Source organism: Porphyromonas sp. oral taxon 278 str. W7784 (assembly GCF_000467855.2).
Classification (GTDB): Bacteria; Bacteroidota; Bacteroidia; order Bacteroidales; family Porphyromonadaceae; genus Porphyromonas.
This window is the reverse complement of the sequence record NZ_KI259221.1, coordinates 181779-230912: the sequence shown is the minus strand read 5'-3', so window position 1 is coordinate 230912 and position 49134 is coordinate 181779. Positions and strand designations below refer to the sequence as shown.

Annotated in this window: 38 protein-coding genes and 1 riboswitch (1 of these 39 cut by a window edge); of the genes, 17 read left to right on the top strand and 21 right to left on the bottom strand. The window is 56.1% G+C overall.

Annotation, left to right across the window (positions count from 1 at the left end; translation table 11 throughout):
- Positions 1-334 precede the first annotated feature (334 nt).
- On the top strand, positions 335-1636 hold the full coding sequence (locus tag HMPREF1556_RS00950) for an acetyl-CoA hydrolase/transferase family protein (protein WP_021666297.1): 1302 nt from the start codon (positions 335-337) through the stop codon (positions 1634-1636).
- A 317-nt stretch (positions 1637-1953) separates the two neighbouring features.
- Positions 1954-2700 (top strand): WGR domain-containing protein, encoded by a 747-nt coding sequence (locus tag HMPREF1556_RS00945; protein WP_052332593.1) that lies wholly within the window; start codon positions 1954-1956, stop codon positions 2698-2700.
- A 141-nt stretch (positions 2701-2841) separates the two neighbouring features.
- Here the strand turns inward: HMPREF1556_RS00945 and tilS are convergent, their stop codons facing one another.
- Genes tilS through HMPREF1556_RS00915 form a run of 6 tightly spaced genes read right to left on the bottom strand, consistent with a single transcriptional unit; the run spans position 2842 to position 9934 of the window.
- Positions 2842-4200 carry a tRNA lysidine(34) synthetase TilS gene (gene tilS, locus HMPREF1556_RS00940; protein ID WP_021666295.1) on the bottom strand — a complete coding sequence of 453 codons (1359 nt, stop codon included), beginning with the start codon at positions 4198-4200 and terminating at the stop codon, positions 2842-2844.
- A gap of 8 nt (positions 4201-4208) precedes the next feature.
- Complete coding sequence (locus HMPREF1556_RS00935; RefSeq protein ID WP_021666294.1) at positions 4209-5084, bottom strand: zinc ribbon domain-containing protein; 876 nt, start codon at positions 5082-5084, stop codon at positions 4209-4211.
- Positions 5084-6190: a Nif3-like dinuclear metal center hexameric protein gene (locus HMPREF1556_RS00930; protein ID WP_021666293.1), complete on the bottom strand. Its 1107-nt coding sequence runs from the start codon at positions 6188-6190 to the stop codon at positions 5084-5086. The genes HMPREF1556_RS00935 and HMPREF1556_RS00930 overlap by 1 nt, the downstream gene beginning before the upstream one ends.
- 5 nt (positions 6191-6195) lie before the next feature.
- Positions 6196-7743, bottom strand: a complete 1548-nt coding sequence (locus HMPREF1556_RS00925) for a PepSY domain-containing protein (protein WP_021666292.1) — start codon at positions 7741-7743, stop codon at positions 6196-6198.
- Positions 7744-8925 (bottom strand): 1-acyl-sn-glycerol-3-phosphate acyltransferase, encoded by a 1182-nt coding sequence (locus HMPREF1556_RS00920; protein ID WP_021666291.1) that lies wholly within the window; start codon positions 8923-8925, stop codon positions 7744-7746. It lies immediately after the preceding gene.
- 22 nt (positions 8926-8947) lie between these two features.
- On the bottom strand, positions 8948-9934 hold the full coding sequence (locus HMPREF1556_RS00915) for a D-alanine--D-alanine ligase (RefSeq protein WP_044125027.1): 987 nt from the start codon (positions 9932-9934) through the stop codon (positions 8948-8950).
- Positions 9935-10248: 314 nt separating this feature from the next.
- Here HMPREF1556_RS00915 and HMPREF1556_RS00910 point away from each other — a divergent pair, with 314 nt between their 5' ends.
- The 8 genes from HMPREF1556_RS00910 (at position 10249) to HMPREF1556_RS00875 (ending at position 21112) form a co-directional block, all read left to right on the top strand.
- The gene (locus HMPREF1556_RS00910; RefSeq protein ID WP_021666289.1) at positions 10249-11043 is read left to right on the top strand and encodes a thymidylate synthase; all 795 of its coding nucleotides are present in this window, start codon (positions 10249-10251) and stop codon (positions 11041-11043) included.
- Between the two features lie 28 nt (positions 11044-11071).
- On the top strand, positions 11072-11566 hold the full coding sequence (locus tag HMPREF1556_RS00905; RefSeq protein WP_021666288.1) for a dihydrofolate reductase: 495 nt from the start codon (positions 11072-11074) through the stop codon (positions 11564-11566).
- A 41-nt stretch (positions 11567-11607) separates the two neighbouring features.
- Complete coding sequence (gene hisS / locus HMPREF1556_RS00900; RefSeq protein ID WP_021666287.1) at positions 11608-12975, top strand: histidine--tRNA ligase; 1368 nt, start codon at positions 11608-11610, stop codon at positions 12973-12975.
- 13 nt (positions 12976-12988) lie between these two features.
- Complete coding sequence (gene dxs, locus HMPREF1556_RS00895) at positions 12989-14905, top strand: 1-deoxy-D-xylulose-5-phosphate synthase (RefSeq protein ID WP_021666286.1); 1917 nt, start codon at positions 12989-12991, stop codon at positions 14903-14905.
- A 23-nt stretch (positions 14906-14928) separates the two neighbouring features.
- Entirely contained in the window at positions 14929-16281 is a 1353-nt protein-coding gene (gene trkA, locus HMPREF1556_RS00890) for a Trk system potassium transporter TrkA (protein ID WP_021666285.1), read from the top strand.
- A gap of 24 nt (positions 16282-16305) precedes the next feature.
- A complete protein-coding gene (locus HMPREF1556_RS00885; protein WP_021666284.1) occupies positions 16306-17757 on the top strand; it encodes a TrkH family potassium uptake protein in 1452 nt (483 codons plus the stop codon).
- A 499-nt stretch (positions 17758-18256) separates the two neighbouring features.
- Positions 18257-20731, top strand: coding sequence for an FAD-dependent oxidoreductase (locus tag HMPREF1556_RS00880; protein ID WP_021666283.1), 2475 nt, complete (start codon positions 18257-18259; stop codon positions 20729-20731).
- A 9-nt stretch (positions 20732-20740) separates the two neighbouring features.
- A complete protein-coding gene (locus HMPREF1556_RS00875) occupies positions 20741-21112 on the top strand; it encodes a MarR family winged helix-turn-helix transcriptional regulator (protein WP_021666282.1) in 372 nt (123 codons plus the stop codon).
- A 123-nt stretch (positions 21113-21235) separates the two neighbouring features.
- Here the strand turns inward: HMPREF1556_RS00875 and HMPREF1556_RS00870 are convergent, their stop codons facing one another.
- The 15 genes from HMPREF1556_RS00870 to HMPREF1556_RS00795 all read right to left on the bottom strand — a co-directional run bounded on the left by HMPREF1556_RS00870 (position 21236) and on the right by HMPREF1556_RS00795 (position 41304).
- Positions 21236-21982 (bottom strand): HesA/MoeB/ThiF family protein, encoded by a 747-nt coding sequence (locus HMPREF1556_RS00870; RefSeq protein WP_021666281.1) that lies wholly within the window; start codon positions 21980-21982, stop codon positions 21236-21238.
- The gene (gene thiH, locus HMPREF1556_RS00865; RefSeq protein ID WP_021666280.1) at positions 21973-23085 is read right to left on the bottom strand and encodes a 2-iminoacetate synthase ThiH; all 1113 of its coding nucleotides are present in this window, start codon (positions 23083-23085) and stop codon (positions 21973-21975) included. Before thiH ends, HMPREF1556_RS00870 begins: the two co-directional genes overlap by 10 nt.
- Before the next feature lie 5 nt (positions 23086-23090).
- On the bottom strand, positions 23091-23864 hold the full coding sequence (locus HMPREF1556_RS00860; RefSeq protein WP_021666279.1) for a thiazole synthase: 774 nt from the start codon (positions 23862-23864) through the stop codon (positions 23091-23093).
- Complete coding sequence (gene thiE, locus HMPREF1556_RS00855) at positions 23858-25825, bottom strand: thiamine phosphate synthase (protein ID WP_021666278.1); 1968 nt, start codon at positions 25823-25825, stop codon at positions 23858-23860. The genes HMPREF1556_RS00860 and thiE overlap by 7 nt, the downstream gene beginning before the upstream one ends.
- Before the next feature lie 11 nt (positions 25826-25836).
- Complete coding sequence (gene thiC, locus HMPREF1556_RS00850; protein ID WP_021666277.1) at positions 25837-27663, bottom strand: phosphomethylpyrimidine synthase ThiC; 1827 nt, start codon at positions 27661-27663, stop codon at positions 25837-25839.
- Positions 27664-27710: 47 nt separating this feature from the next.
- A complete protein-coding gene (thiS, locus tag HMPREF1556_RS00845; protein ID WP_021666276.1) occupies positions 27711-27914 on the bottom strand; it encodes a sulfur carrier protein ThiS in 204 nt (67 codons plus the stop codon).
- Positions 27915-28070: 156 nt separating this feature from the next.
- Positions 28071-28182, bottom strand: a riboswitch (TPP riboswitch).
- Between the two features lie 133 nt (positions 28183-28315).
- Positions 28316-29356, bottom strand: coding sequence for a DNA/RNA non-specific endonuclease (locus tag HMPREF1556_RS00835; RefSeq protein WP_021666274.1), 1041 nt, complete (start codon positions 29354-29356; stop codon positions 28316-28318).
- Positions 29357-29835: 479 nt separating this feature from the next.
- Positions 29836-32556, bottom strand: a complete 2721-nt coding sequence (ppdK, locus tag HMPREF1556_RS00830; protein ID WP_021666273.1) for a pyruvate, phosphate dikinase — start codon at positions 32554-32556, stop codon at positions 29836-29838.
- 555 nt (positions 32557-33111) lie between these two features.
- Positions 33112-35700: an endonuclease MutS2 gene (locus HMPREF1556_RS00825; protein WP_021666271.1), complete on the bottom strand. Its 2589-nt coding sequence runs from the start codon at positions 35698-35700 to the stop codon at positions 33112-33114.
- 83 nt (positions 35701-35783) lie between these two features.
- A complete protein-coding gene (locus tag HMPREF1556_RS00820) occupies positions 35784-36365 on the bottom strand; it encodes a flavin reductase family protein (RefSeq protein ID WP_021666270.1) in 582 nt (193 codons plus the stop codon).
- The gene (locus HMPREF1556_RS00815; RefSeq protein WP_021666269.1) at positions 36362-36829 is read right to left on the bottom strand and encodes an aspartate carbamoyltransferase regulatory subunit; all 468 of its coding nucleotides are present in this window, start codon (positions 36827-36829) and stop codon (positions 36362-36364) included. Before HMPREF1556_RS00815 ends, HMPREF1556_RS00820 begins: the two co-directional genes overlap by 4 nt.
- Before the next feature lie 27 nt (positions 36830-36856).
- Positions 36857-37771 carry an aspartate carbamoyltransferase gene (pyrB, locus tag HMPREF1556_RS00810; RefSeq protein ID WP_021666268.1) on the bottom strand — a complete coding sequence of 305 codons (915 nt, stop codon included), beginning with the start codon at positions 37769-37771 and terminating at the stop codon, positions 36857-36859.
- A gap of 1329 nt (positions 37772-39100) precedes the next feature.
- Positions 39101-40027, bottom strand: a complete 927-nt coding sequence (locus tag HMPREF1556_RS00805) for a dihydroorotate dehydrogenase (protein ID WP_021666262.1) — start codon at positions 40025-40027, stop codon at positions 39101-39103.
- A gap of 1 nt (position 40028) precedes the next feature.
- Positions 40029-40805: a dihydroorotate dehydrogenase electron transfer subunit gene (locus HMPREF1556_RS00800; RefSeq protein WP_021666261.1), complete on the bottom strand. Its 777-nt coding sequence runs from the start codon at positions 40803-40805 to the stop codon at positions 40029-40031.
- A gap of 55 nt (positions 40806-40860) precedes the next feature.
- Entirely contained in the window at positions 40861-41304 is a 444-nt protein-coding gene (locus tag HMPREF1556_RS00795) for a helix-turn-helix transcriptional regulator (RefSeq protein ID WP_021666260.1), read from the bottom strand.
- A 953-nt stretch (positions 41305-42257) separates the two neighbouring features.
- On the opposite strand from HMPREF1556_RS00795, the gene HMPREF1556_RS00790 reads away from it, so the two are divergent.
- The 7 genes from HMPREF1556_RS00790 to clpX all read left to right on the top strand — a co-directional run.
- Positions 42258-44318, top strand: coding sequence for a M13 family metallopeptidase (locus HMPREF1556_RS00790; protein ID WP_021666259.1), 2061 nt, complete (start codon positions 42258-42260; stop codon positions 44316-44318).
- A gap of 120 nt (positions 44319-44438) precedes the next feature.
- Positions 44439-45008, top strand: coding sequence for a chromate transporter (locus HMPREF1556_RS00785; protein ID WP_021666258.1), 570 nt, complete (start codon positions 44439-44441; stop codon positions 45006-45008).
- Positions 45005-45592 (top strand): chromate transporter, encoded by a 588-nt coding sequence (locus HMPREF1556_RS00780; RefSeq protein WP_021666257.1) that lies wholly within the window; start codon positions 45005-45007, stop codon positions 45590-45592. The genes HMPREF1556_RS00785 and HMPREF1556_RS00780 overlap by 4 nt, the downstream gene beginning before the upstream one ends.
- A gap of 33 nt (positions 45593-45625) precedes the next feature.
- On the top strand, positions 45626-46468 hold the full coding sequence (gene murI, locus HMPREF1556_RS00775) for a glutamate racemase (RefSeq protein WP_021666256.1): 843 nt from the start codon (positions 45626-45628) through the stop codon (positions 46466-46468).
- Entirely contained in the window at positions 46469-47644 is a 1176-nt protein-coding gene (locus HMPREF1556_RS00770) for an exo-beta-N-acetylmuramidase NamZ domain-containing protein (protein WP_021666255.1), read from the top strand.
- Between the two features lie 394 nt (positions 47645-48038).
- Positions 48039-48728, top strand: coding sequence for an ATP-dependent Clp endopeptidase proteolytic subunit ClpP (gene clpP / locus HMPREF1556_RS00765; protein ID WP_021666253.1), 690 nt, complete (start codon positions 48039-48041; stop codon positions 48726-48728).
- On the top strand, positions 48729-49134 hold the beginning of the coding sequence (gene clpX, locus HMPREF1556_RS00760) for an ATP-dependent Clp protease ATP-binding subunit ClpX (protein WP_021666252.1). Its footprint extends 845 nt past the window's final position; 406 of the gene's 1251 nt are visible here — the first part of the coding sequence; it begins with the start codon at positions 48729-48731; its stop codon lies off the right edge, out of view.

The following is a 49134-nucleotide window of genomic DNA, read 5'->3' as shown; positions in this document are numbered from 1 at the left end:
TAGGTTTTTTCGACGACCTACCGTAGGTCGCTGAAGCCCCTCTCTGATCCCCCCTCTAGATCCCTGATAGACAGCGGGAAGTCGGCGGGTCGCTCTTCTCAGAGAAAAAGCCCCTTCAGAGACCCTTGCTTTCCCGCCCACTTAGCCTCAAGCATGGAGGGGAAGAGAAGCATGGGAGATTTCGGGGGAATATGTATCTTTGAATGGTCTTCGTCACCGACACAGACGAAGGCTGTCTGCACCATGGCACGACTCAACGGCTCTCATCTCGGAGCAAAGGCCCTCCCCCTTTGGTAGAGAAGGAGCACTCTCACACTAACTAGAGCTAATAGCAATGAGTACTAATTGGCAAGAGTACTACGCCAGCCACACAACGACTGCTCTCAGCGCCGTACAAGCAGCGGTGAAGAGCGGTGACTTCCTGGTCTTCGGACACGCCGTCGCTGCTCCCAGCGATCTGTCGAAGGCCCTCTTCGAAGACCGAGAGCGACTGACCGACGTCAAGGTCTTCCACATGCTGTACTTCGCAGAGCCGTGGCATCTGCGCCCCGAGATGAAGGGGCATGTACAGCCTATCCTTAACTTCCTCGACAAGAATAGTCGCCCTGCCTTCCGTGAGAAGCGAGTCGACTACCTCCCTTGTCACTTCCATGAACTCCCTAGCTTCTTCGAGGAGGGGGTCTACCCCGTAGACGTCGCTTTCATCTCGGTGAGCGAGCCCAACGAAGAGGGCTACTGCTCCTTCGGCGTCTCCTGTGACTACACGAAGCCCGCAGCCGAATGTGCCCGCATCGTCGTGGCGGAGGTCAATAAGCAGATGCCCTTCATCGGCGGAGACAATCTCATCCACGTCACGAAGCTCGACTACATCGTCCCCGTAGACCGCCCTCTCGTAGAGATCCCCCCCGCTCCCATAGGCGAGGTAGAGCAGCGCATCGGTGAGATCTGTGCCGAACTCATCGAGGATGGCGACACGCTCCAGATAGGTATCGGGGCGATCCCCGACGCTGTCCTGCAGTGCCTCCAGGGGCGCAAAGATCTGGGGCTACACACGGAGATGTTCACCGACGGCGTGATGCATATGATCCAGTCGGGGCATGTGACGGGGGAGAAGAAGACCCTGCATCACCGCAAGGTAGCTAGCTCGATCATCATGGGCTCCAAGGCGCTCTACGACTTCATCGATCATAACGAGATGATCGAGATGTACCCCGTGAACCACATGAACGATCCCTACGTCATCGGGCAGAATGACCGCATGGTCTCGATCAATTCCTGTCTGGAGATCGACCTCTACGGGCAGGTAGCTTCCGAGGCGATTGGCTTGGAGCAGTTCAGCGGAACGGGCGGTCAGGTCGACTACCTTCGTGGGGCTAAGCGCTCCCGGGGTGGACGCTCGATCCTGGCCTTCACCTCCACAGCTAAGGGCGGGACAGTCTCCCGTATTGTCCCCGTCCTTCCCCCAGGAGCTACGGTGACCTCGGGGCGTAATGAGGTCGACTACATCGCTACCGAATACGGGGCAGTGCGCCTAAGGGGGCTGACGCTGAGGGAGCGTGCTCTTGCTCTCGTGAGCATCGCCCATCCCGACTTCCGCCCGGGGCTGATGGCAGCCATCGAGGAGCGCTTCTCCTAGCGAGCACCGACCAGAGCCTTCCGACGAATTGAGCGACGACTACCCTGATGAACCTAGGTAGTCGTCACTTGTCTTTAGACCGAAGTCGTACTGATCTATGCACACAAGACCGCTCCTCTCCCTCAAAGTAGGTAGTCCTTTGGTGGGGCAGTCCCACGATTTGGGGTGAATTTATCCGATAAATAGTTTTTTATATGATAAATGCCTACATTTGCCTAGATACTAATGGGGCCTATGTCGTACAAGTCTTGCCATAGTGACACCGCCGAGCATGAAGGCCCTCACCCACTTATGGCCACACAAGTATGCTGAGAGTAATGCGTTTTTCTGATCATCAAGCAGAGCGCTTCTGGCGAATTGAGACGCTGGGAGCAGACTTGATGACTAATTGGGGGAAGATAGGTACATCGGGGCGCTACGAGGTAAAGACCTTCTCGAGCGAGACCGAATGCGAAGAGCGAGCCCAGCAGTTGGTCGACACCAAGATCAAGGCTGGCTACCAAGACTACCCAGAGTTTGATCCCAACCAATCCTTCTACTATGATGATGATGAGACAGGCCTTCATCCTCTGACCAGCCATCCTGCCTTCCGCAGGTATTTCTCCTCAGAGGTCTACTACTCGAGCATCCAGGATGCCGCTCCCTTTGGCAATGATGAGGGGAGTGACGCCCTATGGGAACTGAGTGACCTGCTCCGCCGTAGACCTAAGGCAGATCTAACCAATTATCCTGCCTCCCTCCTGATGAAGCTTTATCGCCTGCCCTTCTGTCCTCCTAAAGGTGAGACTAAGGGCGAGCTCGAAGCACAACGAGGGATCACTCTGGGGGATCGTGATACGCTCGAGCAACTCAGACGTACCGATCGAGTCATCGTAGCCCTCGCGCTGGCTCAGGTGAAGATCACTGGTGAGCTGTCCAAGCAACTCTATGAGCTAGCCCTTCGCTCCCTAGAGCGCCTTGGCAAGCTCAAGAGCATTGGTGTCACGGTGCGTTGCTCAGTAGAACTCCTAGCTGAGGAGCGGTCAGACCTAGAGACGTATGCTAGCTCCGTCCCCCTCGTCTAGACGGATCAGCCCACGAGAAATAAAGGGAGACGCCCACTTAGCTTCGATGCTAGGTGGGCGTCTCCCTTTACTATACTCCTCCGAGGTCCCTTAGGCTTGGGCAGGAGTGAAAGATGTGGTAATGGAGTGAGAGGGCTTAGGCTAGGGATGGTAGGTGAGGCGTAGTACCTTGCGAGTATGAACACTAAGGGCATAGGTGCTATCAGCTACGTGCCCCACGAGCCAGAGTGGTGCTGAGCCCTTGCAGACGAGCAGGGCTTCTCTCCGCTCCTGGTGGGTGTACTTCCCGTCGATGAAAATACGTCGAAGGAGCTTCTTCCCCTTCATCCCATAGGGGCGTAGCGCATCGCCTTCCTCTCGAGAGCGTAGGGTGAGCGTCGTTGCTCCTAGTAGGTCGTAGTCGAAGAGAGCCACAGTGGTTGGTACTCGGAGAGCTCCCTGCAGTTCCTCCATAGGGAGTACTTCCCAGGAGAGCTTCCCACCGAAGGGTAGGGGCATGCTCCCCTTAGAGGTGAGGTCGATACTTAGGCTGACCTTCTCCCCTTCTTCCCTAGGAAGGAGCTCCAGGTACCTAGAGCCATGGTAGAGGATGTAGCGTGGAGCTTGGAACTTCCGACCTGCTTCTCCGCCCTTCTTCAGATGCTCTTCGAGATCCATGATCACCTCACGCCTGAAGCCATAGGGGCGTAGAAGTTCGAAGAGTAGCGTACTACGCTCAGTGTGATGGAGTAGGGGATGAAGCTCGATCTTGTCTTCGGTGAGTAGCTCCTCTCGGTAGCGCTCAATGGTCTCTAGATAGAGGGCTTCTGCCGAACGAAGATGATCGATCGTCCGAAGGGCTACCCCTCGGAAAGAGGGATTGAGCTCCTCGAAGAGAGGGATGAGACGATGACGGATGAGATTGCGCTTGTATTGAAGCTCTTCGTTGCTACTATCCTCTCGATAGTCCTGACGAAGATCACTGAGGTAGGTGAGGATGAGCTCCCGAGAACAGGTCTGTAGCGGGCGGATGATCCCCTCCGAAGGCTTACTGAAGGGCATCCCGCTGAGCCCCCGTATCCCGGTGCCCATGGATAGGTTCAGCAGGAGCGTCTCTACTTGGTCGTCGGCATTGTGAGCTACGGCTATGACCGTCTTCCCTTCCCTGTAGAAGGTAGAGAACCAGCTATAGCGCAGAGCTCGAGCAGCCATCTCGATAGATACCCCTTCCCTTCGGGCATAGGCTTGGGTATCAAAGCGCTCTATATGGAGGGGAATACCGTGATGCTGGCAGAGAGCCGATACGAAGGCTTCGTCCCCATCACTCTCGTCGGCACGGAGGGAGAAGTTGCAGTGCAGTGCCTCAAGACGCTCCCTATAGCCTAGAGCAAGCATAGCCATCAGCAGAGCGACCGAATCGGCCCCTCCGCTGATGGCTATGTATATCTTGTCTGTGTAGCTGGCTACGAGCCCATGACACTCGATGGTCTCAGCGACCCGCTGCTCGAGTGTATGGTGCATGAGGTAGCTTAGTTATGCTGGTGAGCTTCCTCTACCAGCTCGGGGTCGACGAGGATACGACCACAGTATTCGCAGACGATGATCTTCTTGTGAAGCTTCAGGTCTACCTGACGCTGGGGGGGGATCTTATTGAAGCAGCCACCACAAGCATCACGGTCGATAGGCACTACGGCTAGACCATTGCGAGCACCCTCACGGATGCGGTTGAAGGCATGTAGTAGACGCTCCTCGATACCCTCTTCGAGTCGGATGACTTCAGAGCGCAGAGCTTCTTCTTCTTGCTTGGTCTCACCCTTGATACGAGAGAGCTCCTCCTGCTTAGCTTCTAGGTCTACACGACGCTCGGCGATAGTTTCCTTGAGGGAGGCGATACGCTCCTTGCGGTGCTGGATCTCTGTGTTGCCTTCGTTGATGCGCTTCTGCGAAAGTTCGATCTCGAGGCCTTGGAATTCGATCTCCTTAGAGAGGTTATCGTACTCGCGGTTGTTCTTGACATTATTAAGCTGTTCCTTGAACTGCTCGATGCGGTCCTGCGCTTTCTGGATCTTAGCCTTCTCAGTAGCGACAGCCTGGACTTGGCGCTTGCTGTCCTCTTCGAGATGCTTTAGTCGTGTCTCCATTCCTTCGATCTCATCCTCTAGATCCTGTACTTCGAGGGGGAGTTCGCCTCTAAGGGTCTTGATATGGTCGATCTTAGTGAAGGTCTCCTGCAGGCGACTCAGTGCTATGAGCTTGTCTGCGATGGTGCGATCAGCAGAGTTGATATTAGCCTCAGGAGTAGCTACCGTAGTGCTTACTTCAGGTTCAGCCACTGCTGTCTCTGCCTTAGCCTTGGTAGACTTCTTTGCTGTAGTCGTCTTCTTTGTCGTTGTTTCTTTCGCCATTATGGGTGCTGTAACGCTTTTATAGGATTGGAGTCTAACTCACTTTGATAGACTGCAAAGTTAGGCATTTTCTGTGAGATGATCTGTGCAAAGAGCCTAGTAGCAATGTGTTCGCTCTCGTAGTGGCCTACTGTGGCTAGGATAGGAGCGCCCTCACAGTCGAAGTAGTCGTTGTACTTAGCCTCTCCTGTGATGAGAATATCAGCGCCTGCCCGTCGGGCTTTGGACCAGAGGAAGGCACCAGCACCTCCGCAGATGGCGATACGCTTGACATGGGTCTTTGGCGTCACGCTGTAGCGGAGCTGGTCGGTACGGAAGTAGCGAGCGATGCGCTCTAGGAAGGACTCTAGTGGCTCTTCTTCTGCAAGCTCACCGATGACACCTGCGCCTATCCTGGGGTGTAGGTTCGCTAGGCTCGTGATGCTATAGGCGGGAGTCTCGTAGGGATGAGCCGAGAGGAGGGCTCGCTCTACCTGTGGCTGAAGGTAGGCGGGGAAGGTCACGCTGAGGCGCTCTTCCTGCTCCTCATGGAGACTGCCTACCTCTCCCACGAAGGGATGAGCCCCGTCGAGGGCTCGGAAGGTACCCGTACCCTCACTACGGTAGCTACAGCTGTCGTAGGCGCCGATCTTCCCTGCACCTGCTGACCAGAGGGCCTCGGAGACATGGCTGACGTACTGAGTGGGCACGAAGGTCACGAGCTCCATAAGTGTCCCCCTCTGAGGCTCGAGGCTCGTCACCTGAGAGAGTCCTAAGTCCTCGGCGAGAAGATAGTTGAGTCCGCCGTCTGCATTGTCTGCATTGGTATGCGCTGCATATATCGCCAGGTCGTGACGGATAGCGAAGCGTACACAGCGCTCTATGTAGCTCTCCGTCCCTATTCGCTTCAGTCCCTTGAAGAGAAGAGGATGGTGGGCGATGATGACGTTGCACTTCTTCTGGAGAGCCTCCTGGAGTACTTGCTCCGTGATGTCTACACAGCAGAGCACTCCCGTGGCTGGTAGCGAAGGGTCTCCGACCTGCAGGCCACAGTTGTCGTAGCTCTCCTGGAGAGCGGGGGGGAGCAGCTCGGTGATGGCGCTCCAGATGTCCTGTATCCGTATCATGATGACTAGTGCTTCTTTTTCGGACTTCTACGCTTGAGCCCCGTGATGAGTACGATGACGGAGGCTAAGCCTAAGAAGAAGATGAAGAGGGCTGTACCCCATGAGCCTAGGAAGGGCTGATAGAGGCGACCGGCGTGGAGCTCTAAGGCAGCCTGCCAGAGAGAATACGGGCTCTCGTTGAGCGCCTCAGGCTGGGGTGCGAAGGGGCGGAGCTGAGCCCCACCGTCTGGTAGTCCCGTGCGTCCTACTGCTCCGTGATCATAGAGGAAGACGAGGTCGTCCTCGGGGCGCTCTCCTGCTAGTAGCCCTGATACCGTGAAGGAGCCGACAGGAGGTCCCATCCTCACCTCACCGACGCTCTCGCCCGTGAAGTAATTATGTATAGGCTCTGCCCACCCTGGGTGTACCTCGAAGAGACCGGTAAAGGAACCGACGAGCCACGAGCCGTCTGCCCGCTGGGCGAAGCCATTGATACCCATAGGGCTTACCTGAGGCTGCAGCTCCCATGGCTCTGGTACTGCCGAGAAGTCCTTGAGCCTGTAGAAGCCTTCGCTCGTAGAGAGGAGCCATCCTCCCTCGTGCTTATCCTCACGGATCGCTCGTAGGCGGTCAAACCATGGGTTATCACTATAGAGGCTACTGAAGCGGTTGGGCTGTGCCTTGGTGAAGACGAGCGGTAGCATCAGGGGCGGACGAAGCACCCAGCCGGTGACGAAGACAAAGAGTACAGCGTAGAAGGTCTTCCTGCCTATCGCCTTATGCCACTTAAAGTTTGTGGAGAGGCGTTTAGAGAGGCGATGCTTCTGCTCCTCCTCTGCTCTCGTGCTCTCACGATCCTTTCTCCTCACGAGTCGGCGACGGAGGAAGGTGTAGCAGATCCCCGTTAGGGATAGGATCATGACCAGCACGCCAAGGAGGTCGACGATGATACGCCCTACGAGACCGAAGTACTCCCCACTGTGCAGGGCCCAGACTATTTGGAAGAGGAGGATCTTACCCGTGTAGCCCTCAGGCTTTTTGAGTTCGTAGGTCGTCCACTCAGGCGAGGAGAGGCTACGGCGGTAGAGGAGCGAACGGCTCAGTAGCAGTACTGAGTCGCCCGAGATCTGAAGGTCGGCCAGTCGGCCGTGTACCGAGGAGGGAAGGGGTTGCTCGACCCAGCGTGAACCCTCGGGGCTAAGCTTGTAAAGGCGGTACTGGGAGGCTACCCACACCCCGCCGGCACTATCACGTGCCATAGACATGATCTTAGCCTCGTCGGCTCCAGGGACAAAGCCCGCCCCCAGAGGCTTAGCCTCGCTTCGTAGACTGCTGTCGGTGACCCAGACACCTGCCGAGCCATATATATAGGCCAGGCTATCGGAGCGGAGTACGCCTCGGACGGCACCATTGTTCCACCCGACGAACTGATAGGATCGGGGGAGGACGCTACGAGGGATGTCGACACTCTGGAGTAGGTCTCGATGGTTGAGCAGGATCCCAGAGAGGGCAGCGAAGAAGAGGAAGAAACAGAGGGGTATCCCTAGGTACTTGTGGAGCTTCTTTGCCTTCATCTAGGGTCTCTGGCTAGCTTGTGTCTCCAGCTCTGCCTTCAGCTTGCTGAGCACGGGGTTGGCATACATCATCAGGAGACAGCGACGGAGGAACTCCCGGTCTGGCTCCAGGTCTTCGGGCAGGCGGACGAGCTCGATACGGCTCTCGATGTACTGGAGGGCACGGCTCTTGTCCTCCTCAGTGTAGGCTCCGTAGTGATGCTCGACGCCGTCGATGAGGTCTAGGGCGATGTAGTTGATCGGGAAGAGCTTGTAGTGGCTATGGATCTCCCTGTCGATGAGGGAGGCGATGGACTCTACACTCAGGGGACGCTCTAGGGGTACCTCTCCCAGAGCGATAAGCTCAGAGAGTGGACGGCCGACGTGGAAGGAGACTTCTCCCTTCCAGCCAAAGATCCCCGTGCGCATATTGATCCCGTCGTCCGAGGGGCTCTTCTTGAAGCCCTCGACGTCCCGCTTGAGTTGCATCTCCTGAGCCTTGAGGTAGTCACAGGGGTCATACTCGTAGCTACAGGTCACGGGCACAATATTCAGAGGGGAGAGCGCCTGCTCAGAGTCTTTCGTTTGCGCACCGAGGGCAAGCATCTTCAAGAGGGCAGGCTGGGTCTTGTCCGTCGAATCCTTGGAGCGACCTTCACGCTGAGCGATCCAGAGGCTCTTACCCTCCTGGATGGCATCATGCATGTATTCGGAGAGGAGACGAGCAGCGAGAAGGATTTCCCGTCCCTGGAGGTTACGCCGGACGAGGAAGCTTCCATTGAGCTTGACAAGCGTCTCGATCCAAGGGTAGAGCATCAGGTTGTCCCCGATGGCTATCTCTGGGAACTTCGCCCCGGCATCAGCGAGGAGGACGTTGAGGAAGGCTGAGTCTAGGATGATGTCTCGATGATTGGAGATGTAGGTGTAGGCTCCTTGGGGCGTGATGTGCTCCGTGCCTGTTAGTTCGACCGAGGCACAGCACTTTGCCATGATGTGCTTGACCCAGTGATAGCTGACCTTACTCTTGAAGTCCTCCACCGTCTGACAGGTGCGGAGTACGGCGACGAGCTCCTCCCAGCTGACTCCTAGCCCTAGTCTATCGTAGACGGCACGTAGAGGCTCGAGGCTCGTCAGGTGCTGTATGGCTGCCTGCACCTCTTCGGGGGCAAGGGGACGGATGCTTTCGTATTTCTTGAGATCCATAGTTGGCTAAGGTGATAGGTGGCTAGCGAAGATGATCCTGGATGAGATCCGTGAGGAGCTGAGGCATGGTGAGCCCTGCAGCTGCTACCTGCTGAGGGATGAAACTCGTCGGAGTCATCCCTGGTGTCGTGTTGACTTCTAGCAGGGTAGGGATACCGTCTGGCTCTATGATATAGTCTACACGTATGATGCCACGAGCATCGATGTGCTGGTAGATCTGGCGAGTCAGCGCCTGTATCTCGGCGGTAAGTTCGCTACTGATACGTGCGGGGGTGATCTCTTCGACAGCACCGTGGTACTTGGCTTCGAAGTCGAAGAAGCTATTCTTCGGTACGACCTCCGTCACAGGCAGGGCTGAGATCTCGTCGCCTAGGCGGTAGCACCCGCAGGTGACCTCTGTCCCTGAGATGAAGCGCTCGAGGAGGACCTCATCGCATTCCTCGAAGGCAAGGGTAATCGCCGCCTCCAGTGCTTCGGCCGTCTCTACACGGCTCGTAGCGACGCTGGAGCCTCCAGCATTGGGCTTAGCGAAGAGGGGAAGTCCGAGGCGAGCGACGAGCTCCTCTGTGGAGGGCTGAGCCTCGCCACGCTTCAGGCGCACCGAGTCTGCCACTCGGAGCTGAGGGTAGGTGGAGAGGTAGCGATTACAGTAGTACTTATTGAAGGTCAGCGCTTCGGTCAGCACCCCACCCGTATTGTAGGGGACGCCGACCAGGTCTAGGTAGCCCTGCAGGAGCCCATTCTCTCCCGGGGTACCGTGGACGGTGATGAGGGCGTAGTCGAGCTTGATGCGCTCCCCGCCCAGCATAAAGCTAAAGTCACACTTGTCTACAGGGATAGGGTCTTGGCCTTCTATTTGGACGAACCAGCCCGTATGCTCGATGACGATGAGATAGGGGTCGAAGAGACTGCGGTCGATCCATGAGAGGAGTCCAGCTGCGCTACGCAGGGAGACGGCATACTCTCCCGAGAAGCCCCCGGCGATGACAGCTATATGAGTTCGATTCATATTTAGAATTCTGATCGTGCTGATAGGATGATTTATACAGAGAACAAAAATACATCTTTCCTCGTTCATCGCCTTGGAACAGCCATAGGGGAAGCGCTTGCCCCGCCTCACTTCTTCTGGTTTTGCTTCCTCCGAACTAAGCCCTTCGCCATCCCCCTCGAGGCACTACTGCTACCTCCGAGGAGGCGCTACTGGTACCTCGAGGGAGGCAGCAGTAGTGCCACTAGGCGGGTAAGACTTGTTCGCTCTCAATCGGCTAGTACGAGGGGGCAGGTACTAATTTTTGTATCTTTGTGCACTATGCATTGGAAGAAATGAAGCAATACTTAGACCTGCTCCGCCATATCTTGAGTGAAGGGCATCACAAGGGAGACCGTACAGGTACAGGTACGATCAGTACCTTCGGCTATCAGATGCGCTTTGATCTCAGCAAGGGCTTCCCCCTGCTGACGACGAAGAAGCTCCATCTGAAGAGTATCATCTATGAGCTCCTATGGTTCCTCCGAGGCGATACTAATGTCCACTACCTCCAAGAGAAGGGGGTGCGGATCTGGAACGAATGGGCCCGCGAAGACGGCTCCCTAGGTCCGATCTATGGCTATCAGTGGCGCTCCTGGCCCGACTACAAGGGCGGGCACATCGACCAGATACAGCAGGTCGTCGACCAGATCCGTCGTGACCCCACTAGCCGGCGTATGATCGTCTCGGCGTGGAATGTAGCGCAGATCGATGAGATGGCCCTAGCGCCGTGCCACTGCCTCATGCAGTTCTACGTCGCCGACGGACGCCTGAGCCTTCAGCTCTATCAGCGTAGTGCTGATGTCTTCTTAGGCGTACCCTTCAATATCGCTTCATACGCTTTGCTCCTTCACATGGTCGCTCAGGTCACCGGACTAGCAGTAGGGGACTTCGTCCACAGCTTTGGGGATGTCCATATCTACCGTGACCATATAGAGCAGGTAGAGCTCCAACTGACGCGTGAGCCTCGTGAGCTCCCTCAGCTACGCCTTACCCCTACTATCACTCGGCTCGAGGACTTCGGCTACGAGGACTTCGAGCTCCTAGGCTACGACCCTCACCCGCATATCGCTGGCAAGGTCTCGGTCTGATCACTTACTCGGGCAAATCGATACTACTATGCTACTCTCTATAGTCGTGGCTGTGGCCAAGGATGGAGCTATAGGCAAGGGGAATGACTTGCTCTGGCACCTGCCTGGAGACCTCAAGCGCTTCAAGGCGCTCACTACAGGGCATACGATCCTGATGGGACGTAAGACCTTTGAGTCCCTGCCCAATGGTCCCTTGCCTCAGCGACGCAATGTCGTCATCAGCCGTTCACTTCAGAGCTCCGATGGGGTAGAGGTCTTCGCCTCGATCGACGAAGCCCTAGAGACCCTCTCCGAGAGCGACGACGAAGTCTTCGTCATCGGCGGTGGTGAGATCTACCGCCAGACCCTAGAGCGAGCACAGCGGATCTATCTGACCGAGGTCGATGCGACCTTCCCTGACGCCGAGGTGTTCTTCCCGAAGCTCGAGAGCGGGGAGTGGAAGGAAGTCGAGCGGACGACCTTCCCTCGTGACGAGCGGAATGAATATGAGACGGTGCTGGTCGTACTCCAGCGAAGGAATTGACTTCCCCATAAGTATATCACAAATCTATCTACATAAAGAAGATGCAGAAACCAACGATACCGAAGGGCATGCGGGACTTTGGCCCCATAGAGATGGCTCGTCGTAACTATATCTTTGACACCATCCGCCAGGTCTACGCTCTCTACGGCTACCGACAGATCGAGACCCCTACGATGGAGCAGCTCTCGACCCTGATGGGTAAGTACGGGGAGGAGGGAGACCGCCTCCTCTTCAAGGTGCTTAACTCTGGGGACGCACTGAAGGAGCTATCCGACGAGGAACTCCTGGAGCGCAATGCTATTCACTTTGCCAATAAGGCCTGTGAGAAGGGGCTCCGCTATGACCTCACCGTGCCTTTCGCCCGCTATGTAGTGATGCATCGATCTGAGCTTACCCTCCCCTTCCGCCGCTATCAGATCCAGCCCGTCTGGAGAGCAGACCGCCCGCAGAAGGGACGCTATCGGGAGTTCTACCAGTGTGACGCCGACGTCATCGGCTCTACCTCACTGATCAATGAAGTCGAGCTCCTAGGGATAATAGATGAGGTCTTCCGTCGCTTCGGGCTCCGTGTCCGTATCCTCCTCAATAATCGTAAGATCTTAGGCGGGATAGCCGAAGTGGCTGGCGAGGCTGACCGCCTCATCGATATAACTACGGCTATCGACAAGCTAGAGAAGATAGGGGAGGAGAAGGTCTTCGATGAACTCAAGGTGAAAGGCTTCTCAGAGGAAGCTATTGGTAAGCTTCGTCCCTTCCTCTCGCTCTCGGGGACGAACCGAGAGAAGCTCGCCCAACTCAAGGAACTACTCGCTAGCTCCGCCGAGGGGCAGAAGGGGATCGAGGAGCTGGAGTACATCCTCTGCCACACGGAGCGTCTCCAGTTCTCCGCCGAACTAGTAGTAGACCTCAGTCTAGCCCGTGGCCTCTCGTACTACACCGGAGCTATCCTCGAAGTCAAGGCTCTAGATGCCTCGATGGGAAGCATCTCCGGCGGGGGGCGCTACGACAACCTCACCGGTATTTTCGGTCTCGAGGGACTGAGCGGGGTAGGGATCTCGTTTGGTGCAGACCGCATCTACGACGTCCTTATGGAGCTGGGCCTCTTCCCAGAGGAAGCAGAGACGGGTACGCAGGTGCTCTTCGCTAACTTCGGCGAGGAAGAAGCCGCCTACCTACTACCGATCGTCGCTCAGCTTCGCCGTCAGGGCCTCCGCTGTGAGCTCTATCCTGAGTCCGTGAAGGTAAAGAAGCAAATGAGCTATGCGGATAGCCTGAAGATCCCCTACGTCATCCTCGTGGGCGAGGAGGAGCGCACTACTGAAACTTTCACCCTAAAGAACATGCAGACGGGTCAGCAGACCAAGCTAAGCCTCGACGAACTGATCCATACATTCGCTCTGCAGCACTAACGCCAGATAATCTATGCCAGACAGTAGTACCCACGAGCAGGGATACCCACTACTTGATCAGATAGAGACCCCGAGCGACCTAAGACGTCTCAAGGCAGAACAGCTACCTGCTCTCTGTGCTGAGATCCGTCACTTTATGCTCTCTACACTCTCCAGTATCCCGGGGCACCTCGGTGCTAACCTCGGTGCTGTCGAGATCACGGTAGCGATGCACTATGTCTTCGATACCCCTCATGATCGGATCGTATGGGACGTAGGGCATCAGGCCTATGTACACAAGATCCTCACGGGACGGCGACGGGACTTCCACACCCTTCGTACCTGGGGTGGTCTGGCAGGCTTCCCCATACCTTCGGAGAGCGAGTACGATACCTTCGCCGCTGGACATGCCTCTAATTCCATCTCGGCAGCGCTAGGGATGGCTGTAGGCACTGCCCTCAAGGAAGAGGACCGACGCGTCGTCGCCTTCATCGGCGACGGAGCGATGTCGGGGGGGATGGCTTTCGAGGGGCTCAACAATGCCTCTTCCTTCCCTAACAACCTGCTGATCATACTGAACGATAACAACATGTCCATAGACAAAAACGTCGGTGGACTCAATAGGCACATGGTCAACTTACTGACTAATCCTACTTACAATAGCATGCGCTACGACATGTATCGTATGCTTCGTAAGCTCCACATCGTACACGAGGATCAGCACAAGGACCTACAGCGCTTCAACAATCGTATCAAAGCTCTTCTCTCCGGACAGACAAACTTCTTCGATAGCTTCAGTATCCGATACCTAGGCCCTACCGACGGGCATGATGTCGTCCATCTGGTACAACTGCTTCAGGATATCCGGGACATGAAGGGCCCCCGTCTACTCCATATCAGTACCACCAAGGGTAAGGGATATATTCCCGCCGAGAAGGAACCAACGATATGGCATGCCCCAGGCAAGTTCGACCCCTCTACTGGCGAGCGTATCCAGTCGGTCTCCTCGACACCACAGCCACCGAAGTATCAGGACGTCTTCGGCAAGACCTTAGTAGAGCTAGCGGACCGGGATGAGCGTATCGTCTCCGTCACCCCCGCTATGCCTACCGGCTGCTCGATGACCTTTATGATGGAGAAGTATCCCAAGCGCTCCTTCGATGTAGGTATCGCTGAAGAGCATGCCGTAACTTTCTCTTCTGGTCTGGCGGCGGAAGGCTTTATCCCGGTGTGCAATATCTACTCGACCTTCATGCAGAGAGCCTATGATCAGCTCATCCATGATGTAGCGCTGACGGAGAGCCATGTGGTCTTCTGCCTCGATCGTGCCGGCCTCGTCGGCGAAGATGGGGCGACACATCAAGGAGCCTTCGATATAGCCTATCTCCGCACCATACCTAGTATGACTGTCTGCTCCCCTTATGACGAGGTACAGCTAAGGCATCTCATGTACTCCGCCGCCTTCGATTGGGTAGGGCCGGTAGCCATTCGCTACCCTCGTGGAGCAGGCTCTGTAGTGGAGTGGCAGCAGCCAATGCAGTCCTACCCCCATGGTCGAGCACGTGTGCTGAGCGAAGGCTCTTCACTAGCCATCCTCTCCCTTGGCCCTATAGGCGTCTCTGCCTCACACGTCGTCGAGCGTCTGCAGGCAGAAGGGTACAGTGTAGCGCACATCGACTTAGTCTTCGCTAAGCCTCTTGATGAAGCTTGTCTTCGAGCAGTCTTTGCTTCGACTCAGAAGATCCTCACCATCGAGGAAGGTTGCCTCAATGGAGGTGTGGGCTCGGCGATCCTACAGCTAGCTATGCAGGAGGACTATGCGGGACGTATCAAGACGCTTGGTCTGCCTGACGAGTTCATACCGCATGGTACCCCTCAGGAGCAGAAGCTCTACTGCGGACTCGACGAAGAGTCGATCTACCAAGCAGCGAAGCGTCTCCTAGCCCATTAGTCGTACTGGATAAAGGATAGACCATGAGAATAGTCATCGCTGGCGCCGGTGAGGTCGGGACGCACCTGGCGAAGATGCTCTCCAACGAGGAGCAGAATATCGTCCTGATGGATGCCGATGCTAAGAAGCTCGAGCGAGCAAGCCATCATCTGGAGGTTTTGCCCGTAGAGGGCAGTCCTACACTCCTGTCTGATCTGGAGCGGGCGCACGTAGAGGGTGCAGACCTCTTTGTAGCGGTGACTCCAGACGAGTCCACTAACATCATGGCTTGCCTCCTCGCTAAGCGCGTGGGGGCACGACACACGATAGCACGTATCAATAACGCCGAGTACCTCGAGGGCGAGTACAATACCCTCATGGAGGAGCTAGGCGTAGACTCGATGATCTATCCCGAGGAGCTCGCCGCCAACGAGATAGCAGCGATCACGGAGTATCCCTGGGCAAGACAGTACATCACCCTCTTCAATGGTGCTCTGGCACTTGTAGGGGTGAAAGTACGCCATGGCGCTCCTATCGTCGGGAAGTACCTCAAGGATCTCTCCAGCCTGCTGAAGGTAGAGGAGGAGAAGAGCTTCCACTTGGTAGCCATCAAGAGAGACTTCGATACCCTCATTCCACGAGGCGATACGCTCATCGAGCACAATGACTTAGTCTTCTTCACCTGCGCCGTCGATCATATCGATGTGGTACGCAAGCTGACGGGTAAGGAAGCCCCCGAGGTACGCCGTATGGTCATCATGGGCGCTAGCCCTGTGGCGCTACGTACCATCTCTAAGATCCCCGAGGATATACAGATCGCCCTCGTCGAGATAGACAAGGAGAAGTGCCTACGCCTCTCGGAGCAACTACCCCATAATGTAGAGATCTACCACGGCGATGGTCGTGACCCCGAGATCACCACAGAAGTCGGACTCGAGGACGCTCAGATCTTCGTCGCCCTCACTGAGAACTCCGAGACCAACGTACTAGCCTGTCTAGCAGCCAAGCGCTACAACGTCTACAAGACTGTTGCTAAGGAGGAGAATATCGACTACATACCGCTGGCCTACCGCCTCGACATCGGTACCCTGATCAATAAGAAACTGCTCGCCGCTGGATACATCTACAGGACGCTCCTAGGGCAGGAGACGGGGCAAGTGACCTGCCTCTCCCTCGTCAGCAATGCCGAGGTCATAGAGCTCGTAGCTCGCCGTGACTCTCGTATCGTCGGTCAGCCTATACGTGAACTCAAGCTCCCGGCAAACATGACCTTCGGAGGCATGATGCGTAATGGCCGTCCCTGTATGATCGATGGGGATACGGTCCTGGAGCCCTATGATCATGTCGTGATCTTCTACCACGACCTCCCACTCAATACCCTGAAGGAGCTCTTCTAGCTAGGCTAAGGCTCTCTATCTACTATGCACTCGATCAACTTCCGCTTCATCAGTCGCATCCTCGGGATGATGTGCTTTGTCGAAGGGCTGATGATGCTACTGGTCGTCCTGACAGCACTTATTTATGGCGAGGGGCTTTTACCGTGGGCAGTGACCATCGGAGCCTTCTTTACCCTGGGGTCGGTACTCCTGCACTTCGGGAGGAGGCTCAAAAAGAAGTTCGCCTCCCGCAGAGAGGGTATGCTGGCCGTGACGCTAGTATGGCTTCTACTCTCGCTTGTGGGGATGCTTCCCTTCCTCCTCACAGGCTCTCTGGAGAGACCCATCGATGCTTTCTTCGAGACGATATCAGGCTTCACTACGACGGAGGCTACGGTCTTCAACGAGGTCGAGAGCCTGCCTCACTCCATCCTCTTCTGGCGCAGTCTCACTCAGTGGCAAGGGGGGCTCGGGATCGTCGTCTTCACGGTTGCCCTTCTCCCGATCTTCGGGGGCGGTGCTAGTCAGATCTACAATGCCGAGACTACCGGCATCACGCATGACCGCTTCCTACCACGCATCTCCGATGTAGCCAAGTGCCTCTGGGTTGTCTATTTCGTGGAGACGCTTCTGCTGGTCGGGCTTCTATGGATAGGGCCTATGGACTTCTTCGATGCCGTCTGTCATGCCTTTACGTGCATCTCTACCGGGGGCTACTCGACACGGGATGCCAGCATCGCTGCCTTTGACTCGGCCTATGTAGAGTATGTGCTGTCGCTCTTCATGTTCCTCGGCAGTCTCAATCTCACCTTAGTCTACTTCGCCGCTACAGGTAAGCCCCAGCGCCTCTTCAAGGACGAAGAGTTCCGCTTCTTCACCTTCTTCATCGTAGTGATCGCAGTAATCACGACGATCTGGCTGGTACTGCAAGAGGAATACCCTTCGCTCGAAGCCAACTTCCGACAGTCCCTGTTCACAACCCTCTCTTTAGGGTCAAGCACAGGGTACACCGCCGCGGATATTACCCTCTGGGGACCATTTTTCTGGATGCTGGCGCTCCTCTTGATGTTCGTCAACGGCTGTGCTGGTTCGACCTCGGGGGGACTAAAGTCTTCACGCTTCCTCGTACTGATCAAAAACCTCTACAACGAGTTCAAGAAGCAGATCCACCCGCACCTGCTGACACCGGTGCTGATCAACGGACGCCAACTCAGCGTGAGCGTCGTGCATCAGATCGTAGCCTTCTGTGTGCTCTATGTGGCTTTAATCTTTTTCGGGGCTTCCCTCCTCATGCTTGACGACAATGGCTTTGTATCGAGCATCAGTATCGCTTGCTCTGCGGTCAGCAATTCCGGCCCTGGTATCGGCGAATATGCTTCGAGCGTAGCGGGAGCGGGCACGTTCTCCAAGTCCCTCCTCTGCTTCCTCATGCTCGCTGGTCGTCTGGAGGTCTTTACGGTCATCGGGATCTTGACCCCGCACTTCTGGAAGCGCTAGAGGGATAGCTCCGAGCACGCTCTAGGAGTGCATCGCAAGTATGCTTTAGCCTCCCTCCACCATATCCATGAGTCTCTACTAAGGAGGCGCTAGTACTAACACCGAAGAGGCACCAGTAGTACGTCGATCGAGGCGCTACTGGTGCCTCTTCGGCATTCATCAGTGTGCGCTTCGGGAGGTATTGTTGCAAGAGTAGGGGAGCCATGCTCGGGGATTCCTTGGGGGAAGAAGCTCTGCTTTGCCTGCTCAGTGATAGCCCTTACTGAGGAGGAAAACAGCCCTTGGGAAGGAGGAGGCAGGCGGAAGGGTCTCCTTTCAGTAGCAGTATGACCTTCTAGGCTAGAGTTTTGACCGAAGGTAGTTAACCCTACTCACTCTCTGGCGTAAATATTTTCCGCTGGAAACTTTGTCTAATAGAAGCTTGTTGTATCTTTGCACTCGTTCTCCGAGGGAGCAGCTCCCAGCGAGTGCACGAAATACAAGTAATGCTATCCAACTAATGAAAGAAAATACCCAGCGTAAGCGCTACCTTATCGTCGGTGGTGTCGCCGGTGGAGCTACTGCAGCAGCACGACTAAGACGCCTCACCGAAGAGGCTGAGATCATCCTCTTCGAGAAGGGGGAATATATCTCCTACGCCAACTGTGGCTTGCCCTACTATATAGGTGGGGTGATCGAGGAGCGTGACCGCCTCTTTGTCCAGACGCCCGAGGCCTTCGGTAAGCGCTTTGCACTCGATGTGCGTACCCAGAGCGAGGTCACCGCCATCGCCCCAGCGAGCAAACAGGTCACCGTGAGGACTGCTGACGGCCAGGTCTATACCGAGGCCTATGACAAGCTTCTCCTCTCTCCTGGGGCTGCTCCCGTGCGTCCTCCCCTCCCAGGGATAGACCTAGAGGGGGTCTTCACTCTACGCAACGTCCAGGATACCGATCGTATCAAGGCCTACCTCTCGGAGCATCAGGTACGCCGTGCCGTCATCGTAGGTGGTGGTTTCATCGGACTAGAGATGGCGGAGAACCTCGTCCACGCAGGAGCCGAAGTCTCCGTCATTGAGATGGCTCCGCAGGTGATGGCACCCATGGACTACTCGATGGCAAGCTTCGTGCATGAGCATCTACGAGAGCAAGGGGTGAAGCTTTTCCTCGAGCAGGCGGTCCAGTCCTTTGAGGAAAGAGAAGGGGGGCTAGCCGTGCGCTTCCAGTCTGGCAGCACGCTTGAGACCGATCTAGTGATCCTGTCGATAGGAGTGCGTCCCGAGACCCGGCTCGCCGAAGCTGCAGGGCTACGTATCGGCGAGGCTCGAGGGATCGAAGTCAATGAGTACCTACAGACATCCGACCCCGACATCTACGCTGTCGGCGATGCTATAGAGTTCCCCCATCCGCTCACGGGCAAGCCTTGGCTCAACTATCTTGCCGGTCCTGCCAATCGTCAGGCACGCCTCGTAGCGGACAACATTCACCTAGGCAACCGTGAGCGCTACGAAGGGTCTATCGGTACGGCCATTGCGAAGGTCTTCGACCTGACTGTAGCTACTACAGGCCTTCCTGCTAAGCGTCTTCGTCAGCTCGAGATACCCTATCTCTCGGCGACGATCCATACCGCCTCGCACGCTGGTTATTACCCTGGTGCTCGGCAGATGGATATCAAGGTCACCTTCTCCCCCGAGGACGGCAAACTCTATGGCGCTCAGATCGTCGGCTACGAGGGGGTAGACACACGTATCGACCAGTATGCCCTAGCTATCAAGCGAGGTGCTACCGTCGGGGAGCTCACAGAGCTAGAGCATGCCTATGCTCCACCTTTCTCCTCGGCGAAGGATCCCGTCGCTATCTCTGGCTACGTAGCGAGCAACATTCTCTCGGGGAAGATGCTCCCGCTCTATTGGCGTGAGCTTCGTGATGCTCGTCTCGACGAGATCACCCTGATCGATGTTCGTACGGAGTACGAAGCTCGCTTAGGGTCACTACCAGGAGCGGTGAACATTCCCCTCGATGACCTCCGGGAGCGACTAGGGGAGATCCCAAGCGACAAGCCTGTCTGGCTCTTCTGCGGTGTCGGGCTTCGTGGCTATCTAGCATCGAATATCCTACGATCCAACGGCTTCTCAGAAGTCCGTAACCTCATCGGGGGGATCAAGACCTACCGAGCAGCTACGGCTCCCAACCCTCTGCCCGATACCTCCTCCGCTTCGTCAGTGAAGAAGCCCTCACTAGAGCAGGCTTCTTCACCCGCATCAGCAAGCGTGCATCAGCTCAATGCCTGCGGGCTACAGTGCCCTGGCCCGATTGTCCAGCTCAAGCAGGCGATGGAGGCGCTCACCCCAGGGGAGATACTAGAGGTCCAGGCCACAGATGCGGGCTTCCCCCGAGACGCTGAAGCTTGGTGTCACTCCACGGGACACCGCTTCCTCTCTCAGGAGGCAAAGGGGGGCGTCTATACCGCTCGTATCGAGAAGGCCTCGCCCTGTGCTATAGCCACAGCTCAGACGCAGGACGGCGCCCACGGGAAGACCTTCATCCTCTTCAGTGAGGATCTAGACAAGGCGCTGGCGACCTTCATCCTCGCTAATGGTGCTGCGGCTACAGGGACGAAGGTCAGCATCTTCTTCACCTTCTGGGGGCTCGGTGCTATCAAGAAGGCTCAGAAGCCACCAGTGAAGAAGGACTTCCTTGCCCGTCTCTTCGCCTGGATGCTTCCCTCGGATACCCGACAGCTTCCCCTCTCTAAGATGAACTTCCTCGGCATAGGGCCTCGCCTCATGCGCTACCTCATGCGCTCCAAGGGCGTCGATAGCCTCGAAACCCTCCGACAGCAGGCGCTGGATCAGGGGGTAGAGTTCATCGCCTGCCAGATGTCTATGGATGTCCTAGGTATCGACCGAAGCGAACTCCTCGACGAAGTCACTGTCGGCGGTGTCGCCTCGTACATGGAGCGGGCAGAGCGCTCCCGTGTCAATCTCTTCATCTAACCCCTGATCATGGAGCCTGTACAGTCTATCTGCCTGATGCGTGCACTCGCTAGGGCCTTAGCCGAACTAGAAAGCGCTCTGGGAGAGGCTTTCTCCCTCTCCCTCAATGAGGCTATGACGCTCTGTGCCATCGCTCAAGAGCGTGTCCCTGCTTCCTTCGTCAGTGAGCAAACGGGGCTAAGTGCCTCGCTGACCTCTCGGGTGGTCAACGCCCTCGAGGATCGAGGCTTCGTCACTCGTAGCCTCGGACGAGAAGACCGTCGTCAGGTCTTCTTCGAGTTGACCTCCGAGGGTAGTAGCCTGCTTGCTCGTCTGAAGGAGCACCCGTTTGTCCTGCCGGAGTTCCTCCAGCAGCTCCCCCTCGAGACGCTCTTATCCTAGGGCGTCACTCTAAGCAGAGAGGGCTTCGTCTATCCATAGGGAAGGGAGGTTATTCCCACCTAGGAGTAGACGAAGCCCTCGCTGTATCTACGGGGTTAGAAGGCTCGCGGGGTGTCGACGAGTTCAGCGCTTGAGGAGCTGGAAGGACCAGTGGAGACTGTCGACGAGGAGCAGGTGATCGGAGAGCAGGGTAGCGAGGCCGAGGAGGTGCTTGAGCGCCTCTGCCCCCGCTATACTTCCCAGTAGTGCTGGCGTGGAGGAGATCACAGGTATAGGAGTGGAGCTACCCTCTAGTCCTTCCGAAGTAGAAGGGGACTCGGGGAAGAGGTCACAGTAGCCCTTCCCCTCGGGAGTGAAGAGCGCCACCTGTCCGCACCAACCGTCGATCGAGCTGTAGAGCCAGTGCTGCCCCGCCTCCCGAGTAACGCTATCGATGAGACGGCGAGCTTCTTCATTGTCCGTGGCATCGAGGATCAAGTCCTTGCCCGAGAGGAGCTGATGGGCATTGGTGGGCGATAGGCGCTCAGTGGAGGTCGTGAGGGTACAGTGAGGGTTGTATGCCTTGAGACGCCGAGCAGCGAGTAGGGCTTTCTTCTCCCCAAGATCCTCGGTGGTGTAGAGGGTTTGACGAGGGAGGTTGCTCCGAGAGACGGTGTCTGAGTCGACGATCAAGACCTTGCCAACTCCGGCTCCTACTAGTACCGGTAGGAGGGTAGAGCCCAGCCCGCCAGCACCGACGACCGCTATGGACTTCCGATCAAGTAGCTCTTGTCCCTCCCTCCCGACTTCGGGGAGTAGGAGCTGGCGGGCATAGCGCTCCTGCCACTCCTCGAGCCCTAGGACCTCCGTCCCGCTACGCCTTACATCCATGTGTCCCAATCCTTCCAAATAGGTTCGTAGCCCACGGAGCGCAGATAGGCGACGAACTCCTCTGGCGAACGACTGTCATTGATAGAGAACTGCTCGAGGTCCGCATGTTGCTCGGCATAGCCTCCTGGTTCTGTATGGCTCCCGGCACTCATGCTCGTGATGCCGAGGGGCAAGACGTGATTGCGTAGCGTCTCCGATTCTCTCGTGGAGAGAGAGATCTCGACATGGGGATCGAGGAGACGGAAGGCAAGGATGAGTTGCACTAGGCCTAGATCATCGATGGGACAAGAGGGCTCGTAGGCGCCTACCGCAGGGCGCAGGCGAGGGAGCGAAATAGAGTAGCGGGTCTGGCGGTACTTGCGCTTGAGGTAGCTCAGATGTAGCGCCGTGAAGGTACTATCGGTGCGCCATTCCTCGAGGCCCAGGAGTGCCCCCAGTCCGATCTTCTCTATTCCTGCCTGAGCGATACGATCGGGGGTCTCGAGGCGGTAGCGGTAGTCGGCCTTCTTCCCCGCTAGGTGGTAGCGGGGATAGTGAGCCTCGTGGTAAGTCTCCTGATAGACGCATACGTAGCTGATACCAGCACTACCGAGGGCGTGGTACTGCTCCGTGCTAAGGGGCTGTACCTCTAGGGAGAGCTGGGCGAAGTGAGGACGTAGATGCTTCACGACCTCTAGGTAGTACTGCCAAGAGGAGCTACGTAGATCCTCTCCACTTACCAGTAGCAGGTGCCTGAAGCCAAGCCTTTTGATCGCCTCCACTTCCCGGTCGATCTCCGAGAGTGTGAGCTGGCGACGTCGGATCTTATTCTCCTTGCTGAAGCCACAGTAGACACAGCTATTCGAGCAGATATTAGACAGGTAAAGGGGGAGGTAGAGCTGTAGGGTCTTCCCGTAGCGCTCTATAGTGAGTCGGTGGGCTTCACGAGCCATCACCTCCAGATAGGGTACTGCTGCCGGAGAGACGAGAGCGATGAAGTCCTCCGTCGTGCGGTAGGGCTGAGCTAGGGCACGCTCTACGTCTTCCGCTGTCTGGGCGTAGATCCTCCTACGAAGGTCTTCGAAGTCGTACCTCCGTAGGAAATCATATGCTGTAGTCTCCACGGTAGCTATTTCGAGGTAAAGAGGAAAGAAGTGAAGGGGGAGGAGGCTTCTGCCTCCATCCGCTTAGGAGCAAGCTTCGCTAAGTAGGCCCTACGACCAGCTTCGACACCTAGGCGGAAGGCTTCAGCCATGGATACAGGATCTTGTGCTGTAGCGATGGCGGTATTGACGAGGACAGCATCGGCTCCTAGCTCCATACACTCGGCAGCATGGCTTGGTGCCCCTATTCCGGCATCGACGACGACGGGGATGGTGCTCTCTGCGATGATGATCCTCAGTAGTGCTCGTGTGTCTAGCCCCCTATTACTGCCGATAGGAGCGGCTAAGGGCATGACAGTGGCACAGCCTACCTCTTCTAACCTCTTACAGAGGACAGGGTCGGCTTGCACGTAGGGCAAGACGGCAAAGCCTCGCTTCACTAGTGCCTCCGCCGCACGAAGAGTCTCGATGGGGTCGGGCATGAGGTAGCGGGGATCGGGGTGAATCTCTAGTTTGAGCCAGTCGGTCTGTAGCGCTTCTCGTCCCAGCTCGGCAGCAAGGATCGCTTCCTCGGCTGTACGTGCTCCACTTGTATTAGGCAGTAGGGAAAGTCCTGGGCGGTCAAGCGGGGAGATCATGTCGTCTGAAGAGGCTTCGTCCAGCTCTATACGCTTGAGCGCCACGGTGACGAGTTCAGTACCCGAGGCTTCGACTGCCTGAGCCATCAGGGAGGGGGAGGCAAACTTACCTGTCCCGAGGAATAAGCGGGAGTGGAAGGTCTTGTTCGCTATGGTTAGCATGGATCTGTAGTGGTTATGTTGTTTGAGTGATAGTTGGAGGGATGCTGGGGTATATCGGGTGCTTCGATGAGGGCGCCACTCATAGCGATCCCGTAGATACCTGTGGTGTAGAGGGCTGGAGCATCTTCTAGTTGGATGCCCCCGATAGCATAGACGGGGAGAGGGTAGTGGTGTAGCTTGAGTCGTCGGTAGCCCTCTAGCCCTAGCTGGGGAGCAAGCTTCTCCTTCGTCTTGGTGAATCGAAAAGGTCCTAGGCCTATATAGTCTACGGGGAAGGCAAGAGCCTTGTCCAGATCCTCCTGGCTATTGCAGGTACGGCCGATCAGCGCCGAAGGTCCGAGGAGCTGACGAGCAAGGGTAGGAGACATATCTTCCTTGCCTAAGTGCAGCCCATCTGCAGAGATAAGTGCGGCGATGTCTACATGGTCATTGATGATCAGCGGTACTCCGAAGCTTCGGCAGAGCGCCTGTAGATCACGAGCAGTATCTAGTATTGTCGCCCAATCACTTCCCTTCATCCGTAGCTGGACGATGTCCGCTAGTCCCAGCCTAAGGACACGCTCTGCCTGCTGGAGGATCTCCGTGCTTGTCCTGCCGTGGGTGACGAACATACGTCGTCCTAGATGCGCTTGTCCCTCCCTCTTGGGAAGCATGCTCCCACTACGGTAGCACCCTACGGAGCGCTGTGCCCTTCCCATAGCTTGGCCGAGCTCTTCCCCACAGTCAAGCGCTACGGCGAGCTCTGATGCGTAGAGACAGCCGGTACCATGGCGGTCTTGCCCTGTAGCTGGTGCGGTGCGCCGGATCTCCATGCCATCGGGGAGGTAGGCGATATCGGTGATCCCATCGCTTGTCACTTGGGCGGACTTACAGAGAAGTATCGTACCCGAGTGCCGGGCGACCTCTTGCGGGGGGATCCCTCCGAAGAGTACTTCCCGCTCATAAGCATTAGGGAGAAGGAGGTCAACTTCACCTATAGCCTGGTGCAGGGACTCAGGTGTACAGTCGGAGAGGAGCGAGTAGCCTGAGCTCGTCCTCAGTATCGGATCCCAGACGATCAAGCTGGTAGGGAAGAGACGGCGAAGATGCTTAGTGAGCGTAAGTACTTGCCCAAGCGAGGTGACGAGACCGATCTTAGCGACTTCGGGAGGGCGTTGCTGGGAGAGCGCCTCCAGCTGCCCTACAAGCTCCTCCTCCGTGACCGAGGTGCATCCATAGAAGGAATGAGCATCCTGCCGGGTCAGAGCCGTAGCTACCGTGTAGCACCTAGCACCGAGGCGCTCTGCGTGGCGAGCATCGGCCGTGATCCCCGCTTCTGCTGTTGGGTCGAGTCCGCCACAGAAGAGGATAGTCGGCTGGCACAAGCGTCGTAGCGCTCCCTCAAGCTCATGGATCCTAAGCCCCTCCCAATAGCCTAGGCTGGCCACCACTGAGAAGCCCCGGCGGAGGAAGGAGTTAGCATTCTCTGGTTGAATACCGCCAAGGGCAACGAGGGGGAAGGGGTACGATCGGCAGAGGTCTATGAGCTCCTCGTCCGACCAAGCTCCAGTAGCACCATATCCTGCCTTACTTAGGCTCGGAGCTACGGGACTTAGATAAGCATAGCTGGGAAGGAAGGGGAGTGCCTCTAGTTCCGCTCGGCTGTGGCAACTTACCCCTACTAGTTGGTCGGGACGAAGATCCTCGGGACGGCTAGAGAGTCCCCTCCAGTCAGAGACTGAGAGATGCACTCCTCCTAAGCCTAACTCCCTAACTAAGTCGACATGATGGGATAAGACGCACCTTCGTCTCAGTTCCCTAGGTATTGCCTCAAGGAGCTCCATCAGTGCCTCCTTAGAAGCCCCAGGCTTACGTATGTGTACACGACACAAGCCGAGGCGAAGGAGCTGTCCTATCCATATCGCCTCCTCAGCCCCCCTAAGGTCGGGGGGCGTGAGGGCGATGATCTGATGAGGTAGCATAGGAGCTGGTCTTACTTGTCTCCTTGACTGCATCCCCCCTCAGCAGTATGGGCGATCCCCTGTATCCTCTGAGGTGTCGTAGGGGCTTGCCCTGCTAAGAGTGTCTGACGGAAGGTACGGTTAGCTCGCATGGAGCAGAAGTGCTCCCCACACATCGAGCAGAAGTGCTTCTCCTTATGTACCTCATCGGGGAGGGTCTGGTCGTGAAGCTCCATGGCTCGCTCGGGATCTAGGGCTAGGTGGAACTGATCCCTCCATCTGAACTCAAAGCGAGCCTTACTCATCGCATGATCACGCAGGTAGGCAGCAGGGTGTCCCTTAGCAAGGTCGGCTGCATGTGCCGCTAGCTTGTAGGTGACGACACCCTCACGTACATCATCTCGCTCGGGGAGTCCGAGGTGCTCCTTCCTCGTCACATAGCAGAGCATGGCCGTACCATGGTGTCCGATGATCGAGGCTCCTATCGCTCCGGTGATATGGTCGTAGCCAGCACCTATGTCTGAGACCAGAGGCCCAAGGGTGTAGAAGGGTGCCTCATCGCAGTCAAGGAGCTCCTGAGTCATGTTCTCAGGGATGAGATGCATGGGTATGTGCCCTGGTCCCTCGATCATCACCTGCACGTGATATCGGGCTGCTATCCTATTGAGCTCTCCTAGCGTCTTCAGCTCTGCCATCTGGGCAGCATCATTGGCATCATGGATACAGCCAGGACGCAAGCCATCTCCGAGGGAGAGGGACACGTCATAGCGGGCAGCTATCTGACAGATCTCCTCGAAGTGCTCGTAGAGGAAGCTCTCCTTATTCTTATCAGTACACCAGCCTGCCATGATCGCTCCTCCACGGCTGACGATACCTGTCAGGCGGTGGAGCGTCAGAGGGATGTGCTCCTTCCTCAGCCCTGCATGGATGGTGAAGTAGTCTACCCCTTGCTCTGCCTGCTCGATGAGGGTATCTCGGTAGATCTCCCATGTTAGGTCGGAGACCCGCCCACGTACCTTCTCCAGAGCTTGGTAGAGAGGGACGGTGCCGATGGGTACGGGGCTATTGCGGATGATCCACTCACGTGTCTCATGGATATGTCTCCCTGTAGAGAGGTCCATGACGGTATCGGCTCCCCAGCGGGTCGCCCATACGGCCTTCTCCACCTCCTCGGCGATACTGCTGGTGATGGCAGAGTTCCCGATGTTGGCATTGACCTTACAGAGGAAGTTACGCCCGATGATCATCGGCTCCATCTCTGGGTGATTGATGTTCGCTGGGATGATGGCACGTCCCTGGGCGATCTCATTACGGACGAATTCGGGGGTCACTACCTCGGGTAGGACGGCACCCATAGGTTCGCCTCTGAGGGCGAAGCGCTCACGAGCCTCCTCGATGAGTTGATTCTCTCGGATAGCGACGTACTCCATCTCCTCGGTGATGATGCCCTGTGAGGCATAGTAGCGCTGGGTCACACAGCCCTCTCGAGCGACAAGGGGCTGGGTGGAGATATGTCGATAGCGTAGACCGTCGAGGGCGTGGTCGGAGAGGCGAGCTTGAGCATAGGTGCTCCCTAGACCCTCCTGTCGCAGGGTATCGCCCCGTCGCTCTATCCACGGCTCTCTCAGGCGAGGGAGTCCCCGCTCTAGGTCGACTACATAGTCTGGGTCAGTATAGGGCCCTCCGGTGTCGTAGGTGACTACAGGGGCATTGGGGCTACGACTCCCATCCTCGTGGACGGTGTCAGATAGGGGGATCCTGCGCATCCCTACACGGAGGTGGGGGAAGAGCTGACCAGGGACATAGATCTTCTCGGAGCCCATCATAGGGCCATGGGTCACGACTTCGTTGATTTTCATTGATAGATAGTGCTTGATCGTTAGGTGTGCGTGGAGTATTAGCTAGGCTATCCTCCGAAGGTGGGGAGGATGAGGAGGACATCATCGCCCTCCTCGAGCAGGGTGTCGTCTAGCGAGGGGCGTGGGATGATCTGAGCGTTGATAGCTACCGCCGAGCGTGGGGGGAGCTCACGGCCTAGCTGAGCTAGAGCCTCAGGGAGGGTACAGGGGGTGGGGAGGAGGGTAGGCTCTCCATTGAGTAGGATCTTCATCGGATTATTCTTCCTTCATGGTGCTATGTGATATGCGAAGAGACAGCATGAGCTACTCTTAGTCGAGACGGGCTAGACCATGAGGAGGACCGGCGATGAGACTATGGGTCATCGCCAAGCAGGATAAACGGAAGATACAAGAGGATAAGCGGCGAGACTTCGCCATCACTCTCTGCCTACGCCAGCATTATCTGGATCAGGTCTTCGGGTATAATCTCAGCTCAGCTCAGGACTTATCTTCCCTGTGCCAGCACCCCTTCGAGTTGCTCACGACAAAGGTAACCCTTTTCCCCAGATCTCCAAGGGGGAAGGGTAGAAAAAGTCCTCCGACACCACGAGGCCCAGCTGGGGCACTCTATGGTGTCGGAGGACGGAGGATGGTGGGCTAAGGGAAGAGCCTACTACTTACCCCACCAGAGGCTTAGGGCAGCAGGGCTCTTGGGGTCAGCCTCCTCTACCCGCTTCTCTACCTCATCGGGGAGGTGGTAGAAGAAGTCTAGGCCGGTGAACCGCTCCAGCTCACGGATGGAGAGCGTCATCTGATCGATGTGCTCCTCCTTGGTATAGCTCCTGTGCTCGGTGAGGAAGGCAATCGCATGGTAGGAGCGTCCTTTCTTCATTAGCACGGCCATCCAGAAGTAGCGAGGGATGACGACCTTCCCACCTAGACGCTCCTCCTTGATCTGATCCTCTCGGATGGTGGCTCCCTTGGCGACGTAGAGCTTGTCGCAGAACTTTCGGTTGTGCCCCCACTGCTGGACCTTGTTCTCTAGTCGGTGCCAGATGCCCGCATTGTGAGACTGGAGCTGGGGGCTCATGTTGGTGTAGTAGAAGGTCTGCTCATTGGCCTCACGGGAGAAGGTCCTATCCTCCGAGGCAACGAGGTGCCCTCGGCTGTAGCCACTACGAGGGAAGAAGGACGAGGTATCATAGACCTTGGGCACTATGGGGTCCCAGCGCCAGGCATTGGTGCGTGAGATGCTATCTCTCGAGGTCGTCTCATCGAAGGAGAAGGCGACCCAGCGAGCATGGAGCTTATAGACGTCGTACTCCAGTGAGTAGTTCACGACTCCCGAGGCATGGTGCGTGATGAAGTAATTGTGTGCCCCTCCGGCAAGACGTGGGAGCTCCAAGAGGGTCGTATCACCGAAGATCAGTTCCTCCGAGAGGCTATCTCGCCTCTGGGTAGGTGGTAGGGAGTCGGTGGGTCGCTTAGCCCCGATAGGCTTCGACCCTGAGGGGAGGATCGAGTCGGTGGCAAGGCTATCTCGTCCCTTAGTATGGCGGGAGGTAGTGGTAGATGTACCGGTAGTGACCCTCCTCGTCTTGGGTGAGGTCTGCGATCGATCCTGACGGGGCTGAGGGATGCGATTAGGCTGGTAGCTACAGCCAAAGGAAGCCACTAGAAGTCCAAAGGCAAGGGAGGTAATTAGTTTTTTCATGTGCGTGGGTTGTTAGGGAAGAGTATAAGTCTCCCTCAAAGGTAAGCATTTACCAGCGTTAGCCATAGCTCCTAGAGATAAGCTACCTTGATACCCATCATCCGGACTCCTAGGTACATAAAAGAAGCCTAACCCTAAGGGAGCTCAGCTCCTCTTAGCGCTAGGCTTCGACCGTTTAAGAGCTCGTCTGCTTCACAGCCTCACGGGACTCGGTATCCCTCTCTCGAGGGTGCGGAGTCTTCGCTGTGATGGTGACGAGAAATGGTGCTCTCTCCTCGGATGACGCTGGCCACCACTAGGAGGTCTTATTCTTCTCTGCAAAGGTAATGATAATCCTCCGACTCTACCTAATAGTGGGGAGAAAAAATAGGGGCGAACTACCTACTTCTTCCGATCCCCTTGGACGGATAGGGCAAGAGCCCTCCCTCGACCCTGTAGGGCGGGGAAGGGCTCTTGACTAAGAGGGGAAGCTAATGCTCTTATTCGATAGCTGCCTGAGCTGCTGCTAGGCGAGCGATAGGTACACGGAAGGGGGAGCAACTGACGTAGTTCAGCCCGATGCGGTGACAGAACTTCACCGAGTGGGGGTCACCACCATGCTCACCGCAGATACCACAGGGGAGCCCGGGGCGTGTAGCTCGCCCACGCTCTACGGCCATCTTGATCAGCTGACCTACACCCTCCTGATCAAGCTCCTGGAAGGGGTCTACGCTGAGGATCTTCTTGTCGAGGTAGACGGGCAGGAAGCCAGCTATATCATCGCGGCTGTAGCCGAAGGTCATCTGCGTCAGGTCGTTCGTCCCGAAGCTGAAGTACTCGGCGTGCTTAGCGATCTGGTCTGCTGTGAGTGCTGCTCGGGGGATCTCGATCATCGTACCTACGTGGAAGTCGATCTCTATACCCTCCTCGGCGAAGAGCTGACGGGCAGTGTCACGGATGACCTTCTCCTGCTCGTCGAACTCATTGACGATACCGATCAGAGGCACCATGATCTCTGGGCGTGGATCATAGCCCTCCTTCTTCAGCTGGATAGCAGCCGACAGGATAGCTCGTGTCTGCATGACGGTGATCTCAGGGTAGGTGTTCCCTAGACGGCAACCACGGTGACCGAGCATGGGGTTGTGCTCACTGAGCGAATTGACACGACGCTCGATCTCATGGACGGAGATACCCATCTCGTCGGCCATGATCTGCTGACCAGCGAGATCGTGGGGGACGAACTCATGGAGAGGGGGGTCAAGGAGACGGACATTCACGGGGCATCCATCCATAGCCTTGAGGATGCCGTAGAAGTCCTGCTTCTGGTAGGGGAGGAGCTTAGCCAGTGCCTTCTCACGTCCGGCCTTGGTATCTGCCAGGATCATCTCACGCATGGCTTTGATCTTCTCGTTTTCGAAGAACATATGCTCTGTACGACACAGACCGATACCGACAGCTCCGAAGGTACGAGCCACTGTAGCATCGTGGGGCGTATCGGCATTGGTGCGGACGACGAGCTTGGTGTACTTCTCACAGATCTTCATCAGGTCTGCGAAGTCCCCTGTGACCTCTGCGGGCTGAGTCTCTACCTGACCGAGGTAGACTTCGCCGGTGCTCCCGTTGAGCGACAGATAGTCGCCCTCCTTGAGTACGACACCGTCGATCTCTACCGTACGACGCTTGTAGTCGATATTGATAGCACCTGCACCTGAGACACAGCACTTACCCATACCACGAGCTACGACGGCAGCGTGGGAGGTCATCCCACCACGAGCGGTCAGGATCCCTTCGGCAGCTGACATCCCTGCGAGGTCTTCGGGGGAGGTCTCGATGCGTACCATGATCACACGGTGCCCATCATCATGCCAGCGGGTAGCGTCGTCAGCGAAGAAGACGATCTGCCCTGATGCAGCCCCAGGCGAAGCAGGGAGCCCGCTGGTGAGTACCTTAGCCTGGCTACGGGCTACAGGGTCGAAGACAGGGTGAAGGAGCTCATCGAGCTTGTGTGGCTCACAGCGTAGGAGAGCTGTCTTCTCATCGATGACTCCATCACGTAGCAGGTCCATAGCGATCTTGACCATGGCGGTACCTGTGCGCTTCCCATTGCGGGTCTGGAGGAACCATAGCTTCCCTTCCTGCACAGTGAACTCCATGTCCTGCATATCCCGATAGTGATCCTCGAGCTTCTGCTGGATGGCGTTGAGCTGGGCATAGATCTCGGGCATTGTTTCCTCCATCGAGGGGTATCTACTAGCACGGACCGACTCATCGATACGCTGCTGCTCAGCCCAGCTTAGTGAGCCTGCCTTGGTGATCTGTCGTGGGGTGCGGATCCCAGCCACGACATCCTCGCCCTGAGCATTGACGAGATACTCCCCGTTGAAGAGGTCCTCACCCGTGGCGGCATTACGGCTGAAGCAGACCCCTGTGGCGGAAGTGTCGCCCATGTTGCCGAAGACCATAGCCTGGACGTTGACGGCAGTACCCCATTCGGCGGGGATCCCTTCCATCTTACGGTAGAGGATGGCTCGTTCGTTCATCCAGCTATCGAAGACGGCGCAGATAGCTCCCCAGAGTTGCTCCATAGGATCGGTGGGGAAGTCCTTGCCTGTACGACGCTTGATTTCTTGCTTGAAGAGGACGACGAGGCTCTTGAGTTCGTCGACATTCAGTTCATTATCTAGATGTACACCACGCTGTGCTTTGACCCGATCGATAATTTCTTCGAAGGGGGCCACATCCTCTTTGCTCTCAGGCTTCATGCCGAGGACGACATCCCCGTACATCTGGACAAAGCGGCGGTAGCTATCATAGGCGAAGCGCTCATTGCCTGTCTTCTTGGCGAGCCCTTCGACGACGGTATCATTGAGACCAAGGTTAAGGATAGTATCCATCATCCCAGGCATCGAGGCACGAGCCCCTGAGCGCACGGAGACGAGGAGCGGGTTGGAGGGATCTCCGAAGGTACATCCCATGAGGCCCTCGATATGATGGACTGCCTGCATGACTTCGTCGGAGAGGAGGGAGATGAGCGTATCCTTGCCTCGGGAGAAGTACTCATTGCAGGTCTCTGTCGTGATCGTGAAGCCAGGAGGGACGGGTACTCCGATCAGGTTCATCTCTGCCAGATTAGCCCCTTTACCTCCGAGGAGATTTCTCATCTCCGCTTTACCTTCAGCGAGACCGTTCCCGAAGGTATAGACTCTTTTGTTGTCTCTCATTGTTAGCGTAGTTTAATGCGTTGGTTATACATTACAGAGCAAATGTATCGATTATTCCGATACCTTGTTCCCATTGGTCGGGCTGGAGGATTTAATATAGTTTTTTAGGAAGTAGAGGTGGTCTGGAGTTGCTTCTAATCTTCTCTTTCTAAGAAGTTTAATAATGTATCTTGGCTAAGGTTTACTCAGGCTTCTTCCTGTGGGTAATGAGCTAAAAAGGGGCGGTGTCATGGCTTCTTTCCTCCGGTGAGTGATAGGGGGAGTGGAGGCGTGCTGTCGTGGAGTGGCTCTACAGGGTGTGTACGCCTCACGGAAGGGCCCGATGCAAGCCCTCCCGAAGTACCCCATACATGGGTCGTCGGAGGGAGGCATTCATGGGTCACCGAGACGACCCATGAATGGGGTGCTTCGGTGACCCATGAATGGGGTACAAATATCCCCTTTACGCTAGGAGCTCTCTTCGTCATCGTGGCGAAGTGAGTTTCTCTAGGGTAAAGGGGAGGGATAGAGGAGCTCAGCCTACGGGCTGGAGCTCTCCTCTAAGAGTAGGCTGGGCTAAGCCATCTCGACGACGGTGATCCCAGCACCTCCGAAGCGAACATCCTCATCGTGGAAGTGCTCGACCCCAGAGACACCGCTGAGGTAGGTGCGTATCGACTCACGTAGAGCACCCGTTCCTGTGCCGTGCAGGATGCGTACTTGGTTGACTCCTAGCTGGAGTGCTTCGTCGACGAAGTAGGCTACAGCATCCACAGCCTCGGAGGCACGGAAGCCTCGGACGTCGATCTCCTGACGGAAGCCGAGTCGCTTCTGATGGATCTGATCGATGATCCCTGATGAGCGCACGGCTTGCGCTGGGGTGGTCTTCCGAAGGTGGCGTTGAGCTTCTGCGGGTGATACCCCATGGAGACGCTTCAGTGGGATCGTCGTCTTCAGAGCTCCGAGCGCTACACTAGCCTCTCTGTCGGAGATGGAGAGGATCGTACCCAGAGCCTTCTGTCCCTCGATGCGGACGACACTACCGACCTCCAGCGGGGCGTGTGCCTGAGTCGCTGGAGTGCTGGTCGCTGGAGCTTCGGTGCGGAGTCCTAGGGTAGGGGTCTCCTTCCCCTTAGTCTTGCGCTCGGCGTGGCGCTGTCGTCGAGCAAGGAGACGCTCTACCTCCCGCTGAGTCTTCTTAGCTTGTGCTAGAGCCTCGGCCTCTGCTTCGGCCGAGAGCTCCTCCTTGTAGTCCGTCAGCCTCTGGCGTATCGAGCGAGTTTCGTCCTTCGCCGCTTCGGCCTCTCGGATCTCTCGTATAGTACGCTCGATCTCGGCATTAGCCTCCTGGATGATGCGCTGAGCCTCCTTCTTAGCCTCTTGGATGATGCGCTTGCGCTCGGTTGCGATCTGGCTCATCCCCTCGGCGTACTTACTCGAAGCCTCTTGAAGGATCTTCTCCTCCTGACGGATGCTCTGGCGCTTCGTCTCCCAGTACCGCTTATCTCGGATGACGTCCTGCAGGTACTTATCCATGTCGATGTAGTCAGAGCCGACCTCCTCACGTACCTCTTGGATCACCTCTTCGGGCAAACCGATCTTACGGGCGATCTCGATGGCAAAGGAGCTCCCAGGGCGACCTATTGAGAGCTTGAAGAGCGGACGCATCTCATGGCGGTCGTAGAGCATAGCCCCGTTGATGAGCCCAGCATGATCCTCGGCGTAGGTCTTGAGATTCTGGTAGTGCGTCGTGATCACACCGAAGCACCCCGCATCATTGAAGCGGTGGAGGAGGGCCTGCGCTATCGCTCCACCGATGGTCGGCTCAGTGCCTCCACCGAACTCATCTATGAGAAGCAGGCTTCGTGAGCCTCCCTCCTTGATGAAGTGCTTCATGTTCCTCAGATGCGAGCTGTAGGTACTGAGGTCATCCTCGATGGACTGCTCGTCACCGATGTCGATATAGAGGCGGTCGAAGATCCCTACTGACGAATGGTCGGCCATCGGCACAGGGATCCCACACTGCACGAGGTACTGCAGGAGTCCGACGGTCTTGAGGCAGACGGACTTCCCCCCGGCATTAGGCCCTGAGATCAGAAGGATACGAGCTTCGGGGGCTTGTAGCCGTATGTCTAGAGGGACGATGCTTCGACCCTGAGCTCGGAGCGAACGGAGAAGGAGGGGATGCTTAGCGCCCCACCATTCGAGGGTAGGCTGGTCAGAGATGCGAGGGCATATTCCCCCGACGTCACCCGCCCAGCGTGCCTTGGCTCGGACGAAATCATAGTGCCCGAGGAGCGCATAGGCACCGAGGAGGTGCGGAATATTGGGGCGCAGACGACTAGCCACCTCTGTAAGGATGCGGATCACCTCACGGCGCTCTTCACTCTCCAGCTCTCGGATATGGTTGTTGGCCTCTACGAGCTCCACGGGCTCGATGAAGACGGTCTTCCCCGTAGCGGATTCGTCATGGATGATCCCTCGGAGCTTACGCTTGTGCATTGGGCTCATGGGGATGACGAGGCGGCCATCACGTAGCGTCGGCTGGGTGTCTGGCTCTACCCAGCCCTCCTGACGAGCTGTGGAGAGGATACGCTGGAGCATACCCGAGAGCCCACGCTCCGTCTCTCGGATCGACTGGCGTATACGTAGGAGCTCACGGGAGGCATTATCACGGAGCTTTCCCTCCTCGGTAAGTAGGGAGCGTAGGTGGCTCTCTACCTTGGGGAAGGAGGGAGTATCCTGCAGAAGCTGGGAGAGGCGAGGGTAGGTGTAGGCGAAGGTCTCCTGAGCACGATCCCCCGAGACATGCTCCTCGAGGAAGAAGTGCTGTAGACTATGTAGGGTCTCCAGCATACGTAGCAGATCAAGGAGCTCTTCCTCCTCGATGTACGTGCCTTGAGGACGGATGCGTCGGAGCACCTCGCTACAGTCGACAAGGGCTAGCGAGGGGAGGACAGACTCACCAGAGAGGATGGTCATCATCTCTCGGGACTCATCTAGTGCTCGGGCGATCTCTATGGTGTCGCACGAAGCCTCGAGGCGCTGCATCTCCTCCTGCCCTAGGATGGAGGCGCAGTAGCCCTCGAGGATGTGGCGTACCTCGGTATAGCCGATCTTCTCGGAGAAGTTATGTGGGTAGACGTCTAGTTTGCTGCTGTTCATTCAGGTCAAGATAAGGGGCAGGTCGGCGGTGCGATCTGCCCCAGAGCTATGTCTTAGTGGATGTAGGGGAGAGGGGTGCGGGACTAGCGTCGCTTGGTCTTTTTCTTACGTACCGACCAGCCGAAGTGTCCTATATATTCGCCTAGGCCGAAGTATTCGCCGTGGGCATAGACCAGCAGTCCCGCCCGCTTCATGTCGAAAGCACCCGTCTCGGGGTCGATATATTGCTCGTCGGCACGTACGCCTACGACCTCGGCGAGGAAGAGATCATGGCTCCCCAGCGGGGTGACCTCACGCACCCGACATTCGAGACTAATGGGTGACTCCTCGATGAGAGGTACTCCGAGGGTGGAGCCTGCCTCCTTGGTGAAGCCACAGGCTTCGAACTTATCCATCTTCCGCCCTGATACGACACCACACCAGTCCGTCTCACGTGCCATGGAGACAGTAGAGAGGTTGATCCCGAAGGCTCCATGCTCCTGGATGAGGTCGTGTGAGTAGCGCTCGGGACGAATACCGACGACGCACATCGGGGGATTGGTACACACGGTACTCACCCACGAGGCGGTGAGGATATTCGCCTTGCCATCCTCCATCGACCCGCAACTGATGAGTACGGCGGGGAGGGGATAGATGAGCGTCCCAGGCTTCCAGTCTACCCTCATAGGAGTTCGGCCTCCTCTGCTCTAGTCTTGCGCCCGCAATAGTGGCACTCGAGGACAGCCTTAGCACCCTTGGTCTCTTCGATCGAAGTATGGAAGAAGGTCTGCATCGGCTCGGCGTTGGTGATGCACTTAGGGTTGGAGCAGCGCACGAGCCCATGGATCTCCGAGGGGAGGCTGACCTTGCGCTTCTCCACGACCTGATAGTCACGGATCACGTTGAGGTGCACATTGGGGGCGAGGAGGGCTATCTTGTCGATCTCCTCGGCGGATACGAAGTGACCGGCCATCTTGATGATACCCTTGCGCTCCTGACGAGCACTTAGGAGGTTGTTGCCGATCGTCACAGGTGTCGACAGTTCGTCGAGATGGAGGAGTGCCACGATCTGAAAGAGCTTCTCTGCGGGGATATGGTCTAGGACGATCCCATCACGGATCGCTTCGACGAGCATCTTATCTTTATTCATGAGTCTCTAGGTAAGGGGCTGTGTGAACTAGTCGTCGATCTCTATGCCCAGGACTTCGCAGAGGATAGACTGGCGGACGTATAGTCCTCCCTGAGCCTGCTCTACGTAGTATGCCTGTGGGGTGTCATCCACGTCTAGGGCGATCTCATTGACACGGGGGAGCGGATGGAGGATGCGCAGGTTCTCCCGACAGCCTTCGAGCATGGAAGCGGTGAGGACGTAGACATTCTTCACACGCTCGTACTCCTCGAGGTCGACGAAGCGCTCACGCTGTACACGCGTCATGTAGAGGATGTCTACACTTCGGATCACCTCGGGGGTGAAGTCCGTCGTCTCCGTGAATGGGATACCTGCCTGCCTACAGAAGTCCTTACACTCCTCGGGCATGCTTAGCTCGGGAGGGGAGACGAAGATGAAGCGGGGACGGAAGGGAGCCATCCCGACGATGAGGGAGTGTACCGTGCGTCCGTACTTCAGATCCCCGACGAGGGCGATGGTCTTGTCATAGAGACTGCCCTGGGTCTTGCGTATCGCATAGAGGTCGAGGAGCGTCTGCGAAGGGTGCTGGTTAGCACCATCCCCCGCATTGATGATCGGTGCTCGATCCAGCTCCGAAGCATAGAGAGCAGCCCCCTCCAGATAGTGGCGCATGACGATGGCATCAGCATAGTTCCCTACCATAGATATAGTATCCTTGAGGGATTCGCCCTTAGAGGAACTAGAGGTAGAGGCATCAGAGAAGCCAATGACACGACCTCCAAGACGGTTGACGGCCGTCTCAAAGCTTAGGCGAGTACGTGTTGATGGCTCGAAGAACAAGGTGGCGATGACACGCCCCTCAAGAAGCTTACGGTTGGGGTTCTGCTCGAAGAGAGCGGCTCGATCTAGGAGATGTAGGATCTCTTCAGAGGAGAGTTGGTTGATCGATACTAAGTGCTTCATATCACTGGAAGAGGATCTATGGGCATCATGCAGTTCGCATTGCCTAGAGCAAAGATAGTGAGATTATGACGAAGGAGGGATGAGCTCCGACATGCCCCCGAAAAGTCACCCATTCATGGGTGACCGAGGTGACCCATGAATGGGTCGGTCGGGTACCCCATGCATGGGTCCCTTGAGCGTACTATGAATGGGGGCTTGAATGCACTATGAATAGGGTGGCCCAGTCCCCCAGATATGGGGTACTAAAAGCTCCTGCGGAAGGGTAGTCGAAGGCTACAAAAATGGGGGAGTGCGCTATGCCCAGTATGAGTGTAGCCAAAGAGCTGGTATGAGTCGTGATTGCTCTTCGTGTGGAATGTCATAGCTCTAGAAGGTGGGGAGTATCCTAAGTTCTTATCGGGATATGAGATGAGGATCTGCTCTTTCTCTCGGTGAACCTGACTTACTCCGCCAATCCTACTTATATCCAACGCTCTAGGAGAGGTTCGGTACGTGCAGGGCGTCGTAGGTAGATGGGCACACTCTGACGCAATAAGTACGGGTATCGATTCCAGAAGATGGAGCTCTGCGAGTTGGGAATATGATACTCAGCCCATATCTCACTAGGGTGCAAGTGAGGCAACATTAGTAAGGATACAGAAGGAGACCCCTTAGTGTCATTCGAAGGAGCTAGATGCCTTAGGGCGTCTCCGAAGGATCTACTTACGCCCATGCTCATGCCTCGGAAGGTCTGGAGCTTGTAAATGGCCTTCTTTGACTTGGCTCATAGCGACCCACCGAGATCCTTCATAGAGGAATAAAGGGGATGATGCTGGTAAGACAAAGGAGCAACAGGGAAACTCCATCGATGTGGAATGTATCGAAGAGAAGTGCCTGCAGTAATCGTCGAAGGCTCGGAGCTATACGTGAGATGGCGGAAGTAGATGCACGGACGAGACAGATAAGTCTATTGGCTTCCTATCTCTGAGTGAGAGCAAGTCCCCTTGAGTGACATCGTCGATCAAACGAATTCCAGACCTTCACCAAAGATCTCCAATCGACATGAGAAGGGAGAGATCCCTGAGCTTCATCGGGGAGAGGAGTGATCATTGAGGCCTCCACCTCCTCATATCCCTCCCAGATACAAACTAAACATAACACATCAACTGGGGGTATTTATCCGTGAAACCCCAGCTTTTGATAAGATGCTAGACAGAACGAAGCCTCCCGACCAAGAGTCTGTACCTTGATCGGGAGGCTTGTCATTAGATCTGCGGGAGTCAGCTGTGGCTCTTCAGGTCATCGTGTCTGTAGTGTAAGGTGTATATATACCTTATTATATAAGAGAGGCTATTTCTTCTTATCGATCTGAAGAGCACCGATGAGTTCGTGCACATCGGAGATACCATGACGAAGCATGTAGTTCTCAATTCCCTCGACGATCTGAACCGTAGCTGCAGGGTCTACGAAATTATAAGTGCCGACTTCTACCGCTGAAGCACCTGCCAGCAGGAACTCAATAGCATCCGTGGCCGTGGCGATCCCTCCCATGCCGATGATAGGCACCTTGACGGCCTGAGCCGTCTGCCATACCATACGCAGTGCGATGGGCTTTACCGCAGGACCTGAGAGCCCCCCAGTGATCGTCGAGAGCACAGGACGGCGCTTCTCTGCGTCGATAGCCATACCGAGCAAGGTGTTGATCATGGAGATGGAGTCCGCCCCTTCAGCCTCTACTGCTCGGGCTATCTCTGTGATGTCGGTGACGTTGGGCGATAGCTTGACGATGAGGGTCTTGTCGTAAACGGCTCGTACGGCACGCACGACAGAGGCTGCTCCAGCACAGGTGACACCGAAAGCCATCCCCCCTTCCTTGACATTGGGACACGATATATTAAGCTCGATAGCGGGGATATGCTCTAGGGCATTGATCTTCTCAGCGGTAGCGATGTAGTCCTCTACTTGCGAACCGCTGACATTCACGATCATCGCCGTGTCGTAGTCTTGGATCGTCGGATAGATGTGCTCACAGAAGTAATCTACCCCCTTATTCTGTAGCCCTACGGCATTGAGCATCCCAGAGGGAGTCTCAGCCATACGGGGATAAGGATTCCCTTGGCGAGGGTGTAAGGTCGTCCCCTTGACGAGGATCCCCCCTAGACGATTGAGGTCGATGAAGTCGCTGTATTCTGTCCCATAGCCGAAGGTCCCAGAGGCAGTCATCACGGGGTTCTTGATGGTCAGACCTCGACCGATATGTACTTGTGTCTTGAGCATGTTAGTCTTTCTTGATAAGCGTAGAGTTAAAGACGGGCCCCTCGGTGCATACGCAGGTATTGCCCTTGCCTACGAGGTCTTCGACACAGCAGAGGCATGCTCCGATACCGCATGCCATCGTATTCTCAAGGGAGACTTCGCAGTCGATCCCACGGCTCTCAGCCACCTTGGCTACGGCGATCATCATCACCTTGGGCCCGCAGGTATAGATACGGTCAAAAGAGCCTTGCTGCAAGATGGGGTGATCGGTCACACGACCTTCGATCCCCAGCTCGCCACTATCAGTCGTAAGGTGGACTTCTCCAAGGGCTTCGAACTCTTCCCTAAGTACGATGTGGCTGGCTGTACGCCCACCGAGGAGGATCGTAGGACGAATGCCTGCTGCGCTGAACTGTCGCGCGAGGAAAAGCATGGGTGCTACCCCTACGCCTCCTCCGACAAGGAGAGGACGAGAGATGCCCTCCGTAGAGAAGGTGTTGCCCAGCGGTATTAGGAGATCAAGCGAAGTGCCATCGGGAAGCCCCGTGAGGATTGATGTTCCCTTGCCTACACGGCCGATGAGAAGCCATAGCTCTCGGCGCTCGGGGAAGACATTGCAGATCGATATGGGACGACGAAGTAGGACGATGCCTCCTGGGACAGCGACTTGTACGAACTGGCCTGGAGCCATCTCTGGGAAGATACCAGCCTCTATGGGGAGGGAGAGCTTGAGCAGATGACTGCCCGCTCCTAGATCCACAGTGGAAAGGAGTGTAAACCGAAGCGAATACTTTTTCATTGCGTGATGATGCACATTGGACTTGATGCCACAAAGATACGCAGAATCTACTGCCTTAGGACTGGCTTTCGTCCGAATGGAAGGAGGAGAAACTATTGTCGGTATAGAAGACTGTGATGTGATCAATCTCCTTGCTCCGTCGCCCCTCTAGTTCGGACTTGAGGCGAGCTATTTCTTCTGCTTGGGAGATAAGGATGGTGCGGAGCTTCTCCGTCTCATCCCCTTCGCTGGCATCTATAGGAGAAGGGAGCGCTGGTCTAGGGAGCTGACCTCCTTCGGCCCCAAAGAGGAACCAATAGGGATCCACGAGTTCGGGGTAATGCTCTATGATCTTGTTTATCGTCACGACATTTATTAGCTGTCGCTCATTGAGGTTAAGGGAGAGCGTCGCTGGTGCAATGCCGGCTCGGGTGGCGAAGTCTTTAGCGGTTAGACCGCTGTTATTGATCACCTCCCGGAGTCGTCTAGTGATGGCTGCGAGGTCGATGAACTCTGACATAATGGCTGAGTGTATGCTGATTTGTTTACGCAAACAAAGTTAGCGATTTGAATTCGCAATAGTAAATGTTGCTTGATTTTGAATTTAGAATCCAATAGTTTATGATGAGCGAATTCGCCAGATTCAAGCCTTGGAATGCTCTAATCCACCTATAAGCTTAACTTCATAAATCAATGCTATGCTATTGATATACATAGTATTCATTTGCCTAATTAACTCATAACTAAGCCCAATTAACCTCTATTTAAGGTCTAAATCAAAGCTCTACTTAAGAGTAGGCTTCGTAAGTCACTGGGAAATAGATTAAAACAACCTTATCCGTACGCCTACAGCTAAGGTGGAGTTTGTTGAATTGAATTGGCACTACCCTATCCCCTAGTACTACCCTGTTGGTTTCTTTGAATCCATTGTGTTGAATTTGAATAAAGCTTGATTTACTCTAGCAAACCATCGAAAGGCCTCGAATTTCGTCATCTTGAAGGGCTGTCACGATGACAGGCGGTGTGGGGTGCTTATCTAGGGAGAGATTCGAGGGGGTAAAAGGGTGGATCAGGAAGGTGGACGAGCGTGGGAATTCATTCGCCTCGACAACCCTCGGCCTAGCCTTGCTCTTGAGGGGGCAAAACAAAACCTACTGTAGGTCGCCCTTGCGACCCACTGTAGGTCGTCGAGACGACCCACAGTAGGTTTCTTTGACGACCTACCATGGGTCGTTTTTGAGGGGGATGCAAGCTCCTAATAATTATGGTATAGAGGCACGAGGAGAAAGGGGTATTAGGACGGGGTGAATTCCGAAGGTGGGAAGTGCTGTGAACGTGTATCGTCTTGAGCTGAGAAAAGACGTACCTTTGCCCTAGCACCTCCTCAGTGCTCCGCCCATGAGACGCTGATAGGTGTTTACCATCTTGGACCACAAGTACGGATCATTCAACACTATTAATATCTAGATCGTCATGCAGATCAAGAAGCAACTGATTACTCTAGGTCTCGGAGCGCTCTTAGCGCAAGGGATCTCGCCGGTAAGTGCATGGGCACAGAAGGCAAACCAACAGAAGTCATCCTCGGGGATCAACTTCTCGGATATGGATCGCAAGATACGTCCGCAGGACAACTTCTACCTCTATACCAATGGAGGCTGGATGCGTAAGAATCCTCTGAAGCCAGCATATAGCCGCTTCGGGACCTTCGATATCCTCCAGGATACGACCACGGCACAGATCCATAATATCGTAGAGGAGCTCGCTGGGAAGCCCCAAACAAAGGGCTCGAACGACTACCGTGTAGCCGTCCTCTACAAGCAAGCTATGGATATCGCCACGCGCAATGCACTCGGCGCTCAGCCCATCCAGCCTGAGCTCCAGGCGGTCCAAGCGCTCCAGGACAAGGGCGACGTACTGAAGTATCTGGCTCAGCAGGATCAAGAGTACGGACAGGGGGGGCTCTTCGGGAGCGGTGTCGCTGCTGATGAGAAGAACAGCACGATGAATATCTTCCTCCTCAATCAGACAAGCCTCGGTCTAGGCACTCGTGACTACTATGTAGAGTCGAACCCCGAGACCGAGAAGATCCTCGCAGGATATGAGGCTTATCTGATCCGCATCCTCAAGCTAGCAGGCTTTGCAGAGGCAGAGGCCAGCCGTATCGCTAAGACGACCATCCGTCTGGAGAAAGAACTGGCGCAGTTCTCCTACTCCAATACCGAGCTTCGCGACTCACAGAAGAACTACAACATCGTCAATATCGCCGACTTCGCTCGTGAGCACAAGGGCTTCGACTGGCAGGGATACTTCTCTCTGCGTGGGCTCAACATCACGACGGCCAACTTCACACAGCTAGGCTTCTTCAAGGCCTTCGATAAGTGGTATCAGGGTGCTACCCTAGCTGACCTCAAAGACTTCTTTATCTCCCGCACGGTGAGCGGTGCTGCCACGTCGCTGAGCGAAGCCTTTGAGCAGGCACAGTTTGACTTCTTCGGTAAGCAGCTGAGTGGTCGTAAGGAGATGCACCCCCGCTGGAGACGGAGCGTCGGCGTCGTACAGAGCGTCCTCGGTGAAGCCCTCGGTGAAGTCTATGTCAAGCGTCACTTCTCTCCCGAAGCTAAGGAACGTATGCTCACGCTCGTGCACAACCTTCAGAAGGCACTGGGACAGCGTGTCGATGCCCTCACCTGGATGAGTGAGGAGACGAAGAAGCGTGCTCAAGAGAAGCTCAGTAGCTTCATCGTCAAGATCGGCTATCCCGACAAGTGGATGGACTACAGCTCCCTCGATATCGATGAGTCGAAGACCTACTATCAGAACCTCGAGGCAGCAGTACGCTTCATGCAAGCAGACAACCTCAAGGACCTAGGCAAGCCCGTAGATCGCACAAAGTGGCTCATGAGCCCACAGGAGGTCAATGCCTACTACATGCCTACCACCAACGAGATCTGCTTCCCTGCTGGGATCCTACAGCCTCCCTTCTTCAACATGGAAGCTGATGACGCTGTGAACTACGGTGCTATCGGTGTCGTCATCGGCCATGAGATGACTCACGGCTTCGACGATGAAGGGTCGAACTTCGACAAGGATGGTAACATGAACAACTGGTGGACGGCTGAGGACCGTCAGAAGTTCGAGGTGACGACCCAGCGTCTGGCTAAGCAGTTCTCTTCGGTCACCGTAGCTCCAGGGCTTAAGGCCAATGGTGAACTGACCCTCGGGGAGAATATCGCAGACCAGGGCGGTCTCACTATTGCTTATCTGGCTCTCCAGCTTGCTAGCGAAGGACAGCAGACCACGAAGATCGATGGCCTCACGCCAGCACAGCGCTTCTATATCGCCTATGCTCGCCTCTGGGGACAGAATATCACCGAAGCTGAGATACGTCGTCTTACGAAGCTCGATCCCCACAGCCTTGGTCTCCTGCGTGTCAATCAGGCACTGAAGAACATCGATCCCTTCTACAAGGCATTCAATATCCGTCCTACAGATAAGATGTACCTAGCCCCCAAGGACCGTGTAGTCGTCTGGTAGGGCATCCCCTCTCCCACTATTCACGCTACCGACTGGAGTATATACCTCGCAGTCGGTAGCGTTCTTTTTAGAGGACTCCACTGAGAAGACACTATCTTTGCAGACTCTAAGGCATACAGAATGAATAGAATGACACGTAAGGAGCAGAGACAGCTCTTCGGTATCTTCTTCAAGATAGGCGTGACGACCATCGGCGGAGGCTATGCGATGATCCCGATGATGGAGCATGAGATCGTCCAGCGCATGAAGTGGCTCGACCAGCAGGAGTTCATGGACATCCTAGCGGTCTCCCAAGCTACCCCAGGGATCTTCGCCGTAGATATGGCGAGCCATATCGGGCATAAGCTCGGCGGAGTGCGTATGGCACTCCTCGCAGCCCTCGGCAATGTCCTCCCCTCCTTCATCATCATCTTGATCCTAGCTACCCTCTTCCAGCAGTTCAAGGAGATCCAACTCGTAGAGTATGCATTCCGAGCCATTCGTCCCGTCGTCGTGGCTCTGATAGCAGCGCCTGTCTTCTCGATGGCTCGGTCAGCCTCTCTGACCCGCTATACCCTCTGGATCCCACTCGTCTCTGCCTCCCTCATCTACTTCCTTGGGGTCTCCCCCGTCTACATCATCCTCATCGCAGCACTGGCAGGTTGGGGCTATGGACTCCTCAAGGGCAAACAGAAAGCCTCCCGATCATGATCTTCCTACAGCTCTTCCTTGTCTTCTCCAAGATAGGTATCGTCGGCTTCGGCGGAGGCTATGCTATGCTCTCGCTGATCCAAGATGATGTAGTCAATAAGCACGGCTGGCTAAGTTCGGCGGAGTTCACCGACATCGTGGCGGTGAGTCAGATGACTCCTGGTCCTCTGGGTATCAATATGGCGACCTACGTGGGCTATACCTCCGTGCTCAATGCGGGCTATCCTACTGAGCTCGCCATGCTGGGCTCTCTGCTGGCTACCCTCTCCATCCTTTGGCTCCCCTTCATCCTCATGATCGTGGTGAGTCGCTTCCTGCTCAAGCATAAGGAGAGCCCCATCATCAAGAGCATCTTTGCGGGGCTACGTCCGACGATCGTAGGGCTCGTAGCTGCAGCAGCGCTGGTACTGATGAATGCGGAGAACTTCGGGGCACCTCGTACGGCGCTCCTACAGTTCGTCGTCAGCCTCATCCTCTTCGCTCTAGCCTTCATCTCCGTCTACCGCTTCAAGGTCAGCCCGCTGAAGATCCTTGCACTGGCTGGTATCTTCGGGATGGTCTTCTATAGTGTCTTCCCTAGCTAAGTCTCTTACGCTATCCTATCCTTCTCTTATCTTATGTCACTTACCTCCTCTCTTGGTCCTATAGGAGTCTTTGACTCGGGCTATGGAGGGCTGACGATCCTCTCTGAGATCCGCCGTCAGCTCCCCCAGTACGACTACATCTATCTGGGTGACAATGCTCGCTCCCCGTACGGGACTCGTTCGTTCGACGTCATCAATGACTTCACCCTGCAAGCGGTGAAGTATCTCTTCGCCGAAGGTTGCCCCCTTGTCATCCTAGCATGTAACACCGCTTCGGCTAAGGCGCTCCGTGAGATCCAGCAGCACTACCTACCCATATCCGACGATCCTACGCGTCGTGTCCTCGGGGTCATTCGCCCCACAGTAGAGGCGATCTCCGAATACACGAAGACGAAGCACGTCGGCGTGGTAGCTACCCCTGGGACGGTCTCCTCACACTCCTACGCCACGGAGATCGGTAAGCTCTTCCCCGAGGTCGTCGTCAAGGAGCAAGCATGCCCGATGTGGGTGCCTCTTGTCGAGTACGGCGAGAGTGACAAGCCTGGTGCTGATTACTTCGTCCGACGCTATACCGAGGAACTCATCGAGGCCGATCCAGAGATCGACACGCTGATCCTAGGATGCACGCACTATCCGCTCCTTCGTCCGAAGATCCGAGAGGCTCTGCCTGAGTCTGTCCAGCTCATCTCGCAGGGGGAACTGGTAGCCACATCGCTAGCTGACTACCTCCAGCGTCATCCCGAGATGGAGTGTCGTCTGAGTCAGGGCGGGGGGATCTCCTACAGGACGACCGAGTGCCCGGACAAGTTCGAAGAGCTCGCCTCCATCTTCACCGGTACGGAGGTCGATGCCGTACGTGTCAAGCTCGGCTCATAGATGAAGCGCTTCCTTTTGCTTATTCTCCTCTCGGCGCTCAGCGTCGGAGGGTATGCCCAGAGCACGAAGCTTCAGGTCGGCGCCGAACGGATGGAGCTACTACTCCCCCTCCTTGAAGGGAAGCGGGTAGCGCTCATGGTCAATCAGAGTTCGCTCGTCGGAGCGACGGGCACTCACCTCGTCGATACCCTCCTCTCCCGAGGGGTGAAGGTCGTCCGTCTCTTCGTCCCAGAGCATGGACTGAGGGGGAAGGTCGATGCAGGGAAGGCGGTGAAGAGTGAGATCGACGAGAAGACACAGCTCCCCGTCGTCAGCCTCTACGGCCAGCGCCGACGTCCTACACCTGAGATGCTGGAGGATATCGATCTACTCCTCTTCGACCTGCAGGATGTAGGGACTCGATTCTATACCTATATCTCCTCGATGCACTACCTCATGGAGGCTTGTGCCGAGGAGGGGAAGACCTTCGTCGTCTGTGACCGCCCCAACCCCAATGACTTCGTTGACGGACCTATCCTCCAGCCCGATTGTCGCTCCTTCGTCGGGGTCGACCCTTTGCCCATCGCCCACGGCCTTACGGTCGGGGAGCTAGCCCTGATGATCGACGGGGAGCGCTGGCTTCGTGGAGGGCGCTCCTGTAGGCTGAAGGTCATTCCTCTAGTCGGCTGGTCGCACGGCGAGCCCTACGAACTACCCGTTCGCCCTAGCCCTAACCTCCCCAATAGCCAGGCGATAGCACTCTACCCTTCCCTCTGTCTCTTTGAGGCGACGATCATGAGCGTGGGGCGAGGTACCGATAAGCCTTTTCAGGCCTTGGGTCATCCTAACGCTGGCTTTGGTCAGCTCGTCTTCACTCCTCGGGTCAAGGTCGGAGAGGACTCCAATCCCCGTCACAAGGGTAAGCCTTGCTATGGCATAGACTATCTAGAGAAGGGACTCCCCAAGGGGCAGATCTCACTTGCGCCCCTCGTCGACCTCTACCGCAAGGCAGAGAGTCTAGGGCTTCAGCTCATCAATCAGCGACAGCTCTTCGACCTGCTGGCGGGGACGAAGACGCTACGAAGCCAACTAGCCTCAGGGCTCTCTGAGGCGGAGATACGTGCTTCGTGGGAGGCCGACCTCGAGGCTTATCGGCGCCTCCGAGCGAAGTATCTCCTCTACGAGGACGCACGCTAAGCACCACTCCAGCATAGCTAGCCCCCATCGATCCGTCGGGTCGATGGGGGCTAGCTCTTTCATAGGATAAGCTCGCTACCTCGTCTGAGATGAAGCCTCTAAAATATACCCCATGCATGGGGTACCACACCGACCCATTCATGGGTCACCGAGGTCACCCATGAATGGGTCGCTCGGGGGAGGCATGTATGGGGTGTGGCGACCCTCGCTTTAGAGCTCCTTCACCTTCGACCCTGTGGGCGAGCTTTTCTCCGAGGTCAAGCGGGGGAAATTCCGCCCTTAGGATGGGGCTATCGGGGAGCTTCCGCCCCTGTAGGGTATTTGAGAATTATTTATACCTTTGTTATATAGAGTCGTAATGTGTATAGAAGACTCGTACACTTTAAGAACAGAAATGAACGAATTCAAGAAATTTGCCGTAGGTCACTTAGGGATGAACTCCTTGGCACTGGATGACTACATGCAGGTGCAGAGTAGCTACATCTCGCCGACGATCATCGAGGAGCGCCCTATGAACGTGGCCCAGATGGATGTATTCTCTCGGTTGATGATGGACCGCATCATCTTCCTCGGGACACAGATCAATGACTATACGGCCAATGTCATACAGGCTCAGCTCCTCTTCCTAGACAGCAGCGAGCCTGGCAAGGATATCTCGATCTATATCAATTCTCCGGGTGGCTCGGTCTATGCGGGCTACGGGATCTACGACACGATGCAGTTCATCGAGAGCGATGTATCTACTATATGTACGGGGATGGCAGCATCCATGGCTTCCGTCCTCCTCGTCGCAGGGACCGAGGGCAAGCGCTTTGCTCTGCCCCACTCCCGTGTGATGATCCACCAGCCCCTAGGAGGGATGCAGGGCCAGGCCAGCGACCTTGAGATCGCCGCACGTGAGATCCTCAAGGTCAAGGAAGAGCTCTATACGATCCTCTCCAAGCACTCGGGACAGCCCTTCGAGGCGATCCAGCGAGACAGCGACCGTGACTATTGGATGACCGCACCAGAGGCTAAGGCTTATGGCATGGTCGACGAGATCCTCACCCGTACCCAGCGTACACAGAAGCAGACCGAAGCGTAGATGGCCAAGAAGACTAAAGGACCAGAGCACTGTAGCTTCTGCGGTAGGACTGAGGCCGAGGCCGGAGCCCTACTCCATGGGATGGAGTCGCAGATATGCCCCGACTGTATCCTCCAGGGCTATCAGCTCCTCGGGGGCGTAGTCTCTACCCCTGACGGGGCTCCAGAGAGCGCCCCACTTGAGGCCCTTCATGAGCTCCCCAAGCCTAGAGAGATCAAGGAGTTCCTCGATGACTATGTCGTTGGACAGGACGAAGCTAAGCGCTACCTCTCTGTAGCTGTCTACAATCACTACAAGCGACTCATGCAGCCCTCCTCGGAGGTCGATGGTGTCGAGATCGAGAAGAGTAACATCCTCCTACTCGGCCCCACAGGTACGGGTAAGACCTTGCTCGCTAAGACGATCG

Bases quoted from the DNA above. Each gene is read 5' to 3' on its own strand.
- HMPREF1556_RS00815 (WP_021666269.1), bottom strand. From the start codon at position 36,829: ATGAATAAAGATAAGATGCTCGTCGAAGCGATCCGTGATGGGATCGTC.
- HMPREF1556_RS00870 (WP_021666281.1), bottom strand. From the start codon at position 21,982: ATGGATGTAAGGCGTAGCGGGACGGAGGTCCTAGGGCTCGAGGAGTGG.
- trkA (WP_021666285.1), top strand. From the start codon at position 14,929: ATGAGAATAGTCATCGCTGGCGCCGGTGAGGTCGGGACGCACCTGGCG.
- HMPREF1556_RS00945 (WP_052332593.1), top strand. From the start codon at position 1,954: ATGCGTTTTTCTGATCATCAAGCAGAGCGCTTCTGGCGAATTGAGACG.
- HMPREF1556_RS00795 (WP_021666260.1), bottom strand. From the start codon at position 41,304: ATGTCAGAGTTCATCGACCTCGCAGCCATCACTAGACGACTCCGGGAG.
- HMPREF1556_RS00780 (WP_021666257.1), top strand. From the start codon at position 45,005: ATGATCTTCCTACAGCTCTTCCTTGTCTTCTCCAAGATAGGTATCGTC.
- HMPREF1556_RS00920 (WP_021666291.1), bottom strand. From the start codon at position 8,925: ATGGATCTCAAGAAATACGAAAGCATCCGTCCCCTTGCCCCCGAAGAG.
- dxs (WP_021666286.1), top strand. From the start codon at position 12,989: ATGCCAGACAGTAGTACCCACGAGCAGGGATACCCACTACTTGATCAG.
- hisS (WP_021666287.1), top strand. From the start codon at position 11,608: ATGCAGAAACCAACGATACCGAAGGGCATGCGGGACTTTGGCCCCATA.
- HMPREF1556_RS00770 (WP_021666255.1), top strand. From the start codon at position 46,469: ATGAAGCGCTTCCTTTTGCTTATTCTCCTCTCGGCGCTCAGCGTCGGA.
- HMPREF1556_RS00805 (WP_021666262.1), bottom strand. From the start codon at position 40,027: ATGCTCAAGACACAAGTACATATCGGTCGAGGTCTGACCATCAAGAAC.
- thiC (WP_021666277.1), bottom strand. From the start codon at position 27,663: ATGAAAATCAACGAAGTCGTGACCCATGGCCCTATGATGGGCTCCGAG.
- HMPREF1556_RS00935 (WP_021666294.1), bottom strand. From the start codon at position 5,084: ATGGCGAAAGAAACAACGACAAAGAAGACGACTACAGCAAAGAAGTCT.
- HMPREF1556_RS00860 (WP_021666279.1), bottom strand. From the start codon at position 23,864: ATGCTAACCATAGCGAACAAGACCTTCCACTCCCGCTTATTCCTCGGG.
- thiS (WP_021666276.1), bottom strand. From the start codon at position 27,914: ATGAAGATCCTACTCAATGGAGAGCCTACCCTCCTCCCCACCCCCTGT.
- tilS (WP_021666295.1), bottom strand. From the start codon at position 4,200: ATGCACCATACACTCGAGCAGCGGGTCGCTGAGACCATCGAGTGTCAT.
- HMPREF1556_RS00820 (WP_021666270.1), bottom strand. From the start codon at position 36,365: ATGAGGGTAGACTGGAAGCCTGGGACGCTCATCTATCCCCTCCCCGCC.
- HMPREF1556_RS00825 (WP_021666271.1), bottom strand. From the start codon at position 35,700: ATGAACAGCAGCAAACTAGACGTCTACCCACATAACTTCTCCGAGAAG.
- murI (WP_021666256.1), top strand. From the start codon at position 45,626: ATGTCACTTACCTCCTCTCTTGGTCCTATAGGAGTCTTTGACTCGGGC.
- HMPREF1556_RS00925 (WP_021666292.1), bottom strand. From the start codon at position 7,743: ATGAAGGCAAAGAAGCTCCACAAGTACCTAGGGATACCCCTCTGTTTC.
- HMPREF1556_RS00875 (WP_021666282.1), top strand. From the start codon at position 20,741: ATGGAGCCTGTACAGTCTATCTGCCTGATGCGTGCACTCGCTAGGGCC.
- HMPREF1556_RS00880 (WP_021666283.1), top strand. From the start codon at position 18,257: ATGAAAGAAAATACCCAGCGTAAGCGCTACCTTATCGTCGGTGGTGTC.
- HMPREF1556_RS00790 (WP_021666259.1), top strand. From the start codon at position 42,258: ATGCAGATCAAGAAGCAACTGATTACTCTAGGTCTCGGAGCGCTCTTA.
- HMPREF1556_RS00905 (WP_021666288.1), top strand. From the start codon at position 11,072: ATGCTACTCTCTATAGTCGTGGCTGTGGCCAAGGATGGAGCTATAGGC.
- thiE (WP_021666278.1), bottom strand. From the start codon at position 25,825: ATGCTACCTCATCAGATCATCGCCCTCACGCCCCCCGACCTTAGGGGG.
- pyrB (WP_021666268.1), bottom strand. From the start codon at position 37,771: ATGAAGCACTTAGTATCGATCAACCAACTCTCCTCTGAAGAGATCCTA.
- ppdK (WP_021666273.1), bottom strand. From the start codon at position 32,556: ATGAGAGACAACAAAAGAGTCTATACCTTCGGGAACGGTCTCGCTGAA.
- HMPREF1556_RS00800 (WP_021666261.1), bottom strand. From the start codon at position 40,805: ATGAAAAAGTATTCGCTTCGGTTTACACTCCTTTCCACTGTGGATCTA.
- HMPREF1556_RS00915 (WP_044125027.1), bottom strand. From the start codon at position 9,934: ATGAATCGAACTCATATAGCTGTCATCGCCGGGGGCTTCTCGGGAGAG.
- HMPREF1556_RS00950 (WP_021666297.1), top strand. From the start codon at position 335: ATGAGTACTAATTGGCAAGAGTACTACGCCAGCCACACAACGACTGCT.
- HMPREF1556_RS00910 (WP_021666289.1), top strand. From the start codon at position 10,249: ATGAAGCAATACTTAGACCTGCTCCGCCATATCTTGAGTGAAGGGCAT.
- HMPREF1556_RS00785 (WP_021666258.1), top strand. From the start codon at position 44,439: ATGAATAGAATGACACGTAAGGAGCAGAGACAGCTCTTCGGTATCTTC.
- HMPREF1556_RS00835 (WP_021666274.1), bottom strand. From the start codon at position 29,356: ATGAAAAAACTAATTACCTCCCTTGCCTTTGGACTTCTAGTGGCTTCC.
- clpP (WP_021666253.1), top strand. From the start codon at position 48,039: ATGAACGAATTCAAGAAATTTGCCGTAGGTCACTTAGGGATGAACTCC.
- HMPREF1556_RS00885 (WP_021666284.1), top strand. From the start codon at position 16,306: ATGCACTCGATCAACTTCCGCTTCATCAGTCGCATCCTCGGGATGATG.
- HMPREF1556_RS00930 (WP_021666293.1), bottom strand. From the start codon at position 6,190: ATGATACGGATACAGGACATCTGGAGCGCCATCACCGAGCTGCTCCCC.